Consider the following 57,671-nt stretch of genomic DNA (forward strand, 5'->3'; position numbering starts at 1 on the left):
TCGCGCTCGCCTCGTCGCCTTCGAGTTGATCGTCGTTCATACCAAGACACATCGAACAGCCCGCGCCGCGCCATTCGAAGCCGGCAGCGGTGAAGACGTCGTCCAATCCCTCGGCTTCGGCAGCAGCCTTGACGCGCTGACTCCCTGGTACCACCAGCGCTCGCACGTCCGGATGGACTTCGTGTCCCTCGACGACACCGGCCGCTTCGCGGAGATCAGACAGTCGGGCGTTTGTACACGATCCAAGGAATGCGACATCGATTTCGTAGCCTTCCATCGTGTCTCCCGGTTCGACGCGCATGTGTTCCTGTGAGCGCCGGGCCGTCTCTTGTTTATCCGCCGGGAGCGTTGCGGGATCGGGGACTGGCTCCGTGATGCCGACGCCCTGTCCGGGCGTCGTTCCCCACGTGACGACCGGTTCGATCTCCGATCCATCGATCTCAACGACGTCGTCGTATTCGGCGTCAGCGTCGCTACTGATGGATTCCCAATACTCTTTCAACTCCTCGAAGCGCTCGGGATCGTCGGCAAACTCGTCGGTGTCCCGAAGCCACTCGTACGTTGTCTCGTCGGGATTGACGTAGCCCGCGCGGGCACCACCCTCAATAGACATGTTGCAGATGCTCATTCGCCCCTGCATACCGAGCGACTCGATTGCTTCACCGGCGTATTCGTAGACGTAGCCGACACCACCGTCGGTTCCTAACTCACGGATGATTGTGAGGATGACATCCTTGGCAGTGACGTGCTCGCCCAGTTGGCCAGTGACGCGGATCTGTCGAACCTTCTTTTTGTTCATCGCAATCGTCTGTGTGGCGAGCACGTCTCGGATCTGGCTGGTACCGATACCGAATGCCAGCGCTCCGAATGCTCCGTGCGTCGACGTGTGACTATCGCCGCAGACGATCGTCATTCCAGGCTGGGAGAGCCCTTGTTCGGGACCGATGACGTGAACAATTCCCTGATCACCGGTCTTTGGGTGGTCGAACGTGATATCCGACTGGTTGACGTTCTCCTCCAGTTCGCTCATCATCTCCTCGGCCGCATCATCACCCAACGGCCGAGACTGATCTGTCGTCGGAACGATGTGATCAACGGTTGCGTGTGTGAGGTCAGGACGGGCGACCTCCAGCTCACGCTCACGGAGCATCCCGAACGCCTGCGGACTGGTCACCTCGTGGATGAGGTGGAGACCGACGAACAGCTGATCCTGACCGTTCGGGAGTTCGGTGACCTTGTGGTGCTCCCACACCTTATCGTACAGCGTTCCTCGGCTCATACGCTCTCATTCCGTCCTTCGGTCCCGCGCTCGTATACGCGGTTGACACCCTCTCCGAACGGGGGAGTGTGATCAACATCGGCCAACTGAGGACCGCGCAGTTGGCTGGCTTCGTTGCTGTTTTCGCTTGCACTCCCCGTTTGGTCTTCTCGACGAGTTTCCTCTCCTCCGTCGGCAGCAACAACTGGTCCACGATGATAGACCATTGCGTCACCGAACGACTCATCGGTGTATGGGTTTGTGTGATCGATTCCCTCTAACGTCGATCGTGTCTCGTCTGTCATCGTCTTTAGTCCGCTCTCATCCGCTCTTGTTCCTGTTCTTCGTCTTCTGATTCGGCTTCTTCTTCACTCCACGCGAAGAGTTCGCGCAGCTCGGCTCCGACTGACTCGATATCGTGGTTCATTTCGGCCTGTCGTCGCTGGGTGTAGCTCGGTCTTCCTGCGCGGTTTTCCATGACCCATTCACGCGCGAATTCGCCGTTCTGAACCGCTTCAAGGGTCTCTTCCATGCGATCGCGGGCGTGTTCGTCGACGATCTGATCACCGCGCGTCAGTCCGCCGTATTCGGCCGTATCAGAGACGGAGTTCCACATTTCGGCCAGTCCACCCTCGTACATCAGATCAACAATCAGCTTCAGCTCGTTCATGCACTCGAAGTAGGCCATTTCGGGGCTGTAGCCCGCATCAACGAGCGTTTCGTATCCGTGTTTGACGAGACTCGTGACGCCGCCACAGAGGACAGCTTGCTCACCAAACAGATCGGTTTCTGTTTCCTCGCGGAACGTGGTTTCGACGACTCCGGCACGCGCACAGCCCAGCGCCTGCGCGTACGCGAGTGCCTCCGCTTTCGCGGTCCCAGTTGCATCCTGGTAGATCGCAAGGAGACCGGGCGTTCCCTCACCGGCTTCGTAGTTCCGCCGAACGAGATGGCCGGGGCTTTTCGGCGCGATCATCGTTACGTCGACATCCGACGGCGGCTCAATCTGCCCGTAGTGGATGTTGAATCCGTGGGCAAACTGGAGCGTATCGCCCGCTTCCAGCCCATCACGAATCTGCTCGTACACCGCCGGTTGGACAGTGTCTGGGACGAGTACCGACACGATGTCGGCCTCAGCGGCAGCCTCAGCAGGCGTTGCAACCGCCAGCCCCGCATCTTCTGCGGCATCCCACGAAGAAGAATCTTCTCGGAGACCGACGACGACGTTGATACCGCTGTCGTCTAAGTTCTGTGCGTGGGCATGACCCTGACTACCGTAGCCGAGTACGGCTACGGTCTTGTTCTCGATCGCTTTCCTGTCTGCGTCTTCGTCGTAGTATATCGTTGCGCGTTCTTCTGACATGATTATAAATTTGTTTTATTTTGTGTCTGTGTTTGGTTCTGTGTCGTTGCTCGAAGGTTCGGTACACGCGCGTTCGTAGCGTTCTTCTTCGGCGTGCGTGGTCCATTCTTCACCGCGCGCGAGTGCGGTCTGGCCCGTGCGTGCGAGTTCGCGGATCCCGAACTGTTGGAACGCATCGATTGCGTCGTTGATTTTCTGCTCGTCACCGGTGATTTCGACGGTAATGGTACGGGGTCCTGCATCGAGGGTCAGTCCATCGTACATCTGTGTGATAGCGTGGACCTTGTCCGGTTCATCGCCGTGAACTTTCAGGACGACCAATTCACGGCGAATAGCGTCATCACCGAGTTCGCGCACCGAAATGACCGGCATGAGTTTTTTGAGCTGCCGTTTGACTTGCCGGACACCCGGATCAGGTTCCTCGATAACGAGGGTTATGCGTGCACTCTCGGGGTTCGTCGTCGGTCCGACGGTGAGACTCTCAATGTTGAACTGCCGTCGGCTCACTAACCCCGACACCTTCGAGAGAACTCCCGGTTCGTGTTTGACGAGGGCAGAGATGACCGTTCGTTCTGGTTCGTGTCTGGCACCCGTCTGTGGATCGATACGGATACCGTGCTTTGAGCGCTGTCCATCGGGCATCTCCCGTGCTTCGGGACGGGGGCCGCTGAGTCCTTGACTCATAGTTGATCCTCCGAAAGCGCGAATTGAGCGTTGTTGCCGCCACTTGACACCATTGGGTAGACGTTCTCTGCGGGATCGACGTATGCATCTACGACGCTCGGACCATCGTACGCGCGGGCTGCCTGAAGCGTGTCCGCGGTGTCGTCGTAATCACGGAGCGTAAAGCCCTTCGCACCGAACGCCTCGGCCAACTTTGCGAAGTCGGGGATCCACGGATATTCGGACGCCATCCGGCGCTGCCCGAAGAAGGCATCCTGCCACTGGCGAACCATCCCGATCGCCTCGTTGTTGAGCACGATCACGGTGATATCGAGATTCTCGCGGACGGCCACGCTGAGTTCCTCGACAGTCATTAGGAACGAGCCATCGCCATCGAAACAGACGACCTCACGATCCGGAGCGGCAACCTTCGCCCCGAGCGCGGCGGGCAGTCCGTAGCCCATCGTTCCAAGCCCGTGTGAGGAGATCCACGTGTTCGGCTCGGTGAACGACCAATACTGCGCTGCCCACATCTGATGCTGGCCGACGCCTGTCGTGACGATGGCGTCATCGGGCGTGATTTCGTCCATCGCTTCGACGACGAACTGCGGCTTCAACGGCTCGTCATCGGGCGTGGCGTACGTCATCGGGTACTCCTCTTTCCACGTCACGCACTGTTCGCGCCACTCATTGGCATCGGGCGTACACGCCATCTCGGTGTGCATCTGCTCGATGACCCGCGCTGCGTCACCGATCAGTGGGTACTCGGCGTGAACGTTCTTCGAGATTTCCGCAGGGTCGATGTCGGCGTGAATGACCTCCGCATCGGGGGCGAACGTCTCGATACCACCGGTGAGACGGTCATCGAACCGGGTTCCGATCGCAAACAGACAATCACAGTGTGAGATAGCCATGTTCGCGTACCCTGTTCCGTGCATCCCGGCCCACTCCATCGATAGCTCGTGATCTTCGGGGAAACTCCCGATACCTGGCATCGTCGTGACGACCGGGATCTGATACTCGCGTGCGAAACGACGCAATGCCTCACTCGCGTCGCCTTTGATGACGCCGCCACCAGAGAGGATGAGCGGCTTCTCTGCGTCCGCGAGCACCCGTGCAGCCTCACGAACCGCTTTTTCGTCTGGCTCTTCGGTGATTTCGTGATACTCCGGCAGTGAGGCAGTGTCGGGGTCGGTGTCGGTGTCTCCGAGTGTGACATCCTTTGGAAGGTCAACGAGCGTTGGCCCGGGTCTTCCCTCACGGGCGAGCATGAACGCTTCACCGACCACGTCACCGACGGTGTCCGAATCGCCGGCGAAGTAGTTCGCCTTCGTGATCGGCCGAGTGACACCGACCGTATCCGTTTCCTGAAAGGCGTCGTTGCCAACGAGATTCGTTGGGACCTGCCCGGTCAGAGCGATGACCGGATCAGAGTCCATGTCGGCGTCAGCGATTCCGGTCGCGAGATTTGTCGCACCCGGACCAGACGTGGCCATACAAACGCCTGGAGTTCCAGTGACCTGCCCGTAGGCGTCAGCAGCGTGGGCTGCGCCCTGCTCGTGGGCCATCGTGACGTGGTTCAGATCGGAGCCCGTAGAGTACAATGCGTCGTAAACAGGCATAATCGCTCCACCCTGCACGCCGAAGAGATCCTCGACGCCAACGTTCCGTAATGCGGCCACGACCGATTCGGCTCCTGTCGTGACTACGGACTGGCGTTCGCTTGTACGCTCGTTTTCACTCTCGATTTCGGTTCCACTCTCGCTGGTGGCAGTATCTGTCGTGTGCTGTTCGTCTGTGTCGGGAACTGTTGTCGATGCGTGCTCGCTCATATATTACTCCCGACGCGATCGTGTCGTCGCGCGTCGTACATACGTGTCTGCTGTGCGTAATTGTTCGAAAGCGGTGCAATAAACGTCGAAAAATGAGGTGGTGTAGGGGCTAGTGTGCCCCTACAATAATCGCGAGAATCGCATCGCTCCCAGCAGCCGTACGCCGTGTGGCAACAGGGAGTGTCATTACCAGACGGTGCTCCGCAGTGATGATAAAACTTCCGTGAGCGGCAATTGTACGTGTGCCGTCGCTGTCGGACAGAGCAAACAGGAGAGATCATCAGTTCACACTCACCTGCTCTTTCTCTTTGGTAACGCCCACGTCACGTGCGAACTCCCGCAGTCGCTCGGTTGTGACGCGCTCTTTTTCGGCTCCTGTGTCCTTGACGCGACGGGTGATCGTGCTGACCTCTTCGGTGGTTGGTCGGAACCCCTCGTCTTCGAGGCGTTCTCGAACGGAATGTTGCCCAGTGTGCTTACCGAGCACCAGTTCTCGTTTTGCACCCACCATCTCGGGGGTCATGACACCCGGCTCGAACGTGTCCGAATTTTCGATGACGCCTGCCGCGTGAATTCCGGATTCGTGGGAGAACGCATTGCGTCCAACGACAGGTTTGTTCGCTGGAACAGTGATGTCGCTTTTTCCCTCGATCATCCGGGACAGTTCAGTGATGCGCGTCGTGTCGATGCCTGTCGTCACGTCATACAGACTCTCCAACGAGGTCACCACCTCTTCGTAGGCGGCGTTACCCGCGCGTTCACCGATGCCGTTCACGCTGACTTGTGCTTGTGCCGCACCGGCCTCGTAGCCAGCGACGGCGTTCGCAGCAGCCAACCCGAAGTCGTCGTGCGTATGCACGTCGATCTCGGCGTCGGTATGCGCACAAACGGTCTCGATGAGGTCGTAGAACCGAGTGGGCGTCGCGACACCACACGTGTCTGGAATATTGATCCAATCGACACCCGCCTCAGTGACGCCCTCGACGATATCGATCAGGAACGCCTCGTCGGTTCGTGTGGCGTCCATCGGTGAGAACATCACGTCGGCACCGGCGTCGCAGACGCGCTCTACGGACTCAATCGAACGCTCGCGGACTTCTTCTCGCGTGGCGTGCATCGAGTCTTGCAACTGCACGTCGCTCGTGCTTGCAAACACGTGGACTAGCCCAACGCCCGAATCGAGCGCAGCGTCAATATCTTTCTCGACGACGCGGGCCAACCCGCAGACAGTCGTATCTGTACTTTCGGCAATGTCACGGACGGCCTCGAACTCCGCATCAGAGTTGACAGGGAACCCGGCTTCGATGACGTGTGTCCCCATCTCGTCCAACAGCGCCGCTATCTCTCGTTTGTCGTCGTACGAGAACGATGTGCGCGGCGACTGCTCTCCATCACGGAGCGTCGTATCGAAAACTCGTGCGTGACCGATTTCAGAAGTGGAATCTAACGTGCCCTGGAAGAACTCGACCCGCCGGCGACGCCGACGTGTCCTCCGTGCTTTGGGTCATGTGCATTCGTCCAATACTGGACTCTGCATATAAGCCTATCCCTCACGGAGAATACTGCTTCCCACACCACAGTGCCAGATCACCAAAACCGCATGACGTAATCGTCATCAAGGTCGTTGGAACACCTAATACATATCCCTACAATGGGGACGATCGACGAGCATCACCTCGCGTTCGTATTTAAATTTTCAAAGTTTTATTGCCGGAATTAATTATCAGCTATGTGGCGCGCGCTCACCGATCACATACTAGGATACTATCAGATGACATCCAAATAACAACTCATGTGGTTTCGTGAGAAACCAGCAGAGATCGTAGACAGACAACAAGCGTGAGAAGACCAAAACGACTCAATCGTCTGGGGAGCGTTTTTATTTCACGCCCGAGTGTGGCGAGTATGGAGGAATTCGATCTCGATCTACTAGCTGCCGAGGATCAATTGGACGAAGAAGATGCAGACAATCGGATCATCCTCGACGTACTCGACGGAACGACGCCGCCTGCCGAATGGATCGGCGCCATTCGAGAAGGGTTCGTACTCGTTCTCGCGATCGAAGGTGACCTAAACGAACTCGCCGCTGAATTCGCGCGCAAGATCAAGGATATGGGTGGTCATCTCGTTCACTTCCGCGGGTTTTTGATTGTCACTCCACCAGGTATTCACGTCGATATGGATCGACTAGGGTAACGGGAAGCACGAGCAAGAGAGATCGGACACGTAGTTCACGTCTCACACCCTCATGTTTCGATTTTAGTTCACACGAGTGTCACGTAGTGGCCGTCGGGATCCGTTACTCGAATTCCTGTGTCGAGTCGCTCGACAGACGCGGGTCGGTCGATTCGATCGAGCAGTGCTTCTGGTGTTTGATCGCCCGTACCGAGTCCGAGGTCGACGTGGACACCACCCCGAGCGTCGGCGATCCCCAGTTGTGGTTCCCAGAGTTCGAGATCGAACGAGCCAGTCGTGAGACGTATTCGCTGGCGATCGCTCCCACGATCGACGACTGTGAATCCGAGCGACGTATAAAACGACTCGGCACGGTCGAGCGATTCGACCTCCAAAACAACTTCGAAGACACCCGTGATGCCCCGCCCACTCACACCGGATTCGCGTTCTCGCTCGTTCGTTCCCTCTCCCTTGCTTTCACTTTCAGCGTTTGTATTTGCTGTCTGTCCGATTTCGACGCAGTTGCCTTCGGTATCGTAGAAGTACAGTGACTTCGTCTCGCCGAATTCGTATTCCGCGAGATCGAAGTGTTGAGAGAGGCGATTCCACCAGTCGCTGTATTCGTGTGCCGGCGTCGAGAACGCGTAGTGGGTGTGCAACCCGCCACGAGGGACACCGCTCGGGCGCCGGAGCACGATTTCTGTCTCTCCCGCCGTGAGAACGGCTTCAGTGTCGGTCTTGCGGACAGCTGGAAGATCGAGGTGTCGTTGGTAGAACGACAGCGCTCGGTCGAGATACTTGACTTCGAGGGCAAGCCATCTGAGTGACAGCGACATATGACTAATATGAATCTCATCAACCATATATTATTCACGTTCTAACGTATCTGAAGATGATCATATAGCAACACGAACCTATCGACGGTGACGAAAAATAGAGATCATCTACGATGGAATTTACGCTCTCGACCAGACGCTGTGATTGTTGCATACAGGCGACTACAATCTGTTCCTCACAGGGCCACACCCAGTCAAATGAGCTATTGACGGGAGAGTTTGATGCCGCGAGCGATGGTGTAGATGAGTATGCTAGCAATCCCTGTAATCACGAATATCCATCCAAGCATATTACCAATCCACCAGAGGATACTTCCGGGACTGTAGTATCCGATGTTCGGGATTCCGGCGAAACCGATGAGGGCAAGCGTTCCCCAGAAGAGAAGGATAGCCGCAATTCTTTTTCCATCTCTGAGCAGTTCTCGGAGATCTATCGCAGCGGGACCAGATTCAGCTGTCATGAATTAGCCGATGAATTGCACCGAACAAGTGTGTTATCTTAGCGTTTCCCTGATGTAAATAATGACTCACGCATCTATCCGACGCTCGTCATCCACTGGAGTATCGAACTACTGATATTTTCGACAGGGCCATTCTGAACAGACTCGAATCTGTTCACGCAGTCTCATTCGGAAGAGATCCGAAGACAACAACGCTCTGTCGCGTCTCAATCTGTTGCAGTGATCGGACCAACAGGACCGCTATAGAGACCACCACCACCATCTCCGTCGTAGACGCGCACCGCGAGCACGTTCTCGCTGCCGAAATTGATCGTCTCCGGCTGGGCCGTGTACCGTCTGGCTTCCGACCAAGCCGTCTCGTAGCCGTTCTCAGGGAACGACCCGGTTTGTCCGATTTTCGTCCCATTGAGGAACGTCTCATCCACGTCGTCGATTTTCCCGGCTGGAAGTTCGAGCGCGTGCCCGCTCCATTCAGTTGGCACGGAGAAGCGCTTGCGGAACCACCCGTACACCTGATTTTCGGTGTAATCGGAGTGATCTTCCCAGTTCGCGGGCAGCGTGACCGACGTCCACCCGCTGTCGTCGAGCCCCGGTTCTTTCCACGACGAATCATCACCGCGATGGAACAGCCACTCGCCCGCAAGCGAAATCTGTGGCACCGTCAGCAAGCGTGGCGGGAGGCTGTCTACAGTCACCTCGAAGATTCCGGCGTCTCCAACGCGCTGCTCGAAAGAGACGCGTGTTTTCGTGCCGGGCTGTAGCGAGACCGTCTCAGTCTCGATCACGTTGTCGTTGATTTTCAACGGGACGTCGATGTCTGTTGGCTTGCCACCCGTGTTCCGAACGATTGCGCTCACATCGAGCTGTCCAGCTTCATCGTCGAAATCGACCGTCAAGTCGCCGAACGAATCCGCACTTGCGAACGCGTACGGGAGAGTGCGACGCGAGAGTGCCATCGGAGATTCATCGCCGGTTATCGGACGGAGACCAACCACGAACGAGAACGGACCATCCGGAACGACGCGGTATTCGGGGAGCGTCTGGATCGGTGTTCCGCCCACGCCAGTAACAGCGTGATCGAGATTGAGCGTCACGGCATCACTATCCTCTAGTTGGTACGTGAACAGCGCCCGATCGAGATTCTCGGGCGCGATGTGATGTGTGCTGACGTTCAGACTAGAATGTCCGAACACAGCAACACCATCGCTTCCGTCAGTGAGGGTCGCCCACCGAACGTCCGACTTGTTTCCGTAGTCTTGCGGGCGGACGTAGGGGACATACTGCTCTTCGACCGTCCCACCATAGACACCGGTTTTCATCCCAGTCTTCCGATCGGGATACGTTTCGTGGGGGCCACGTCCGTACCAGTCGAACTGCTGGAGTGAATCTTGAAGCCCGAGCTGAACGCCCACGCGACCGATCCAACTCGAAATCGCTTCTTTCAGTGCATCGTTCGGTGTTGCACGAACTCCCAGCAGGATATCGCCGGTCCCGAGCACGTGATAGAGATAATCCGTTGCAAAGGCCGCATCCTCACCGGGCGCAGAGACCGTCGTCTCGAAGTGGATGCGCAGTACCTGATCGGCAATGGATTCAACCGAGACAGATTTCACCGTGTGATCGAGTCTGTCGAGTCCAGCAGCACGCCACTCTTCGACTTCGGCCGATCCCCAGCTGACGTTTTCGTTCGAGATTGGCGTCCGCCAAACGTTGAACCGAGGACCACGCCCACTCACGAGCAGTTCCCGTCCGTCGTGTTTCATCGACGTGAGTCCACTCGTCTTATCGAACGTGTACTCGAATCCAGATCCACTGACTGTGATTGTGTCTGTTGTACTCATAGGTTTCCAGAATTAATTGTTCACCGAGATATCCGGCATCTCCGAGATCTGTTCGAGAGCAGGGGTTGGAACGTCGAACGGTAGTTCGAACTGCTCGAAGGCGATCTCATGGCCCGCATCGGCGTACCACGTATTCTCAGCGAGGTGGAAGCTGACGACGAGCCAGTAGTCCGCGCCGGGTTCGAGTTCCGGCTGATCAAAAGGAATCTCGACTGTGGTTGTGTCGTTCGGTTCAAGTTCGATATCGAGTGATCCCTGTTGGAGAGTGTCACCGTCCGCGCGCAGCTGCCACTGCGTTTCGAGGGCAGAGAGATTCGTAAAGTTGTAGCGGTTGGTGACCTCCACGAGACCAGCAGCGAGATCAGCCCCGCGCAGCCGAACCGGCTGATGAGCTTTTTTCAGCTGCCAGAGTTCGGGCCGGGGAACGCGGTCTGCGTCGACGAGACCGTTACAGCAGAACGGATCGACGCCGTACGAACGGAAGGTGCCGTCGGTCTCGAACGTCTCGAAATCGAGCCAGAGCACGGCACTGCTTCCGGGATCAGAACTACCCAGCTCGTTGGCCGAGAGACCTCGATCGTGGATGGCTGCCCGTCGGTAGCGAGCGTTCGAGAGCCAGCCCTCCCAGTTCGCCCGGTGTTTGTCCGCGTTCCGGCCGATGTTGACCGGCCGTGGATTGTGATTGATACTGCCGTCGTGTGGGGTCGATGCCAACTGCGTGCCGTCCACGTAAAGACGTAGTTCGCTTCCGGTGTGAACGCCAGCGACGTGGTGCCAGTTCCCGTACCAACCGTCAGGGACGGTCGATTCGGCGGTGACCCACTCTTCGTCGGGATCGTAGACGAAGAACTGGAGTGTCGACTCATCGCTCATCTTCAATCCGTACTGAGTGTCACCCTTTGTGAGGAAGGCGTCCGACCCGGTCCACGGCTGCCGGGGCTGCACCTCGATTTCGAGGGTTAGCCCAGACTCTGTGACGTCGAGGCTCGGATCGCGGTACAGTTCGACCCAGTCATCGAGTCCCGAAAGCTCGACTGCCGATCCTCCTTTCGCATCAACCACAGTTGGTTTACCGTGGAAGACGCCGTCATTTCCGTATTCGGTAGCATCGGGTGTAGTGGTGTGTTTCTCGTCGAGCCGTTGATTCACCCAGTCCCAGATGAAGCCACCCTGCAACTGATCGTGTTCCTCGATCTCTTCCCAAAATCGCTCGACGAGACCGAGGCTGTTTCCCATCGCGTGATTGTACTCGCCCATGACGGCCGGGCGCTGTTCGTCTTCATCATCGGCAATGTCGACGAGATCGGAGGGGCTGATGTACCGCGGACCGATAACATCTGCGTAGGGAGCGACGCCACCGTTGTTTGCCTGGTGGTATAAGAACCTGGTTGGGTCGACGCCCTTTCCCGCATCGCCGTCGCTGTCCAAATCAGTCCCCTCGACGTACTCGGCCATGTCGAAGTGTGCTGGACCGAGACCGGCTTCGTTCCCGGTGCTCCACATGAAGATGCTGGCCTGATTCTTCCACTGCTGAATCATCCGTGCGAATCGATCCATGAACTGCGCATGAAACGCTGGGTACTCATCGACGAGTTCGGGATTCTGGTGCGTTTCGACGTTGACCTCATCACACACGTAGAAGCCGAGTTCGTCTGCGAACTCGTAGAACTCGGGACCGCGCGGATAGTGCGAATTCCGGAGTGCGTTGATATTGAACTGTTTCAGCCGCTCTAGCTCTTCGCGCCGCATTTCCTCGGTCATGGTTCGACCGAGTTCAGGGTGGTGTTCGTGGTGGTTGACGCCCTTGAAGTCGACCGGTTCGCCATTGACGTGGATCTGGCCGTCGAGGATCTCGTATTCGCGGAATCCAAACTTCGCAAGCTGGGCTTCAGTGGACGACCGCGATCTGAGCTGTCGGAGTTCGAACCCGACGCGGTATAAGTTCGGATGTTCTGCAGACCACTTCGAAGGGGATGCAACATCAATCGAGAAAGAGACGCCAACGCTGTCTCCCGCCGGCACGTCGATGGTGGTTGAGGTCGTCTTCACGCGCCGATAGTTAGGATCAAAGAGGTGGGTTCGAAGTTTGTACGTTCCCGCACTGTCAGCGTAGTTCGCAACTTCGGCGTCCACGTGGAGCGTTCCGTTCTCGTAGTTATCGTCAAGACTGGGACGAAGGAAGTAATCGCGGAGGTGAGCGTTTGGCGTCGAGTACAGTGAAACGTCACGGAAGATCCCCGCAAAGTGCCACATATCTTGATTTTCGAGGTAACTTCCGTCGGACCAGCGGAAGACTTGGACACCGATTTCGTTCTCACCGGACTGAAGAGCAGCAGTAACGTCGAACTCTGCGGCAGTCATCGATCCTTTGTCAAAGCCGACGTAGTCGCCATTGATCCACACGAAGTACGCGGATTTCACGCCATCGAAGCGAAGAAACGTCCGACGGTCGTCCATCCATCGATCTGGCACTGTGAACGTCCGCTGGTACGTTCCAACCGGGTTGATGTCGCTTGGGACGGACGGCGGATCGTACGGGGAGAGATCGAGGGTGATGTTTCGGTACATCGAGTGACCGAAGCCGTCGGCTTGCCAGACGCTGGGAACTGTGGTAGTGTCCCACGAACCAACCGTGTCGAATTCGCTGGGTGCGTTCGCTGGATTGAGCGCCCAGTGGAAGTTCCAATTTCCGTTCAACGACTCGAAATACGGGGACTGCTGCCACCGTTGGAGCGGTGATTTGTTCGCTCGATCGTGAGCGAGTGCCGATCTAACCGAGAGGTACGGAACTGTCGGGACGTGGCCCGATTCCTGATTCTCTTCGATCAACTCGGGATTCTCGATATACTCCTCGAGAGGAATATCACCAGGGGACATCGACGGCGTCACCGATGTCGGTGCTGCCGACCCACATTCACTCAGTCCGGGAAGGAGTGCGATACTACTGGTTGCCAGAAATGTCCGACGCGTCATATCGAGCGTCGAGCGTTCCGTGGAGTCGTCTGGGTTCGGAGTTATGTCACTCATGTATATAGTACTTCAACGCTATACCAAATATTAACTCACAACGATATATTTTAAATATTGTTATCAAAATAATTCAATTTTCATATTCGATAGTGCAAATAGCTTAGGGTCGAAGTGTTCTGCTGATGTTCGAGAATAACGAGCGGAGCTGTTCGCTCTCGGGTGAAAACGGAGTGGAGTTAGTTGGGAAAAATGCTCTCAGGAAGATACGCCGAAACCGTCCAGTTCGGTTGGTCAACGACTTCGTTGATTTTGAGGTCGACAATCGCCGAGCAGAGAATATACGCTTTGGCACGCGAAAGCCCGCGTTCGTCGTGGAGGTGCTCGATCATCTGTCGGACAGCCTTCTTTGTAGCTGTCATCAGATCCTCATCAATTCCAGTTGTGCCGTACATCGGTTCGTCTATCCCGGTTGGTGTGTACGGTCCAGTCGTCTCGAACTGCGGTTGGCTGATATCCATGTCTGATCGGATGTCGAAGCGTGCAGTGACGAACATCGGTGCTTCGACGCCCGTGACGCAGACCTCACCATCTCCCTGTGCAGCGTGACAATCTCCGACTGAAAAGAGCGCATCATCGACAGCGACTGGTAAGTAGAGTGTCGAGCCAGCCGTCAGATGTTTCACATCCATGTTGCCCCCGACCGAACGTGGCGGGAGTGTGTCGTGTTCACCCGCCTCCTCTGGTGCGACACCGATCACACCCGGGAATGGATCGAGTGGGATGTCAATGTCGTTCACGAAGTGTCCCACGTCGCCCTCAAGATCCCAAATGTGAAGCCCCGGATCCGAAAACTCCTCAGGGAGCAATCCGAGATCCATCTCTCCAGGGAAGAATACGTTGTATCCCCACCCCTTGTGCTGGAACGCGAGCAGTTCGACAGCGAGCACGTCACCCGGTTGCGCTCCTTCGACGGCGACCGGCCCAGTCAGTGGATGGACGGGGTCGAAGCTCACGCTGGGAACGTCCGCAGCTGTCGTCTGTACATCGATCTGACCATCCACGGCGTCACGGCACTCGAAGCGGACGACGTCGCCCTGCTCGACCGTGAGGACCGGATCGAGGCTGTTATCCCACACACTGTGGATGTTTTCGTCCGCATCACTCAGTCGATGATCGACGGTGTATCCGTGATCGTGGTGTGTCATACGCCATCATCTAACGTGGCAACAAGGCATAAATCCACGTTCTAACACGCTACCACAGCAATCAGATCAGTACGTCTTTCCGAACGATTGTTCTATTATGAACGTGAGCACGATCATAACTGTTGACATTCCCGCCGACGAGTTCGCGCTTCAGGAGACGCTTGAATCTGTTTCTGATATCGAATTCGAAGTCGAGCGTGTGGCCGCACACGAGGGTGACAGCGTGACACCGTATATTTGGGTCACGTCCGATGTCCTCGATCAAGTAGACGAAGCGTTCGAAAATGATCCCAGCATTAGACACGCTGAATTGCTGGAAACGGTCGACGGATCGTGGCTCTATCGCATGGACTGGATTGAGAAAATTGAACTCATTACGTACATGCTGACAGAAGAAGAGGCGACCGTGATGGATGCATACGGACGAGAAGATCGGTGGACGCTTCGAATTCTCTTTCCCAAGCACGATGGACTGTCACGGACCAATGAGTTCTGTGAGAACGCTGAGCTGACATTTACTGTCAAAACAATCCACGAAATGGAGGCTAACCGACATGGTCGCTTCGGGCTGACTGAGAAACAACACGAGACGCTACAGACGGCGATCGAGAACGGATTTTACGACATTCCACGGAGCGTGACCATCGACGAACTCGCGGGCGAACTCGATGTTACTCACCAAGCGATCTCCGAGCGACTCCGACGTGCACATCGAAACCTCGTGCAGGACGCGCTGCTTCTCGGACCACCGAGAGACGCAAACTGACACAGTTGAAACAGAGCGCAGGAATGTGCAGGCCCAAGCATCAGTTTGGTGTCGGTCGAACGGTGTCTGTGAATTACGAAGCGTTCATAGAGAACGTCGAGAGCCGGTCAGATCTCGACTCACGAAAGGAAGCAGTGACAGCCGCTGACGCGACGCTACAGACGCTCAGTCAGCGTATTTCTCGGGGAGAAGCAACTAATCTCGCCAAACGACTCCCTGACGAACTCGCCGACTCGGTGACCACAGACGAGACCGAGAGTGCCGAAGAGTTCTCAGCTGATGTATTCGTCGAACGAGTCCAAACCTACGAACAGGAGCACACGACACTCGATGCGGCTCACGCCGATCGACATGTACAGGCGGTCCTCGAAAGCCTCTCAGAAGCGATCAATCGCAACGAATGGCGCAGTGTGCGATCGCAACTGCCATCCGACTATGGATCTCTCTATGAAACGAATTGATAGCACGTCGTTATCATATGCTGGAATAGCGCTGTACTGAAGTTTCCCTTCCAGAATATAGGAGAAACCAGAAACAATCGCCCACGGAACGGCCCTGTTCAGTATCTTTAAGAACGGAGGTGTATTTGTCTTGGCTCATGTTGGGTGATGCGATCGCGTTCCCGAAGGCGCGGGAGGGATGGCTACGAACGATCGCAGTCGGCGGATTGTTGTTCGTTACATCGGTTTTCGTGCTGCCGTTACTGTTTCTTCTTGGCTACTCTGTTCGAGTAATCCGGACGGGAGTTGCTGGCGAGACAACGCCACCGACGTTCGAAAAATGGGGTGACCTTCTCGTAAGCGGCTTGAAGCTGTTCACCATACAGCTCATTTACGCGATCGTCGCTCTCTTCAGTCTCACGTTCTCTGCACTCTGTCTCGCACTTCTCCGTCCAGAACTAGCACAAGCGGCCCAAACAGATGCACAGACACCGGAGGCGGTGTCGAATATGCAATTCTCAGCACCTGAACTGACTGTTGTTCTGGTCGCGTATCTTCTTCTCTTCTTGATCGCGTACGTATCACTCGCAGCGACAGCGAGGTTCGCAGAAGAGGACCGATTCAAAGCCGCATTCGAGTTCCGGACCGTCGTTAGAACTGCACTCACGAGCGAATTCTTCGTCGGCTTCGTGCTCTTTCTGGCAGTTGGACTCGTTCTTGGAACGGTCGGTATCATGCTATCGTGGATGATCGTCGGCCTTTTCCTCATATTCTACACATATGTCGTCGCATCCTACCTCATCGGCCGAGGCTACGGGAACGCCAACAAGACAGACAACCCACAGACTGCCCGCAGCGGGACATAACACAATAGAGCATTGGGTAGCATGTTTCAGCTCGTCCACAGATCCGGCTTTGTAATTGAATGATTATTTGAATCGTGATCGGCAGATCAGGACGACCACAGCCTCGTTTTCGGAAGCACCAGCTCTTCGAATCAGATTCCACGAGTGCTGATCGTCGAATCGAGGAAGGACCCGTATCGAGAACAGTAAGCACTTGATGCTCTCGCTGGTAGTTCCACTATGCGAATCGCCGACCGGCAGCGGGTCGAGGGTGGACACGAGCGTATCACGGTCGTGCCCGAAAGCCTCGACGATCTCTGGCATCTCTCGAATGTTCTTGAACCCGGCGACGCGGTCGGGGGCGACACGCACCGCCGCGTCAGACGCGACGACGACCAGCTTCGGGATACAGGAGGCGAGCGCGAGCACATGTACGTCACGATCGAAGTCGATGATGTCGAATTTGCGCGGTTTGCGAACCGTTTGCGCGTCTCTGGAACCATCTCCGACTGTTCGCGTGAGGACCAGCTCGGTTTCCACCACACGCTGAACGTCGAGGAGAACAACGAGATCGAGATCACGAAGCGGTGGAAGCCCGACCAGCTTGAGCGGCTTACGGAAGCCGTCGAAGCGAGTGAGAACCCAGATGTCGCTATTGCGACCGTCGAGGAGGGAGCGGCTCACGTCCACACAGTCGCCCAGTACGGCGCCGAAGAGCGAACGTCCCTTACTGGCCCAACCGGGAAGGGAGAGTACGCACGGTCACGGACTGAACTCTTCTCCGAACTGACAGCGGTGCTATCGCGGATGAGTGTAGACGCGATTATCCTCGCTGGACCGGGCTTTACGAAACAGGACGCATACAAACACATCGAGGAGAACGCACCTGACCTCGCGGAGCTAATCACGATGGTGGATACGAGTTCGGTGGGTGACCGTGGCGTCCACGAGGTGTTGAAACGGGGCGCGGTCGAAGACGTGCAGGCAGAGACGCGCATCGCTCGCGAGGCCGAACTCATCGATCAGTTGATGCAGGAGATCGCGCAAGGAGCACAGGCGACCTACGGGATCGATGGCGTCGCCGAAGCCGCCGAGTACGGAGCAATTGAGACGCTGCTCGTCGTCGATGATCGCCTGCGCGAAGAGCGCGGCGGTGACGGTAAGTGGGATCGTAGCGTCAACGCGCTCCTCGAAACGGTCGATCAGAAAGGTGGAGATATCGTCGTGTTCTCGGGTGAATTCGATCCCGGTGAACAGTTGCACAACCTCGGAGGAATCGCTGCTCTTCTCCGCTATCGCTTGGAGTGAGCGGTTCTTAGCTGCAAGAGCGTGAGGAGACAGCGGAGATGGAATCTACATTCTCTCTTGCCACTCCTCGCGGAGTAGTCCGTACCAGTGGATATCGTGGTACTCACCTCGGAACCACGCTGCCTGCCGGAGTGTGCCTTCGTGCTCGAATCCCAGCGACTCTAACAGATTGATTGAAGCGTCGTTGAAACTACCAGAACGAGCGCTCACTCGCCGAAGATTCCGATCCTCGAACGCGTACTGTATCATACGCGCGGCAGCGTCGGAACCGTACCCTTGGCCGTGATGTTCGGGCGCGAGCCAGTAGGCGAGTTCTGCAGCACGCGATCGAACCGTCTCATCCGGCCCGTACTGGGATCCCGTCAGTGAGATGATTCCCAGCGGTTCCGCACCGTCACAGACGAGACACTGCACGCCATCTGCATCTGAGATCACGCGTTCGAAGAACTCAGCGCCTTGCTTGCGGTTCATCGGGTTGATATCGAGCGCGGCACGCCAGACACGAGGGTCGTTCATACAGCGTTGGATGAATTCGATGTCTGCTTCTTCTGCCGGTCGGAGGGTTATCGTTTCTCCCTCCAGAAAGATTGGTCCTGGCATACTGCATCATGTTACTTGGCGGGGAAAACACTGACGCGGGCGTGTATTCTGCTGTCATTCACCACAAGTCGCACGTGGTCATCACCCACGACGAGCACGACCGAGTCGACTGTAAGGGAGATTACGGAAGTGCAAGGAGAAAGCCCCGTGCTTTAGCGCGGGGATGGATCCGACACTACCTTCCACGAACCACCGTCGATAGCATGGCCTGATATTCTAATAGTTTCTTAAGATAGCGTATTCAATTACAGCTGTAATGGTCACGGTGACTGTCACCGCGAAGTTCCACAACCCATCCCTCTCACGGAGGAAAGAGTGGCAACGCGCTACTCGCCTCTACCGTGACACCAAGCAATTCTGTATCGACGGATGGGAGAATGGCGACTTCGGGAAGTCCGTGACCACTGCCAGCATCGACAACAACCTCTACTCGGCTATTCAGAACCAAGCCATCCGAGAGGCGAAATCCGACCACACCAAGGACGGAGAGGTTCGCTACCGAGAGAGTCAACCGTTCGCCGTCAACAACCAGAATTGGGAAATCGACACGACCGAAAACGGCACAGTCGTCGTCGGCTTCCCGTGCGTCTCTCAATGATAGTACACGCCTATCGAAGTGTACGACGAGATTGCCGACCCCGTAGACCGAATGGTCGAAGGGGACGCCAAGAAGACACGGCTTCAAGTGTACCGACGTGGGGACGACTGGTACTGTACGTTCAACGCCGAGTACGACGCCGACACGTCGGGTGAGACGCCCATCGGTATCGATATTGGTGAACGGCATATCCTCGCTGTGACGGCCTACGGTGAAGGTGAGTCTATGCTGGTGTCGGGTGGTGAGGCGAAGTACGTTCGACGCAAATATCGTTCCCTACGCGATTCGCTTTCGGAAGCGGGTGCGCTTCGCGCACGCAACCGTGTGGGTGACAAAGAACAGCGTCGAATCAAAGATCTGAATCACAAACTCTCCCGTCGTCTCATCACGTTCGCGGAACAGTTCGAGAACCCCGTCATTCGGATGGAAGACCTCGAAGGTGTCCGTGAGAATAGTTCGTGGTCGGGCGTTCACTCATGGCACTTCCATCAACTCCAACAGTTCATCACATACAAAGCCGAACGCGCAGGCATTCGCGTCGAGAAGGTTGACGCCTACCACACCAGCCAGCGATGTTCGGCGTGTGGTTCGATGAGAACCCGTGATGGCGACTACTTTTCCTGTTCGGAGTGCAACCATGGACGACACGCCGACCTGAACGCTTCGGAGAATATCGCACAACGGGAGGGAGAACCATGCACGGGCTAATGGGACGAGTCGAACCGTGCTACCTCGCTGGTTGAATAGCCAGCCGTCGGTGACGCCTGTAGATGACAGGGAGGAAGGCCCCATTGACAGGGCTGGACGCGCTGTAACGCACACCGTTGGTCACAACTCGGTGGCAACCTTCGACAGGTCACGCGAAAGCGTACTTGAACCCGAGGAAACGCGCAACCTGAATATCCACTTCGTGGAATCCTCGCCCTTTAGGGCGGGGGGATGTCAATCGTGTGATCGAACAGCGACTCGCAGTCCATCACGCGCGAACTGAACCTCACCTTCGTAGTGTTTGCCGATCGAGTCGAGCATCGCTTCGTGTCGGTCGTCGGTGTGCGGGTAGAGATGCGTGAGGAACACGCGGTCGATATCCTGTCCGTCCAGCGTTTCTCCGAGTTGCGACGGTGTCGGATGGTTCGATACGTCGATCTCGTCGGGAAACGAGCAGTCGTGTGCGAGCAGAGTAGATCCATCGGCGAACGCTGCCAGATCGTCGAATGCCTCCGAATCTCCGCTGAACGTGAAGACGTTACCATTCTCCTCGAACCGATACGCGAGACAGTACATGGAGTGTCGCGTCTTCATCGCCCGCACGTCGTATCCACAGAGCGAGAACGATCCCGGCTCGATCACGCGGACAGTGAGATCGACCGCATCCTGCATGTACTCGTGAACAGAGAGGAGACCATCAACGAGATCGTCAGTTCCGGGCGGGCCGACAATCTCGAGGTCCTCCTCACCTGCGAGCCAGCGCGCCTTGATGAGCGGAAAGAGATCCGAGACATGATCGAGGTGGTGGTGAGTGAGGAGGACGGTCGAGATGCCCTCGTAGCCGACATCGGTCCGAGAGAGAGCGTGGAGCACACCGCTCCCACAGTCAACGAGGAGCGGCTCTGAACGCTCAGAACCAGTAGACGTGGTATGCTCGCTCGTGGCGTCGGGTTCGAGCAACAGACCGGTCTGGAATCGCTCGCCAGTCGGGAGCGCACTCCCCGTTCCGAGGAACGTAACGTACATACGGTTTCAGTTTCAGTGCGAGGCGAATCAACTTACCGCCAGGATTCAAAGCACGGGTAGTCGATGGGGAGACGAGTGTTCGCCGACGAGGATTTCTCGTACGAATTCGAGTTCGAGTTCGAATTTGAATTTGAATCCGGTTCCGAGTCTGCGTCTGAGTCCGAGTTTGATCCGTCAGCCGTCGAGATCGATGATTGGGCGGCCTTTGATCTGCTGGAGCCCGCTGTTCAAGAGTGGTGGGTCGAGCAGTTTGGCGAATACATTCCCGACAACGGTGGATTTTTCACGCCACCACAGAAGGAAGCCATTCCGCTCATCCACGATCGAACGAATGCGCTCATCTGCGCCCCGACGGGGAGTGGAAAGACACTCGCCAGTCACACCGCCATTGTCAACGAGTTATACCGCCGCGAGCGCGAATCGGGGCTCGAAAACAGCGTTTATTGTCTGTACGTCTCACCGCTGCGCTCGCTCGCAAACGACATCCATCGGAACCTCGAAGTACCGCTCGACGGGATTGCCGCACGGAGCGACCACGACATCGAGATTCGTCACGCGATTCGCCACGGCGATACCGACGATGCAGAACGCCAGCGGATGCTCAAAGAAACGCCGCACATCCTCAACACCACACCCGAGACGCTCGCCATCCTGCTCAACGCGCCGAAGTTCAGAGAGAAGCTCACAACGGTCGAATACATCATCGTCGATGAGATCCACAGTCTTGCTCGCAACAAACGCGGAACCCATCTTGCGGTGAGTCTCGAACGGTTAGAAGAGCTGTGTGAGACCCAACCGACGCGCATCGGGTGTTCTGCGACCATCGAACCGCTCTCGACGATGGGCGAATTTCTCGTCGGACGTGAGGACGGCACCCCAAGAGAGTACGAAATCGTCGATGCACGGTTCGTCCGCGAGTTCGATCTCGAACTCACGTGTCCGACAGCGGATCTCACTGCTACCTCACCGGACGTACTCACGGATCGCTTCTACGATCAGTTGCACGATCTCATTCAATCGCATACGAACACTCTCGTGTTCACCAACACTCGATCCGGGGCAGAACGGGTGTTGTACAATCTGCAAGAGCGGTACGGCTACACCGACGAAAATGCCGGCTGCCACCACGGATCGCTTGGTGCAGAAAAGCGCCGGAAGATCGAGGAGAAGCTAAAGGACGGAGCGCTCGATGTAGTCACGACATCGACGAGTCTCGAGTTGGGAATTGATATGCCCGACATCGATCTCGTGGTACAGGTCGGTTCGCCAAAGTCAGTCGCTGCACTCCTCCAGCGAGTCGGGCGTGCCGGACACCGCCTCGGACAGACCGTTACTGGACGGGTCATCGCGCTCGATCGAGATGAGATGATCGAATGCGCAGTGATGCTCAGGAAGGCGAAAGGCGGATTCGTCGATCGGGTGTTCATCCCAGAGAATCCACAGGACGTCGCCACACAACACGTCTACGGCATGGCGATCAACGAGATTCGCCCCGAAGCGGAGGTCCGCGCTGTCCTCCAGCGCGCGTACCCATACCGTAACTACAGCGACGAACTGTGGGAGTCACTCGTTCGCTACCTCACCAGTGGATACGACGGGTTGGAGGACAGAAATGTCTACCCGAAGATCTGGCGCGACACGAATGATCCACCCGACGGTGAATACCATTACGAGGAGTATCCTGTTGGAGAGACACTCATCGGCAAACGCGGACGGCTCGCACGCGTCATCTACATGACGAACATCGGGACGATCCCCGACTCGTTCACCTGCAATGTAGTCAGTAGAGACGGTGATGAGTGGGTCGGACAGCTCGACGAGGAGTATCTCGACACACTCGATGCGGGTGATGTATTCGTCCTTGGTGGCTCCCACTACGCGTATCGGTATCGTCGCGGATCGAAGGTATACGTCGATCCAACTGGAAAGCGGCCGACGGTTCCGTCGTGGTACTCCGAACGCCTCCCGCTTTCCTACGATCTCGGGGGTGAAGTTCTCGCGTTCCAGCACGAGCTTCTCGAAACGATGGAACAGGGAGGACCGCCGGCCGTGCGCAGATGGCTCCGCAAACGGGAGTTCCCACTCGATGAGAACAGCGTTCGAGCGATTACACGGCTGTTCGACCAGCAGTTTCGCTACGCTGGCCCGGACAGTATTAGCACTGAGTCACGACTGTCCATCGAAATCGAATTCGACCGCGAGGAGTACCGGCGCTACTACCACATCCACTCGAACTACGGCCGACGGTTCAACGATGGACTGTCGCGGCTGCTTATTCACCGGTGTTCACAGACGACCACAGAGGATATCGCCAGCGCTGTCGCTGACAATGGATTCACGCTCTCGATGCCGCTGAATCGGAAGATCGATCTCGTTGGGATCATCGAGCACATTGAACCGGACGAGGTACGCACTGAGCTCCGAGATGCACTCGATGGAACGGATCTCCTCAAGCGTTATTTCCGCATCAATGCGACGCGTGCACTGATGATCCTGAAACGATACAAGGGACACGAGAAATCGGCAAACCAACAGCAGGTATCGAGTGAGATGCTCCTCGGCTTTGCCGATCAGCTTCCGGAATTCGCCGTCATGGAGGAGACGTACCGCGAGATCATAGAGGATAAGCTCGCTGTGGAAGCCATAGAGGACGTGCTCGGACAGATACAGCGCGAGGAACTGATGGTACACAGCCAGCGGGTCGATTCACCGACGCCGCGAGCGTTCGGGCTCGCAACGCTCATGGCGAGCGACGCGGTGATCGCAGAAGACGAATACGAAACGCTGCGCTCGTTTCACGAACGAGTACTGCGCGAGATCGAAGACGGAGACTCGATGTAAGAGCCGAATCCGACTGCGGACCCCCGTTTATCGCTGGCCGAGGGATAGTGATACTTCTGTATGACGACGCCACGACTGCTCAAAGCATTCGTCGTTCACGGCGATCTCTCCAGAGAAACTTCGGAGAATCTACTCGGTCAAATCAGCCGAGTCCGAAGCTGGAACAGCACTGCCTACGTCCAGCAGACCACGCACCTGTTTGATTGACTGCATTGGTGTGTCTCGGTTCATTCTATAGCTCAGAGCGTTTGATGAGCGCATAGAGGACGAGACCTCCGAGAATAACGCTCACGTACACCTCCACGCCTGCAAACAGCCGAGCGAGTGTTCCTTCGGGAGCGATCCCGCCGTACCCGATCGTGAGGAAGGTGATGTAGCTAAAGTGGATATTATCGTAGAGAATCGCTAAGCCTTCTGGGGTCGTGAGCTGTCGGAGCGATTCAAGCTGACCAGCGCTCGTCCGGAACAGCTCACCACCAAACGCAAACAGGAGTGCTGGGAAAAAGGGTGCAATCAGGAATACGGCGATAATCCGGACGAGCCGCATCCCGTGGCCACACGTAATGTCGAGGAAGTAATTCTCTGCTGCGCGGCTCAGATTCTTGAACCGGGTTCGTGCGTCTTCTGTGCTCGTGCGGGCGATATCGAAATGTTTCTTTCGGGCGTATCGCTGTCGCTTTACGCGGAATTCTCCGGCTGCTTTGATGTACCCAGCACTGGATGCCGCGTTTTTCGCTTTGAGGTACGTCGTCTCTACGACGTCTGGAGTCATGTCGAGGGCGTACTCGTACTCGATCGCGTTCTCCTCGACCTCGAACGTATGTAGCTTCCAGTCGTTCCGGCTGAGGGATCGCGTGTGCGCTGTAAAGTCGAACTGGTTGCCATCGAATTCGTCGAACTCCGTGTTACAGAATCGGAAGTAATCGAGCAGGTCTGGGTGTTGGGCCTGATCGACAACTTCGAGCGTAAGATCGCCGAGACTTGCCAGTGTGAGATCGTATCCAACCCAGTTGGCCGCCGGTTGGGTGATCGTCCCCCCTTTGATGACCGCGCGAGTGAAATCGACGTGCGTGTCGGTGTCGATCGATTCAGCCAAGAAATCGATGCTGTCGGCGAACTCCGCACCAGAGAAGTCGATGACGCCGCCGAACTGCGTGTGGCTGAAGTTTGCCGAGGTAAACTTCGCGTTGTCGAAATCCGCAGCAGCAGCGAACAGGGCACGCTCGAAGGAGACGTTCGCTTTGAGGTAGTTCGTCTCGCCGGTGAACTCAGCTCCTCGAAAAACAGTCGATCGCTCAAAGCGCGCTTCGGTGAAGTCAGTGTCTCCGTGAAACCGTGCTTCATCGAAGTTCGCCTCGCGTTCGAGTGTGACACGCGTAAAATCGGCGTCCCCGTCGAACCATGCCCGCTCAAACATCGCATGGCCACCGAAAGTAGCGCCATCGAAGTTGACGTACCGAAACCACGCGTCTCGGAAATTCACGTCACCATCGAATCGGACACCGGCGAATCGAGCGTCGTCTTTGAGCGTGCGCGCCCCACCCTCGAACTCGGTCCCCCGGAAGACGGCATCGGATCGAAATTCGGCGCTGTCGAACGAAACGTCCTGCTTAAAATCAATTTCATCGAAATCCGCTTCTCCGTGGAACGTGGCCGTCGCAAATTCAACATCACCATCGAAGCGCGCGGCTTCGAACTGCGCGCGTTCGTGAAACGTCGCGTCATCGAACCGCGCAAACTGAAAGTCTGACTGCCGGAAGTCGGCCTTGGCTGTGAAGACGGCCCGTTCGAAGCTCGCGTGGTCATCGAGATCATTGGACCGTCCGGAAAAGCTGGCGGCACGGAACGATGTCTCGCCTTCGAACGTCACATCAGTGAATCGTGCCTCGTCACCGAACGCGGCTTCATCGCAGTTCATCCGTCCGCTGATTGTCGTCTCAGTGAAATCCGTTGTGCGCTCGAATCGAGCTTCGTACGCCGTAACAGCACCCACAAATGTAGACTGAGTGGCTGTCAGATCGTACTCGAAGCGTGCTCGATCGAATGACGCATCACTGATTGTACACTCCTCGAAGCGGAGCGGGAACTTGATATCGGCATGAACGGCGCTGATTCCGTCCGTAAACGTGCAGTTTCGAAAAATAACAGGGTGTTTGCTTTCACTGTCAAGAGTTTGGTAGTCGAGATCGATCCGGGGGAGCGTACAATCGACGAAAACAGTTTTGCCCGCCGAGTCGTGCACGATCACATCCAGCAGTTCTTCCTGCACGTCTGCAGCAGTAATCCCGTATTCATCGCGTTCCGCGGGCGATAGATCGAGAAGTGAGCTGTCGTCTGTGGTCGCCGATTCGGTCATAAACTATCACAGAAAAACAAATCAATAGTAAAAACATTTTGAAAGCAATCGGGGCCATTCGGTCAGTGCATCATCCGAGCACGTTCTTGCGTTCTTGTTCGGTGAGTGTATTCTGAACCGCGTTCATCGAGCAGTGTTCGCACTCCATCGCCGGATTCATGCTCTTGCCGTAGACCTTGATCGGATAGCCAAAGAAAAACCACGCATCCACATGGTGGCGCTCGACGATCGCATCGGCCGCCGCTCCGCAGTTTGGACACCACTCCTCGTCGCTCGCTGGCATTTGATAGGTTGTTTTGTGCCGTCCGAATCCAGCGTCGTCGTACGCCGCTTGCTTTGTGGTTTCGATGAGGTCCTCGACTGGGTACGGCTCATCGATCACCTTGTTGTCGAATCCAGTCTCAGTACGATTTTCAACAGAGAGGCGCGAACCAATTCGGATGGTGTTCTCGTATCCGAGAATGCACACGTTTACGGCGGCGGCTCGTCCTTCGATTGTTATCTCGTGGCCGTAGCCGACGACGTAGATGTCGATATCGTTCGTCGTTCGATCGACCTCAACTGTGTGGCGTGCGCCGGTGACGTAGACGCCCGTGTCGGGATCGCTGACCGTCGCGGACTGACGCCACCCGGTCGGGGACGCATCGTAGACGCTCGGATCTGAGGGGACATCGACATCCGTCTCCGAATAGATGTTCTCTGCGCCGCCAATGCCGAGCGCACCAGACACGGCGTGGACAGGAATGAACACATCTTCGCCATCTGTGAGACGGAGATCGCCCGCAATGCCATCGTCCTGTACGTATCCGTCCTCCAGCTCACCGCGGACTGTCGTTTCGACATCGGTCACTGCAACCTCGTTTTCATTCGAAGAATGCGTAAATACATTCTCCGCGTTGTTCACAGCGAGGTCGCCGCTGACTCCGTGCATCTGGATGAACACGTCGTCCGGATCTGTCATCTCGATCGGTGGTTCGAGAGAGCCGGTAAAAGTGACATCGCCGCTGTATGTTGTCGATTGTGGTGAAGAATCACTCATTGATTGTCTATTGGGTTTAATCGGTTTATCAGTTAGTTTTTTATCTGTTATTTCTACTGGTGAGTTACATCAATCGAAGGACATTCACGATCTGGATTATCAGCTGGTTCGGTCTGGAGTCGTGTCTGAGTATACAGCGTGAGATCACACTCGGGATAGGTGTGATACGTTTCGTAGGCATCCTCCTCGACGATGATCGTCGTCCACGCGTCGGGACCGAATCGGTAGGAAACGTCTGCGTTTTGTTTGTGCTCATCTGGAAATGAGTCGAGCGGATGCGTCTCGATGGTGGTCGAGACCGAGCAGTGTTCGGTCTCGGCAGAGAACGATTGTGCTAACGCTTCGGTCAGGGGGAGACAGTGCATCGTCTCAGCAGGGAGGGGCTTGCACGAACAGAGCTCGTGAACGCCGAGCGCTCGAATACTGATGCAGTGTGATTCACCGATAACAGTCAGGGTGGCCGGCCGACCGAGAATTTCGGTCGACGCTACTCGTTTTACCTCGAAATGATCGAGGTTCGGAGGGGTCGGTGTGTAGACGAAATACAGTGCTGTCGGTGTCGGTGTCGTCATGTGTCGATGATGATGTCGTAGTTCGGATGAAAGATCGAATTGACCCGCACGCCGGAATAGCGCGGGACCGACCGCCATCGAACCGTTTCATAGCGCTCTGAATACTGCCGGACGTACGCTGTCCGATCAGAATTGAGTGGGGGACGATTCCCCGGAGCAAGGAGGTGAAAGCGTTCGATGCGTTCGGTCTTTCCGTCGGTATCGATGTCCTCGAAGGCATAGTACGGGAGCCACTGGGAGAAGCCAGCAGCACGAACCGTGTTGACGTACGCCTTGTGATGCTGGGGATACGCATACGAAGAGTACGCCCACGCGCCAACCACTCCATCTGCTTCGAGATGGGTTCTGAGCTGCTGAAAGAACTCCTTTGAGTACAGTTTGAGAAGATCATCGTCGGTTGCACCTGGAATATCGAGCAGGATGAGATCGTACGTTCGATTCGTCTGCTGAAGATGCGAATATCCGTCCGCAACCGTTGTGTTCAACCGAGAGTACGTGTAGGCGTCGTCGTGGTGCGCACGGAAAAATGGCGTTCGTTTCGTGTGCTGCATGAACTGCGGGTCGATGTCTACCTGATCGACGCTGACGTTGTACGCCTTGAGGTGATCGATCGCTATCCAATCGCCACCGCCGATAACAAGAACCTCTGTTTCAGGAGCGTGCTCGTACAGTGACATGGGAACATCCACAAGCCCGTTGTGGTACGAATCAGCCCAGCTGTCACACAGTTGTACTGCCATTCCGAGACGGAGACACTGTTCAGTCGTTCCAGTAAAGTACGGATTCGAGCCGGCACCAGTCCACGTCCGCTGGTAGCGAACGAGATGCTGATATTTCGTCGTTTCTTGATGTGTGATTTCGATGTCCATCGCCTGATTGGGATACTCGGATTCGTACTGTTGTTCGAGATAGAGCGCTGTGATCTGATGATCGAGACGTTCGTGCTGGACAACAGCCCCAGCGTAGCCGGCGGTGAGAAGCAAACAGACGACCAGCAAGACCCGCGATTCGTGACGGACGGACGTAAATGACGACGAAGGTAGAGACGGATGCGCGTGTGAATCACTCCGTTGTGTACCGAATCGGATGGCGAACACGAGAGCTGTTGCTGCGTTCAGTAGCGCCAGCACGAAGATCGTCGGGACGAGACCGAGGCGAGGGTACAAGACGCGAGCGTAAATGACCGCACCAGCCAGTCCACCGATGTAATCCATCGCGAGGACAATAGACAGCCCGCTTCGCGGTTCCGCAGTGCCAGTGTGCCACAATCCACTCAGACACCACCGTCCCAGTGCGAAGAGGCGGTCGAACAGAGCAGCAAACGGCGAGCGCTTGTCTGCGATCGAATCAGCGTCAACCGCATCGACCATCCGCGTCAACAAGGGAAGTTCGAATCCAGAGAGGAACCCGACGACGATCACCGGGAGCCGCGCGAGCACCCAAATGAGCCCGTATGGTACCCATGCAGGTATCGTGATGCTGTTGAGAAGGACGATAAGCATGAACCCTGCGGGCGCGACAGCCGCGAGATACACCTCGGTTCGAAAGAAATTCGACGGCAGATCAGCGCTGAGGTCGTCAGAAAGCGCCGATCCAACACCGAGACTGAAAAAGTACAACCCGACCGTGATGACGTACTGCGTCACTGTCCCGCCGTACATCACCGTCAGCAGTTCAGAATAGACGAACTCGTACGCAAAGCTGCAGAAGGAGACGACAAACGTGATTACGAGTAGAACGAGCGCTCGTGAGTCAGTGGTAGTCTGCATATATTGATGAGTAGCACTACTGGTGTCAGATCGGAGCGCAGAGCGTCGCTGGCGAATTGGTCACGTCCGAGACCCGGAATCGGTGCCAACCAAACCGAATCACAGTATCGACGCTCACGGTCAGATCCGTGGAGAGATTTTCCACTTGTTCGCTATCTCGTATCCGGGGTGGTCCGGAACGACTTCGAAATCGAAACATTCCCACCCAAAGTCCTGATTGACAGTCGTACCGGCGATGTGTACCCCAACGCGATACCATCCTGTGAGCTCGAATGGGTGTTTGACGACATCGTCCGGCGAATCGTATACGCGATCCCACGCGACCGGTCCCGCACCGGGACGATCATCTTCGTATTCATCATTGGATCCGAAATATCTGACACCGACTTCACGGAGGTGAACGTCGTACTGTTCGATCTCGTCGTCGTGGTCGTCGTACCAATCATTAGCGTACACACCCCCGTGCCACCACGCCCAGCCATGGCTAGTTTTGGGTGCACTGGCGTGCCCACCGGCGGCACGTCCTGTCGCACCCCGTCCACCACCGGATCCGAATATGCCACCCTTCGCCTCTGCAACACCGACCGGAGCAAGGGCGTCTAGATCTGGCGGATCACGGAGTTTACCGGTACTATCGTATCGAGATTTGACCCATCCCTGATCTGCAAGATCAATGCGAATCGTATTCGTGGTCGCTTCAATCCGTTCGATGACGTTCGATCTTCGGGGAGGAGGGGAGTTATCAGACAAACAGCCAGCGAGGGCCGTCAGGGCTGTGAGACCAGTTGCAGTGATGAAACTGCGGCGATACATACCCATTATCAACACGTTCGACAAATAAAACCGTATCGAACCCATCCGAATGATGACCTATCCACCGAACAATTGGAGCGGATGCCAACCGCCGAAAAGCAGCGTTCACGAAAACCTGTGACTGCTGTCGGAAAACGCCATCAAAGCGATTCCGCCGTTGTAGGAAAGAAATTTGAGTCAAGTACAAACATCAGTCGGACGCGAGAAAATTGAAAATTATTGATTTGTCGATGGATTATACAAGTGTGTCTGGTCTGTTCCCGAGGTAATCAAACACCGCACCGAGACCGAAGCCGTAGACCCAGTGTGCAACGAGCGTGCACACGAGATAGACGTACAGTGCAGTGCCGGTATAGCCCTCGTAGAACGCGATGACGAAGCCCGTCCAGAGCACCGTACCGAACGGAATTCCACGCTGGCGAATTGTCTTCCCTGGCAGATACCCTTCGACCGATGCGAAAAGCAGCGGCCACGTCGTCATCCCACCGCCAAGAAAGATGACATATCCTATGGGAACCCCTGGCGCGAACGCATCGAGATTGATGAGTTCTGCAAGCGTTTCGAAACTCGATGGATCGAATCCTCCAAGTGCGGTTCCAACGAAAAGGACGACGGTCATGAGCGCCGTCCCAACCAATCCACCGGCGGCACCCACGACACCGTCTCTGATGATCGCTGCAAGTTCCTCATCCGGGGTCCCGGTTTCAGTTAATGTTGTCTTTTCGACGTCCGCGACGGTCGTCGTTCCACCCTCCGACGTCGTCGTCTTTTCATTCTCATCTACGACCATATCCATGGTAACAACACGCATAAAGAAAAAGATGAACATACGAATTCTTACACTTACTTCAGTGATGATACAAGCTGTCTCTGGCTTGTGGTTTGTCGTATCCCAACATTCAGACATGCATAGCAAACAGTGGATAAGCGTGATGAGCAGGGTAGCCAATGTATTTCATCAGATTAAATTTGTATTTTATTTTTGAAAACGGCCAGAAGTCTATTTACGTAGTGGTCCGAGGAGAGAGATATGAGCCAGTATGGCTGCCGGGGTCGGACCTGGCCGCCAATTACCCGCACGATTCCAGACCTTCGCGTTACCAACTACGATCTGATGCAGCGCGATGTGACCATTGAGGTCACGGACGAAGCGCATGAGACGGTGTTCGTCGCGGAGCGGAGCATCACCCGCGGAGGAGATCTGACGTGTCGGAGCGTCTTTCCGATGACCGGTACCTACCAGCTGACGATTTCGCTGCGGTACGGTGCAACGACAACGACGACCCACACAGTCACGCCAGATCGAAAAGGAATCTGCCTCGATATCCACCCCGACAGCATCGACACCTATAGCGTGTCGCAGTAGAAGCAAATCGGAGAGGTATCAAAAGCGGAGTTTACGGCGAGTCGACGTTCGGAAATTCTTGTGCGATAGTGCGCTATCGATATTTTGATTCCGGAGCGTTTAGGACGAGACGCGGCCCAACAGTGCGTATGTCACAGAGCGATTGGGGCGATTGGTTACTCCGAGAAATCGAGTCGACGACACCCGAGGATCTGACGGTCTGGTATCTTGGTTGCAATGGGTTTGTCGTGAAAGCAAGCGACGACACGACGGTTTTCATCGATCCGTATCTCGGAACGGGAGATCCACCTCGGACAGTACGGATGATACCTGTCCCATTCGATCCGACAGCGGTTCGTGCTGCCGATGCCGTCCTTGCGACGCACGAACACACAGATCACGTTCACGGACCGAGTCAGGGCCCATTGTTGTCGGCAACTGGGGCAAATTTTTACGCGCCCGGTGACAGCCTCGCAGTTGTCGAGAACGAAAGCTGGCAGGAGAAATACCAACTTGAAGGCGACTTCGTCGAAGTGAATGAAGGGGACACGATCGAAATTGGCGGACTTACTGTTCACGTCGAGCCAGCGAACGATCCTGATGCAACGCATCCGGTGTCGTACGTCATCGAATACGATGGATGGACGTTCTTCCACGGGGGGGATGCCAGACCGGGAACAGCATTCGAGAAGGTGGGTGCAGCCTACGACATCGATCTTGGTGCCCTCGCGTTCGGAAGCGTCGGAATGATCCCGGATAAAGAGACTGGTGAGCCCACGCGAACTAAGTGGTACAGCGATGAGAACGAAATCATCAACGCGGCAAATCAGTTACACCTCAACCGACTTATTCCTACACATTGGGACATGTGGCGGGGATTGACAGCAGACCCCACGACCCTCGAATATCATAACAGTACAGTACCGTATCCACACAATCTCGAAATTGCTGTAATTGGTGATTCGATTCGTGTTAGTGGTTAGTGAGGATAGGCGGCAAAATTCGCGCTAATTGAAACGGACTAGATTTATGCGCAGGGAGACGTAGCATTAGAGCAACGATGCGTACGGCAGAGTCAGAGGCTGTTATCGCCGAGTCAGGCGGCGTTACAGTAGAAAAACGATTTGAGCCCGATGAATTCCCGGTGCCGGCGATCGCGTTCACCATCAGTTCGAAACGCGATGATCCGATCACGCTCCGGATGAAAGATACGCTGCCCGAGGAGGTGGATCCCGCTCATATCGGCTTTCACCCCGAGCACGGTGGCGAATACTGGTCCGTTGAAGACCACAGTGTGGTCTTCAAGCGACCATTCGATCCAAACGAGGAGTACGTTACCGTCTACGGACTTCGACATATCTACGTAGACACCGCAAACCAGTTCCTCGTCGAACCAGAGGTTGAAATCCTCGATCCGACGTCGGATATCCTCGGAGACAACACGGGCCAGCACGTCCGTGAAGTGATCGCCGGTGAGAGCGATGATGTCCACGGACTGGACGCGGGCGTCGGAGCAAACGCTGGAATGGGCGCTGGTGGAAGAGCACAGCCCCAACCCCAGAACCAGAACCAGACTCAGACGCAACCATCTAATCCAGCCATCGAAAGCGTCGCAGAAGCGTTGGCGGATGAGATTAGGGCTGGTGAAGTCAATGATCAGACGCTCGAAACACTGCGCGAGCACCTCAAGATCGAAACGAGACCCCCGCCGTCGAGAGATCAGCGAGGAGGTGGGTCGCAGGGTGATAGCAGCATGGACGCCCGCATTCGCCGACTCCAAGCCGATGTGAGTGATCTGCGCGCGTATACGGATGCACTACAAGGATTCCTCGATGAGAACGGTGAGGCACAACAGATACTTTCCGAATTCAGAGAAGAGCTAGATAACCTCAGTCCTCGAGTGAACTCTCTCGAAACGCAGACCAACGAACTGTCCGCCGACCTTTCGAACAGAGTCGACGAATTTTCGGCAGACATCGGGTCGCTTTCGACGGATGTCGATACGCTTACAAGCGATATCGATTCGCTCACTGGGTACGCAGATACGCTGTCTGAGGACATAGAGGCGCTCGAATCGGACATCGAGTCGGTGTCCTCAGATGTCTCCAGACTGCAATCGCGCGTCAGGAGACTCGACAACAACACGGCAACACAGGACGACGTCGAAAGCATTCGTGCAGAACTCGATAGCCTTGCAAGTTTCCGCCAGCGGATGCAGTCCGTCTTCGACGGATAGCCGTGCGACTAATGAGCATGCGGGAACTCGCTCCCCATTCGAGCAGCCGTATTAACAGTTCCAACTCTAGGGACTATTTCGGTCCAAGCCAAAGCTTCACTTCTGCCGGGAAGTACGCAACCGACACATAAAATATTAATTCCAATAATACATTTACTATTATCAGGGAGTTCCCTATCGATGTGGGAATGAGGTAGTATCAGTAGGAACAGACAGTGTATTTCCCTCGTTATCAGCTCGTGTCAGTAGTAGCTATGCAGTACGGACACAAAGAATCGTCTCTCTGCTCCCGTAGAAGATTCCTCGTCGCCGATAGCACGAGGAAGGAAAGGGCAATCGATAGTGCTGCAGTAGTTTCTTTTCGACGACTCACTAACAATTCCACATGATTGTCGGAGCAGTCAATCGTTATTCTGCTGTCGGAACGATCGAGTCCGGCCACGAGACTCGTGATGATTGCCGTAGACAGCATCGAGAATCTGTTGTCTCGCAGCGTGACACAGTGATACGAGAGGATTTTTCTGGAAAAGAGCTGTGGAAGTGGCGATATGGTCGTGCGCGCGCGATAGAAATTGGGTGTGACTGGTATGCACTACCGAGACAGGTGAGAGGAGTTATATCATCTCTACAGCAAGGTGGACAGTAGATGCCCACCATCGATCAGCGCTCTCGGCGACGGTTTCTCGCTACATTTGGGACCTGTGTGGGTGGCGCGCTTGCTGGGTGCGTGGGGTCGTCCAACCCATCATCCAATAATTCGAGCGCGTCATCGAACGTACAGTCGGACTGGCCGACGGTTGGTCACGATCAGGCAAACTCGAGATACTCGCCAACGGGAACCGCACCGATAGAGAAGCCGACGATTACGTGGCGGCTCCCGATCGAAACACCGGTTCGCCAGCCCGTCTTTGCGAACGACAGGGTGTACATGGCCGATCGGACTGTCCTTCGCGTCCACGACGTAGCAACAGGCGATGAGTTGTGGACGTATTCCAGCGCTACCAGTGATGCACAGATGATCACAGCACCAACAGTGCGTGATGGTGTCGTTTATTTGGGGATTACAAACGGCCCACAGAGTATCGTCGCGCTCGATGCGGAAACGGGTGAGCAGCTGTGGACGTTCGGCGGGAAAGAAATCGGCGGCGTTTCTGGGACACCGACGCTCGATACGAGCGGAAACAGGCTCTATCTCGGAACGAAAGCGGCACAGATCTTCGCATTGGATGCAAAAACCGGCGAGTCACACTGGCAACAGGATGTGTTCGGCCCCGTCACGAACACGCTCGCGGTCCGCTCGCCGTTCATCATTGCCACGACCCGGTCCGGGGAAGTGTACAGCTTTGGGGAAGACGGCAAAGGACTGTGGCGGACGAAGCTCCCCGAAGGCTGTGATTCCCCGCCAGCTCTCTCCAACCGATGGGTCTTTGTCGGCTGTAACAACGAGTATGTCTACGGGCTCCATCCAGTTTCCGGCCGGATTAAGTGGGAGACCTACGTCGATCGGCTGTATCAGGGCGGATTCGTCGCAACGACGTCGACGGTCTACGTAACGTCGAGTCGTGGTGTCGTCGCGCTCGGCGGACGAAAGGGATCGACGCAGTGGTCGACCAAATTGGGAGATTTCGTCTCGTGCGCTCCGACAATCATCGACGAAACGCTCTACGTCGGTGGACCACGCATTTTCGCGCTTGCATCGTCAGGGGGAGTAGGAATTTCCAGCGTTCGGTTCGGTACAAAACGCTGGACGGCCGATGTCGGACGACATGTCGGTCCGGGGATGGCGGTAGGCAATGGACGGATCTTCGCACCCGTACAAGCCGACGATGGCACATTCGAACTGATCGCGCTCAAACAGTATAACTAAACCGAGCCATTGTACACCGAGTGTCGGTCATGCGGACAAACAGCAATGGGCGCGACCAAAACAGCAACAGCATCGAGGAACGTATTTTCACAGCGCAACGATCGAACTCAGTCGTCGTCGGTGGCCGCGGAATCAGAATTAGAGTCGCGGGTGATAAGCGTGCGATGTTCGCTGTCGTATGCATCGATGTCGCGTCCATGCTCGCTGATGATGGCGTAGCTTCCGTAGAGGATGACGAGCAAGAACAGCGAGAATGGAAGCGCCATTGTGACCGAGAGCGACTCGATGGCGCTGAACTCCTCCAGTTCGAGCGATACCATCCCGAAGAACGCGAGCAACGCGCCCCACCACGCACGGTTTCTGGGATTGGGATTCTCGTTCCCAAGCGTAATCGCCGAGATCATGAAGACAGCCGAATCGAGTGACGTGACGATGTACCCTGCAATGACGAAGACGAATAGCACTGCGAGCACCGTTCCGAGCGGTGTGATCTGGAGCGCTTTTGCGATGGCGGCTGGCTTTCCGGCTGCTGCCATCGCCTCACTAACAGGCCCCTGATAGCCGGGGGCAAGCACCCAACCACCGATGAGCGAGTGCTGAATCCACGTGAGAAACGTCGGAGCCACGACGAGGACGGCGAACATCTCTCGGAGCGTACGTCCCTTCGAAACGCGAGCAACGAAGCTACCAACGAAGATGCTCCACGCAGCCCACCACGCCCACCAGAAACCGGTCCAGTTGGCCGCCCAGTTGCTTTCAGATCCTGGTGTGGTGTACAGCGACAGTCGAAGCATCTCACTGAGCCAGACGCCTGTCGCGTCCAAGCCAAGCTCAAACATGTAGAGCGTCGGTCCGACCACGACGAGCAGCGCCATCGAAGCGACGATGAACACCATCGTCGCACGGGCAGCGTTACGGATTCCCTGTCTGAGTCCGAGCCAGACGTCACCGAGAAAGACGACACCGATGAGCGCAAAGACAGCGTAGGTGAGGAGTGTCGCCTCTAGATGGAAAACACGACTAAGGATGGCGGCCATCGTCTGTGCGCTGAAGCCAAGCGTTGTCGAGATCCCCCCGACGGTCGCGACGAGGGCCGCTAGATCGACCAGCCAATAGAGACCGGGGATGCGATCTTCGTCAACGATACCCGTGAGCATCGAGCTGATTTTGTACTCGTCGACACCGTGAGTGTAGACGATGATCCCGAACGCCATCGCAACCGGGAGATACCACATTGCGAGACCGGGAAAGACCTCATGAATGAACATGAACGCCAGCGCCAATGACTCCACGGACGCACCGGGGACGGGCGAGGGCTTCGGTGGCGGCGACTGGACGATCGAGATGGGTTCGGCGACACCCCAAATGAGGATGGAAGCACCGAAACCGACAGTGAACACCATCGAAAGCCACGAGAACAGCCCGAACTCGGGTTCAGCATTCGGGCCACCGATTCGAAGACGCCCGTACCGAGAGAAGATAAAGACGAAGACGATAATGAGAAGGACGAATCCGAGGAGGATGAACCACCAACCGAAATAGGTGAGAACCCACGCCTTCGCACCGGTGAGAGTGGCGCTCAGTAGCGATGGAGAGAAAACTCCGATGACACCCAACGCGAGGATTGCTGCCATCGTTACAAAGAACAGGATTTTCTCCGACCAAGAGGTCTCTTCAAGACCCAAGAAGAACCACGTTCGCATCAGTAATCACCTTGAATGAGAGTAACTAGTGGTGTGGTTGGCCGAACGATCACGATCGATGGAGCGGTCGTCACTGCCACTATCAGTATTCCACGTCACGCGTGTACCCGCCATCCAATCGATGAACACTGAAAAACCCGTTGTCACAGTGACGAATGGGGAGTCTTTCACACCCAAACATCGCCATATTGATGCTATCGCTCTTTCGTAGAGAGCGCATATCAGGACACGATACACTGAAAATCAACAGATGACTGACACCGCCGCGTAGCCCGCAGTTTATATATTCGGACGCGGGAACCACGTGTAGTGAGTGACAGCATCGGTGACCGGACGGTTCCGCGAGTGTCCATTGACGCAGAGTGGGCCGACCTGTTTCCGTTCGATCCGTATCCACAGCAAGTCGACGGAGTAGAGCGCGCGCTGGACGTGTGTCGGGATCAGGGATATCTTCTTCTCGAAGGTGCATGCGGGACGGGAAAGACGCTCATCGCGCTCGCTGCTGGAGTACAGACGGTTCTTGACGGCGATGCGGATCGTGTGATGGCCGTGACGCCGGTCAAACAGCAGCTGAAGCAGTTCGTTACCGAAATACGAGCCATCAACGACAACCGAGAGGATGGAGAGACGCCGATCACTGGGCTCGTTATGGTCGGGAAACGCGATATGCTTCCGTACGCACGCGAGGAGCAGTTGTCCGACGCGAAAAGCGTCCACGATGCAGCAAGCGACATGCGCGAAACGACGGCAAGTCTCATCAGCCGCGAATCGATGCTCGAACTCGATATCGCCCCCGGTGATCTCGATGGTCGAATCAACACCTGCGACGAGAGCGGGTGTGATCGGCTCTCGTACGGATCACACGAGTGTCCAGAACACCGAAGCGAACGCGACGAAGACACTACGTGGTACGATCCAGTCCGTGCGAAAGCACTCTGTCAGCTCGTTTCGGAGTCGGATGGCCCTCGTCTCGAAACGGCTGGAGCGACCGCACCATACCCCGAATCGCCGCCACACACTCGTGATGTGCTCGACATCTACGCATCAGACGAAATACCGGCAGCCGATGCGGGCTATTTCGATCCGTTCTACGCGCGCTTTTTCGCAGACGAAGAGTGGATTCCATTCGGATTCGATGAAAGCGAGACCAGCGTGCTCGACAGCGAGACCATCGTTCGGGCTGCCGTCTCGCGGGGAACGTGTCCGCACGAGGCAATGGCGTCTCTGATGAGCGAAGCCGACGTACTCATCGGTAACTACAACCACGTCTTCGATCCGATGACGCGTCGTCTCACCGGAGAGAAAGCCGGTGTGCTCGATAAGGGAACGGTGCTCATCATCGATGAAGCGCACATGCTCGAAGAGCGTGTGCGGGATTTACTGTCCGATACGCTGAGTCTGCACGCGCTCCGGACGGCTCACAGAGACATTGCGCTCGCCCGCGAGTATCTGTCCGGAACAGGTGGTGAGCCGGGAGCCGATCCGCTGGCACATCAACGGCAGGCGAAATCAGTGCTCTCCGATTACGATGGGCTCAAAGCGAGCGACCTTCGGGTTGGCCAGCAGTTCATCGAGTGGCTCATTGAGGCGATCGACGAGGAGGTGTCGTCGTTTCTGCACGAGGAGTACGGCGATTGGCAGCGTCGGTTCCGCGAGGGATCGCTACCGACGGACGATCACGAAATCCCGCTCAGAGATCCACAAACGGTTGCGGTGGATCGACTCACAGAGGCAGCTGGGTCCACATTCGATGACGACGTGTGGCGACGGATGCGCACCATCGGGAGCGCTGTTGGCGCGATTCACGAGGCTGATAGCCAAACCGATCGTACACCTGTCTCGGAAGGCGTCGGTATGCTGCTCTTTGAGTGGGGATTAGCCGATGAACGAACGTACTTCCGGGAAATCGAGCTCGAATACGCGGAAAAGCCCGCCGACACGACACTCCCCGATTGGGTCAGTGCGTACAACGGTGCCCTTTCATTGTACAATTGCATCCCACACGATCCGCTCGCTACCATCTTCGAGGATCTCGCTGGAGGCGTGCTGATGTCGGCAACGCTCGAACCGTTCGACGTTTATTTGCGAGTGAGTGGTCTCGATCACCTCGCTGGATCTGATTCGACATCCACGTCGGATTCCACGACTAACTCGGCCTCTGGTTCCAACGCCACGCATGGGGCTGAACAAGAAACCGACAGCCGGCGCATCGAGACGACGGGATACGGACTCTCGTTTCCGCGAAAGAACCGGGCGAGTTGGATCGTTGATCTTCCGGCGTTCACGTATCGGAACCGCGGCCCACCGTCAGCTGCATTCGATGCGATGACACGCGCGCGGCAGGCACACGCGAGTGCGATCGTGACTGTCGCGCGTAGTCACGGAAACATCCTCCTCTGTCTCCCTTCCTACGCTGAGGCGGAGTGGGCGGTCACACACCTCAGAGAACACGTTACCAAGCCCGTGTTGTGCGATCGTTCATCCGAGAGCGGAACGACCGATGCGATGCTCGGACGATTCTTTCAAGACGATGGCACCGATCGGGTGCTCGTTACAAGCGCGCGCGGGACAGTCACCGAGGGCATCGATTACAAGGGAAGTCGACTCCATACAGCCGCTGTCGTTGGCGTCCCCTACGCTAACACGGCAAACGCCCGGATGAAGGCCGTAATAAACGCCTACGACCGCGAATTTGAAGACGGTGGATTCGAGTACGCCGTGAAGGTGCCAGCGGTTCGGAAAACACGGCAAGCACTCGGTCGCGTGCTTCGGGGACACAGTGAGGTCGGAACGCGGATTCTCCTCGATGGACGCTACCGGCCGGACGCCCCTCGCTCGGTGAACACCTATCTCTCTGCGAGTGAACGGACGGAGTTCACGACCGTCAGCCCCGACATGCTCGACTACGCGCTCAATCAGTTCTGGGACAGGGATTCATAGGTAGTCACTTGATCGCGCCACTCCTCAGGAAGAGAACGCGGCCCACCATCCTCGTCAACGGCGACCGTCACGGATTCGGCTGTCGCTGCGACGCCGTCTCCCGTTCGAATCTCGTACTCCATTGGAATGCTCGACGTACCCAGATCAGGAACGCGAACCGTGACGGACACCGATTCGTCAGCAAGCGTCACCGGTGTACGGAAATCGATCGAGATGTGCGCAAGGACGACTGCACACTGATCAATCGCCTCTCCGAGAACATCCGCAATGTACGCGGCCCGGGCCTGTTCGAGATACGTTCCGTAAACAGCATTATTGACGTGATTTTGTGTGTCGAGATCTCGATAGCGAACCGGGATGTCCGTGGTGAACGGCTCTTGACTCATCGGCACGAACTACCGCGCCAATACAGATCGGAATATCGATCCGCATCGAATCGCCATCGAAACCAATCTATTTCAATTCGCTCTGGTTCGTCAGCTACCCGTTGGATATCATCTGACTGAGATATCGATGCTCTTCGTTTGTGTGTAGTGTTCGATCGTTTCTTGTGCGCGCTCGCGTCCGATTCCGGACTGCTTGTAGCCACCGAACGGCATTCCGGTCGGGAAATCGTTGTACTGGTTGACCCAAATCGTTCCAGCTTCGAGATCGGCTGCGGTTCGGTGTGCCTGATCGATATCACTCGTAACGACGCCCGCAGCGAGACCGTACTCGACGTCGTTTGCCAGTTCGATCATGTCATCGTACTCGTTCCACGAGAACACTTCGAGAACGGGACCGAAGATCTCCTCTTGAACAGCCGGGTGATCGTGATCGAGATCGCGGACGATCGTCGGAGTGACGAAGCATCCGTCCGCGAGCGCTTCGTCGTCCGGCACGCCACCGCCGGTCAGCATCGATGCTCCGGCTTCGCGCGCAGCATCGAGGTAGCCCAACGTTCGCTCGCGTTGCTCCTCCGAGACCTTCGGACCAAGTCGAGTGCTGTCGAGCAGCGGGTCGTCTATCGTGAGCCCTTCGGCCGCTGTGGCCAACTGATTGAGGAACTCCTCCTCGATATCCTCGTGAATGAACAGCCGTGATCCCGCAGTACAACACTCGCCGGTGTTGTAGAAAATTGCGAAGATTGTCGTCTGTACTGCCCGATCGAGATCTGCATCTGGGTAAATCACGATCGGGTTCTTCCCGCCCAGTTCGAGTGTCACGTCAGTAACGTTCTCAGCCGCGTTTTTCATCACCTGCTTTCCGATCGCTGTCGATCCAGTGAATGCGAGTTTACGCACGTCTGGGTGTGTCGTGAGTGGCTCACCAGCATCGGAACCAAAGCCAGTAACGACGTTAATAACACCATCAGGGAGTACGTCGTCGATCTCCGCCATCAGCTTCAGGACAGACAGCGGCGTCTGTTCTGCTGGTTTCAGAACGACCGTGTTGCCAGCAGCGATCGCCGGTGCGAGCTTCCACGCTGCCATCAGTAATGGAAAATTCCACGGAATGATGGCACCGACGACTCCGTAGGGTTCTTTGATGGTTGTAACGCGGCGAGAGCCGTCCGTCGGAACGGTTTCGCCTTCGGTCGCGCGCGTTATGCCGGCAAAGTATCGGAAATGCTCGGCAGCGAGATGAACGTCAGCTCGTGCTTCGTTGATTGGTTTACCGTTGTCGAGCGTTTCGAGACGCGCGAACGCTGTGCGCTCCGATCTGATCCGATCGGCGATGGTTTCGAGCGTCCGCTGGCGCTTCGAGGGCGAAGCATCACCCCAATCGACGAATGCGTCTTCTGCGGCTGCGACAGCTCTGTCGATGTCTGCTGCGTTTCCGGACGGAAGTTCCGCGAGGACATCGCCTGTCGTCGGATCGCGTGTCTCAAACGTCTCACCGGAATCGCTTTCGACCCACTCGCCACCGATGTAACACCCACGCTGTTCGGGGACAACTGCTTCTGCAGTCTCTTGGTGTCGTTCATGAATTTCCGCTCGTCGTTCGCTCGCTGACGCTGCTTCAGATTCGGTTTCGGATGCCATACAAAAGTGGAACACGCCCGCCACATAAGCCTGAACGGTTTGTTCCCGAAATTAATTGAGATGTGCTCTCACTCCTGAAGCCGCCATCGGGCACAAGACGTTCAATCGAGACGCTTAGCCTCGGCAGCGAACTCCTTGATGATCTGCTCTTCGGCGCGATGGAGAACTCCGCTCACCGCTGATGGATTGACATCCAGCGTGCTTGCCAGATTAGTGAGCGAACAGCCTCGCGGACTATCGTAGTACCCTCGCTCGATAGCTTCAGTAAGAACGTCCCACTGACGGTCTGTCAGCAAGTCAGTCATCTCGACCGACTGGGTGATTGAGAGGATCTCGAATGAAACGTCGGCCGTCTCAAACTCCGTCTGGAGCTGAGACAACCGCTCCCACGACGTGATCGTTTCGACGGTGAGCCAGCCGTCACGCAGAACCGTGGGATACTGTGGCAAGATTCCCGCAGCCCGTGCCGCTGCACGCGCCGCAGGTTCGCTGGTCTCGTACTGGACCAACACAGTCTGCTGATCGGTCCGTAACACCTCAAATGATCGCACATCCGATGCCTCATCGAACAGCTGACAGAGAGCCTCGGGGTCAGTAGTCTCCGCTTCGACGATGACGCGCAAACCGTCCTTCATGGGATGGGAGGCGAAGATCCGGAATTCATCATCCGGATGATCGATCGAAAATGCCACCAACGAATTATGCGATGGCTTGATCCGGAGCCACACTCGGGGCATGCCTTTGGTTAGCGGTCTGCTGACTTGATCGCGTGGGTGATGAACATATTCACGCGAACAGCCACAGCACACCCGCTCGTTCTCTGATTAGTGACACAGATAGTCATCCGAATCTATCCAAGCACAACAGTTGATAAAAATGAATTTGTGAATTTCGCTCGGAGAATGTCGGTGAACGAGGCCGCACGATGAGCGGACGGAGTAGCGGTGGTGGTCACAGAAAAACAGGTTCGTACCGAATTATCGCCATTCTGTGGGTGCTCGTATTTGTTTCCGGCTGTCAGATGCTCATTATTGCTCCTATTCTCCCACAGATCAGCGGCCAAATCGCTGTCTCGGAGTCGCTCTTAGGAACGCTCATCACCGCATACGCTGTTTCCGTCGGTGTTTTTGCGCTCATCACAGGACCAATCTCGGATCGGATCGGGAGGCGCCGAATCCTTCTCATCGGTAATACGATCATGACCGTTGCACTCGTCCTTCATTGGTTCGTGTGGGATTTTGCTTCGCTCTTTGGCGTTCGTGCACTCGCGGGCGTCGCCGGGGGAATTCTCAACGGCGCATCGCTCGCGTACGTCGGTGATTACTTCCCACGCGAACAGCGAGGGTGGGCAAACGGTTGGTTGTTCACAGGGATGGCAGCCGGACAGATTGCAGGGATTCCAGTGGGAACGCTCATGGCCGAACAGGTCGGGTTCCGGTTCCCGTTTCTCGTCTTTGGCCTATTGCTGGCTGTGGCCCTTCTGCTCCTCTGGATGTACGTCCCCGATCCAGATGTGGAGCTCTCGGATCAACTAACGATCAAAAGTGCACTCGAAGGGTACGCAGTGTTGTTGCAGCGACGTGATGTTGTCGCGGCGATTGCGATCTTCGTAATCATGTTCGGTGGAAACGCACTCTATATCACCTATCTACCGACGTGGCTCGAAGCGACACTCGATGCTGGCGGTGAAACCATTGCTACACTGTTTTTCTTTGGTGGCCTGGGAAGCATCCTCGCCGGGCCTCGCGCCGGAACGCTCTCAGATCGCGTCGGTCGAAAGCGTATCATCGTTGCTGCGTCTGCTTGTCTTGCCATTGTTATGCTCGCAACAACATCGCTTGCAGTCAGTATGTGGGTCACGTACGGGCTGTTTTTCGTCGTCATGGGACTGTTTACTGCGCGTGCGACACCATTCCAAACGCTGTTGACAGAGATGGTTGCAAGCGACAAGCGAGGATCATTTCTCAATCTCACACTCGGGATGGGGCAGATCGGCTCTGGACTCGGTGGTGGACTCGCGGGCGTTGCCTACGCGAGCGTTGGCTATGGAGGAACGACGCTGAGTGCAGCAGCCGCAATGATCATCATCGGGATTCTCGTATGGGTGTTTCTTCCAGAAACAACACAGCAGACCAGAGATGGCTCAGTTGTACTTACCCCTGAACGACGTACCAAGAGCGGAGAGAAGTGAATCAGTCGCTTATCCGAGTCGTGGGAGCTTTCCGAAGTTCAGCAGCACTGTTTTCGTCTGTCGATAGCTCTCAAATGCTTCTTCATCGAGCTCTCGTCCGAGACCGGACTGTTTGTACCCACCATGAGGAACGTGATCGAATAAGTCGTTGTAGGTGTTGACCCAGACAGTTCCGGCTTCGAGCACCTCGGCTGTCTCGTGAGCCGTCTCTACGTCGGTCGTCCAGACGGCAGAGGTGAGACCGTACTCCGTATCGTTGGCTTGTGCGATCATTTCCTCACGGTCGTCCCACTCGATGACGCTCACGACCGGCCCGAAAATCTCGTCACAAGCGACTGTGTGATCGTTTTTAACATTTGTGAGCACTGTCGGCTCGAAAAATGGAGCACCCGAAAGCTCGGGATCATCGGGCTGTCCACCACCGACGAGCACGTCTGCCCCTTCCTGAAGGGCTGTATCGACGTAGCTCTGGACGCGGTCGAGATGCTTATGGTCGACAAGCGGACCAATGTCCGTCAACGGCGCAAGCGGATCACCAACTGTGAGGCGCTCCATTTCGCTCGTGAAGCGCTCTAAGAATTCATCACGCACGTCCGAGTGAACGAACAGCCGCGATCCAGCAGTACACTGCTCGCCTTGGTTGAAGAACGAGGCGATGAGCGTCCCTTCGACCGCTTTTTCGAGATCAGCGTCAGGGAAGATGATGTTCGGACTTTTTCCACCGAGTTCGAGTGACAGCGCCTTGATGTTCGTCGCTGCACCCTCCATTACACTCCGCCCAGCGGCGGTCGATCCAGTCATCGAGACCTTTCGTATCTCAGGGTGGTTCGTAATACGCTCACCAACTTCCGGACCTGTTCCTGGAACGACGTTTATCGTTCCCGATGGGAGATGCTTCTCCATCGTCTCGACTGCTTCGAACGTCGAGAGCACTGACCGCGGGGACGGTTTAAAGACGATCGTATTGCCCGCCGCGAGCGCAGGACCCATCTTCCACGCGAGAAACATCGACGGGAAGTTCCACGCACTGATCTGGCCGACGACGCCGTACGGTTCGCGGCTCGTGTACGCGAGTTTCCCCGACGCGCTCGACGGACGGCGGCCGTCGTCGGCCGTCCGTGCTAGCCCAGCGAAATAGCGGAACTGATCGATCATGATCGTTGCGTCGACGAACAGCGCGTGCTGATTTGGCTTTCCCATCTCCAGCGAATCGATTCGCGCCAATTCGGTCTTGCGTTCTTCTAATGCATCGGCAATGGAATCGATGGCGTCCGCTCGCTGTGCTGCCGAATACTCACCCCACGTCTCATCAAACGCAGTTTGGGCAGCCGCTACCGCCTGATCGACATCTGCTGCAGTGCCGCGCCAGTACGTTGCCAGCGTTTCACCAGTCGTCGCATCGATCGCCTCACACTCCTCACCCGCCTCGCTTTCGACTCCTTCGCCTCCAATCCGTTGTTTGTATGGATCACTCGAAAGAACGCTTGCGGCGATTTCGCGGTGGCGCTCGATGATCTCCTCATCCACGGTTCCTCGGTCACTATCGAAGTTCTCGCGTTGCATACGTCGTTCAGTGATGGGTATCCATCCGCAGCCTGACACACCCATGTGCGTGACTCACATATACGTTTGTGAACAGAATGAAACTACAAGACTGTGGCTATCTCTTCAATTACTTCATCCGTGAATCATCACCGAAAAAGATCACACGTGCCCAGCTGCTCAGACGCGGAGGACAACCGGGGTCGGACGCGTACCCACCCGTCGGTGACGACGCCCCCGTATCCCTCGCCCGAGCATTCGATGCCACCAACCACGCTCGTACCGCCACCAAACGGAACGACTGCGATGCTCTCAGTGGTTGCCCACGCGAGCCGTGTCTCGATATCCGTCTCATCGCGCGGCGTAGCGACGATATCCGGTGGTGTCTCGAACTCACAGTGAAATCCACGAACGAGATCCCGATATGCCTTCCCGTAGGTGTGATGTGCCCGTGCTCGTTTCGATCGAGTGCAGAATGATTCGAGATCACTGGGGATATTGATGCGCGCGTCTGGAAGCACAACATCCTCGAACGATGGCATATCGAGCATCGGTCGCTCCGGAAATCCGAGTTGGTTCTCGATACGAGCCTTTAGTTTTCGTCGGTCGTCATTGTTCGGAAGTCGGTCGGCGTAGCCCCACGCCCAGAAGCTCTGTTCACGCCCGTTCGTATCAGACATAATGGACATCGAGAATCGAACGAGAATAACAGTAGCGCAAAAGCGACACCCAGAAATCGATAGAATATCCATGGGAGTTGATTCTAAAAGATCAGAGACAGAGGAAGTGGAGACTCCAGAAATCGCCCGACTGCACGGGGTAACAATCCAGATATGGAGCGCTGTATTCAGCAAGGTTTAACGGTTAGACAGCAATAGGTGGGGGTAACATGGCGAGTAACAAGATTCTCGGTATCGATCTCGGTACCACCAACAGTGCATTTGCTGTGATGGAAGGTGGCGATCCCGAAATAATCGTTAACGCGGAAGGGGACCGTACAACGCCCTCTGTGGTAGCGTTCACCGACGATGAGCGACTCATCGGTAATCCGGCGAAAAACCAAGCCGTCCAGAACCCAGATCGAACGATCGAGTCGATCAAGCGACACATGGGTAAGGACGGATACACCGTCGACATCGACGGTGAGGAGTACACCCCCGAAGAGATTTCGGCGATGGTTCTCCAGAAAATCAAGCACGACGCCGAGGAGTATCTCGGTGATGATGTAGAGCGTGCTGTTATTACCGTTCCTGCGTACTTCTCCGACCGACAGCGTCAGGCAACGAAAGACGCTGGTGAAATTGCTGGGTTCGAAGTCGAGCGTATCGTCAATGAGCCGACGGCCGCCTCGATGGCGTACGGCCTGGAAGACGATTCTGACCAGACTGTTCTCGTGTTCGACCTCGGTGGTGGCACCTTTGATGTCTCAATTCTCGATCTCGGTGGCGGTGTCTACGAGGTTGTCGCCACGAACGGAGATAACGAGCTCGGTGGCGATGACTGGGACCATGCAATTATCGAGTGGCTAGCCGACGACTTCGAGGAAGAACACGGTGTGGACCTCCGAGACGACCGGCAAGCACTCCAGCGGCTGAAAGACGCTGCCGAGGATGCAAAAGTCGAGCTCTCCAGCCGAAAGGAGACGAGCATCAATCTCCCGTTCATTGCGACGACGGACTCTGGTCCGCTCACGCTCGAAACGAAACTGTCACGCGCAAAGTTCGAGGCTCTCACGGAGGATCTCGTCCAGCGGACGGTCGAGCCAACCGAGCAGGCGCTTGCGGACGCTGACTACTCGAAAAGCGACATCGACGAGGTCATCCTTGTCGGTGGATCGACCCGGATGCCGATGGTCCAAGAGCAGGTCGAAGAACTCACGGGACAACAGCCGAAAAAGAACGTCAATCCGGACGAAGTCGTTGCACTCGGCGCGGCCATTCAGGGTGGTGTCCTCGGCGGCGAGGTCGACGACATCGTGCTCCTCGATGTGACGCCGCTCTCGTTGGGTATCGAAGTCAAAGGAGGGCTATTCGAACGACTCATCGAGAAGAACACAACCATCCCGACCGAAGAGTCGAAGATCTTCACTACGGCCGCCGACAACCAGACAAACGTTCAGGTGCGCGTCTTCCAGGGCGAACGTGAGATGGCGAACGACAACGAACTCCTCGGTGAATTCCAGCTTGCTGGGATCCCACCCGCACCCGCTGGCACACCACAGATTGAGGTGACGTTCAACATTGACGAGAACGGCATCGTCAACGCTGAAGCCGAGGACAAAGGCAGCGGTAACGCCGAATCCATCACCATCGAGGGCGGCGCAGGGCTCTCTGATGACGAGATCGAGAACATGAAAGCGGACGCCGAAGAGCACGCTGAAGAAGACGAAAAGCGTCGTGAGCGTATCGAGGCACGCAACGATGCTGAATCGTCCATCCAGCGAGCCGAGAAACTTCTTGAAGAGAACGAAGAGGACGTGAGTGAAGAGCTTCGGGAGGATATCGAGTCGGCTATCGAATCCGTCGAAGAAACACTAGAGGACGACGACGCCACGATCGAAGAGCTGACCGACGCAACAGAAAACCTCGCAGAAGAATTGCAGGAAATCGGGAAGCAGATGTACCAACAGGCCGCACAGGCCGACGCTGCTGGTGGCCCAGGTCCAAATGGAGCAAGCGCGGGAGCCGGTGCAGGAGCAGGCCCAGGTGCAGGAGCAGGTCCAGGCGCAGATCCCGGTGACGCGGACGGTGAGAACGAACGCGAGTACGTCGATGCTGACTTCGATGACGTAGACGACGAACAGTCGTCGTAAAACAAAGAGAGCACCGCTACCGACTCTTCATTTCTGTCGTCCTATTCGGGGTAACTTACTGTAAAGTGCGTCGTGAAAACAGGAAGTCCCGTCTGCAGCAAGTCCCCAAGCAAGGCTGAGCAGAGGGGGGTTGTTCACTCGTCTAGTATCATCGGGAGGCTATCCACGTGTTCGATGACTGCGTGTGCGCCTGCTCTTTTGAACGCTTGGCGGCCGTCTTCGTCCGAGAGACCACCGGTCTGGACACCGATACCGTAGTAGTCGCGGTCGGGATCGGTTTCTGTCGCGTTCGTGGCAGTCTGGATGTCATCGAGCGTATCGCCTGCGAACGCAATGCGGTTGGCATCGAGCCGCTCGGCGAGTTCGATCAGGGCGTCGGGCGCTGGTTTGCCCGGCGTCTCGCTGTCCATCGTGAAGAGATATTTGTCGGGAACAGTGAGACCGACTCGATCGAGCGCGATGGCTGCTTCAGTAGCTGGTCGTCCGGTAACAACGCCGACATCCCATCGTTTCGTTAGCGTATCGATGGTCTCAGAAGCGGCAAGCACTGGCTCGTCATAAACGAAACCAGAGGTATCGAGATCCGGCTCGCTGTCGTAGAAATCACGGTATAACTCGCTTCCGAGATACAGCTGCTGGAAGACGTCTGTGAGACGATCACGCTTCCACTTCGCGTGGATACGTTCTCGCGTGTCGGGATCGACCGCGTTCACAACAACGGTCCGAGCGCCTTCGAGTCCACCACCGCTCGCCTCAATTGCATCGGTGAACGCCGCGAGATCACGGTCGAATCCTTCCTGACATGCGAGGATATACAACGCCGTGGCGTGTGTCAGTTCCCAATCGTTGTTGAAGCCGCCTGCGTTCTTGAACGACTGCACGTCCGCTTTCGGGATCGTATCGTCATAGACGTGCATAACAGACTCGACGATGGCCCGACGATACGAATCTGCCACATCGATGAGCACCCCATCAATGTCGAGAACGACGGCTTCGACCGATATCACGCGATCTCACCTTTTCTGGGGCGAACACGAAAGAGTGTCTCTCCCGAAATCGTCTCGGAGGTGACGGGGAGCAGCGGTGGATCGGTGCCGAGCGTCGTAAACAGACAGTCTGCCTCATTTTGACGGGCAACAGACCACAATGGTCGCTGGAGTTCGGGGGGACAGTTCAATGCATACAACGCGTCTCCGTCCGCATAGACAGTCGATCGAGGGGATGTAATGTCATCACGTATAAATGTGACGCCGTCGGGAACCGAACAATCGTGGATATCGATCGCAGTCACGCTCGCGCGGCGAGCGAGGGCTTGTGCTATATCGGTCCGATTGCCGATTCCGACTTCGATGAGTGTCTCATAGCGAGCGAGACGGTCAACCAGCGCCTCACGCGTTCCGGGTGTCGTCACGTCGGGATGTTTATACCCGATCCGTTCTAATCTTTTTCTATGCATGTCGACATCGTGCCGGTCGGTGATGTCCCCGCGGCGGTAAAGCGTGAGGCATCGTCTGGTCTCCGCTCCGTATACGGATGTGATGTTACAGTCCACCAGGAACAGGCGATTCCCAACGGGGCGTACGATTCAACTCGGAACCAGTATCGTGCTGAGGAGTTCATCGAACTTGCGAGTCATATTGGAGCAGGTGGGAAAAATATTGCAGTCACTTCGAAGGATCTCTTCTACCGTCGCCGCAACTACGTTTTTGGTCTCGCCTATCTCGACGGCAACGGGAGCGTCGTTTCTACCTATCGCCTCCAGACGTCCTCCGATGGGGGCCTCGCCACCAAATCGGGAAGTGAAGTGTTCAATGATCGAATCCGGAAAGAAGTGATCCACGAAATCGGTCACACGCTCGGACTCGAACACTGTGACAACAAACGCTGTGTGATGAACTTTTCACCGACCGTTCGAGAAGTCGATGTGAAAGAGCAGTTCCTCTGTGGAAGTTGCAGCCGAATCGTCCACCGATAAGTACGTATTCACTGTCGCCAGTGCCAGCAGCAAATCTGTCCGATCGTTACCTTCACGCTACTACTCCGTTGTTCTACATTCGTCCACTCTCGTCCGAAATCTGTACCACTTTCTATTCAGTATGAGTCAATGTACTCTTCAAGAGATAATATATTTGACTTATATTAGCGAAAGATTTGTACTGTTGTAAGCCACATTGTTCACATAACTACTATGAGAGGGGACACCACGGTTCGGATAGGGGCTGCGTTGATACTGATCGCATACTGTGCCCTCATCGCGGCGTTATACGATCCGTTGTCAATCCCCATCGATTTCGAAGTAGCGCTGCCGATTGCGCTCATTGTCGGCGTGGGTCTGATCGCCGTCTGGTATCGATTTCAGGCCACACCGGTACTATAATGTAACAGACAGTGCGTCGTACCGTTCCAGAAAGCAGCTAATTGTAATACGATCGCGGTAGATTCGTCCACGGCAGATTTCAGCTGTGTTCTGTCTCGGATGAGTGTCGGAGGACAGATCAGCTTTCGTTTGTGTCGACCGCATAGTAGTACTCTCCAGCCGCCTTTTGCTCGCGGTCGAGTTGGCTTTCGGGTTTGTTGATTCGTGGTCGTGCCGTGCGCTGGTCGCGCCGGAACGTGATTTCGAGGTTACCGAGGAATTCGTTCATTCCCTCACGCATTCCGACTGGTGGCGTCGCGTGCCCGGCCATCGAGGGAGTACCATCAAACACCAGTAGCCGGTCGGCGAGGAGATCGATCATATAGATGTCGTGATCGATAACGAGTGCTGTTGCGTCGTGGTTTTCGGTGTATCGACGGATCGCACGCGTTGCGAGAACACGTTGTTCGACATCGAGATGTGCCGATGGCTCATCGAGCAGGTAGAGATCGGCGTCCTTCGAGAGACAGGCAGCGATGGCGACTCGCTGGCGCTCACCACCAGAGAGGTCAGTGAGGGTCTGCTCCATGATTCGTTCGAGTTGCAGTGGTTGGCCGATCTCCGTCTCCCAGTACGAGGAACCGAACTGGTCGGTGATAGATGCGAGGAATGAATCGACGCGCATCGGCTGATCGATTTCAATGTACTGCGGTTTGTACGCGATATCGAGGTGTGTCTCAAGGGCACCGTCCGTCGGTTTGATTGATCCCGTCAGCAACTTTGCAAACGTGGATTTTCCGATGCCGTTCGGACCGACGACGCCAAGGACTTCGTTTTCACGAATTGTTCCGCTCTCAATCTGTAGTGAGAACTCGTCCTCACCGTATGACTTCACGAGATCCGGGTATTCGATCAGTACGTCACCCATCGAGGCAGTTCGAGGAGCGTGTTGCTCGAACTCGATTGCCTCCGGGCGAATCCGCATGTTTTCGTTTTCGAGATAGCCCGAGAGATACTCGTTGATCCCCTGACGCGTCGATTTTGGATCAGTAATGATACCGAACGCACCCGGCTCACCGTAAGCGACGTGGATGGTGTCTGCGAGCAGATCGAGCACCGCGAGGTCGTGTTCGACGACGAGCATCGAGCGATCGTTCGCGGCGAGATCACGGATGAGTCGAGCTGCACTCACCCGCTGGCCGATATCGAGGTACGGGGTGATTTCGTCGAGAAAGTAGAAATCGGCATCGCGGGCGAGCGTCGCTGCGAGCGCAACGCGTTGGAGTTCGCCTCCCGAGAGCGTGCCAATCTTCTGATCCACAATCGGTCTAATCGATAGCCGATCGATAAGATCGTCAACCACGCCTCGTTCGTCGGTTCCTTCCAGCAGTTCGCGCGTCTTTCCATCGAACTGATTCGGGATTCGATCGACGTACTGGGGCTTGCGCGCGACCGTGATACCACCGTGTTGCATATCCTCTAGATACGTCTGGAGGTCCGTTCCTCTGTACTCGTCGATGACAGCGTCCCAGTCAGATCCTGTGTCGTACGCACCGAGATTCGGGACGATTTCGTCGGCAAGGATGCGAACAGCGGTCGTCTTCCCGATGCCGTTCGGTCCGAGGATACCGGTTACCGTTCCCTCCTGCGGTGCGGGGAGCCCGTAGAGAGCAAACGCATTCTCGCCGTAGCGGTGAACCGGTTCTTCATCGAGTTCCTCGGGGAGGTTGATGATCTCGATAGCGTCGAACGGGCACTTGACGACACAGATCCCACAGGATTCACCCAGACAGATCTCTTCGGAGATGCGCACCTGATCGGGCGTCCCTTGAACAGTGTCTTCGCCCCGTTTGGTGATACACTCCTTTCCCGTCCGATTTGGGGGGCAGTAGTTCGCGCACTCGTAGTTACAACGATCGGGCTGACAGCGATCGAGATCGACAACGGCGATGCTGTCCTCAGCCATTAGACGGTCACTCCCGCAGTGAGGAGGATCGTCAAGCAAACGAACCAGAACGAGAATGTCATGAACGCGACGTAGAGAATATCCTTTCCGGAGAATTCATCGACGATACCACTTGCCTTGAGCAGCGGAAACTGTACTGCGATAGCCGCTGCGAGCACGTAGAGCACAGTAGAACTCGTTGCAACATCTGTCGGAGCCATGTCTCCGACAACAACGAGCGACCCGAAGGCTGCACCAATCCCAAGGATGGCGGCCAGCGCAGTGACTGTCACCCCGCGGATATGGGCAGCGCGGGAATCAGCCGTATCGGTTGCCATGCCGATGAATCAGCAGTCTGGGAGCAAAAGCCGTTCGGTTGCGCTTACTCGTCGACGCAACACCGTGTTGCCATCGGTCACCAATACACTTGATTGACATATTAAACAGCTATCTTCAATGTCCTCTCATGTATCCGTAGAGTTCGATGTACGCAATGGGTACCAAAAGCTGCCAATTTCGATTTGTCAGCATAACTTGCCTCAATCTTTATACGCCCTGGACGTGTGAGTATCGAGAAAATGAGTGATACGACTGCCGAAGGGCTTGTCGACCTCCCCCCGAGTGCGAAACTCGTCTTCAAGGTTCTCGAGTACAACGGTCCACTAACCCAGAAAGGTATTGTTGAAGAGTCGATGCTGTCCGCGCGCACTGTCCGGTATGCGCTCGAACGGCTTGAAGGAATTAATGCGGTCGATGAGGATGTCTACTTTGCCGACGCCCGGCAGAATCTCTACGAGATCACCGGCGAAATTCCGGCAGAGAACGCTGAGACTGCCATTTGTAACGACTGAAGCGCTGCTGATAGGCGTGAAAGTATACAAAACACTGCTTTCTGTCTGCTGCAGTTCCGGAGCGTTTGCTAGAAAGAGTTAGGCACCGGCTTTCTCAAGTGCGGTTTCGAGGTCGTCACGCTGGGTGACACCAACGAAGCGCTCGACAACGCCGTTGTCGTTTTCGATGATGAGCGTGGGGAGCGATCGCACTTGGTACTCGTTTGCGATGTCTTGTTCCTCATCGACGTTCACTTTCTCGACCTGAAAGCGGTCTTCCCAATCATCTTCCAGTTCTTCGAGGATCGGGTCCTGCGTCTTACACGGGCCACACCAGTCAGCGTAGAAGTCTTTCAGCGTAATGGTCATCGTACACCCAAACTTGCCCAGCCTTCGGAATAAGGGTTTCCACTACCTACCACATCACCCCACGCCGAAACGCATACAAACCATGGTGCGAATGAGTACGCATGAGCAAAGGATCTCAGAATTCTGGCGGGCTGATGTCGAGCGCCGGTCTCGTCCGGTATTTCGACTCCGATGACCGTAATGCGCCCCGCATCGACCCGAAAACAGTCGTTGCATTCGGTGTCCTCTTTGGCGTCTTCGTTATGACGCTCACAGCGCTGTGAACGTTTGGCCGATCGAAGACTTGCATACTGCCCACCACGGTGTGGGGTGAGATCGTTCTCAGTTCTGCTCCAGAGAGAACAAGTAGTAAAGATATTAGTACAGCGACCTCGCTCGATTGATTTCCTGAGTCTCCTTACTCCGTCCCGGACGCGAATTCATCGATCAGCACAATAACACCCTTGAGGGCGACAACGAGGGCGACAAAAGTGAAACTCGCCCAGATAACGAGACTGATCATTCCTGACGTCCGACCTGCGAAAAATCCGCCGAGCGTACCAATTGTGACGCCCACAGTGAGATAGAACGCAACGTACAATCGTAGTCCCAAATATGTATCCATACTCCTACCGTCATCTTTCAGATAGTAATACTTTTATCTAATATATTCGATGCTTGATAGCGCTAGCGCGTCGTTTTTCATCCCTACTCGCCAATCACACAGCACATGACTTTCACGGTCGGTGTCATCGCCGTACAGGGTGATGTCTCAGAGCACGTGGCCGCGATTCGGCGCGCGCTCGTCGAGCGCGGCGAGAGATCGGAAGTACACGAGATACGCACGGCGGGTCTCGTACCCACGTGCGATGTCCTCCTCATGCCAGGTGGTGAATCGACGACCATCTCTCGATTGCTCCAACGTGAGGGGATCGACAAAGAGATCAAGACCCACGTTCAGTCAGGAAAACCACTCCTCGCAACGTGTGCCGGTTTGATCGTCGCCAGCCGGGATGCGAAAGACGACCGAGTCACGACGCTTGATCTCGTGGACGTGACTGTCGACCGAAACGCCTTCGGCCGTCAGCAAGACAGCTTCGAGACAACGATTTCCATCGAAGGAATGGATGAACCGTTTCCGGCGGTGTTCATTCGTGCGCCGCTCATCGACGAGGTGGGTTCAGAGGTAACGGTGCTCGCCAAGTGGGAGGACAGGCCGGTTGCCGTTCGAGACGGACCTGTCGTTGCAACCTCGTTTCATCCCGAACTCACGGCCGACTTCCGAGTACACGATCTCGCGCTCTTTGCGTCGGCAACGACGCAGTAAGTCCCGGAGGGGTTTTGCCCTGTGCTGCCATCAATAGGGATATGGACGCATCTATCGAGGGCGTTCGGGTCGCGGGAACGCAACAGGGAGCAGTTCCGGTCGTCACCCTCACGACCGACAACGAGGATGAAAACGATCTGCTCCCCATTTTCATCGGCTTTTCGGAGGCGACGAGTATCGTTCGTGGACTCGACGCCGAAGATATCGGTCGACCACTCACACATGATCTCCTGCTCGACGGCATCGAAGAGCTTGGCGGACGCGTCGAACGGGTCGCCATCAGCGCAGTCGAGGACGGGACCTATTTCGCCGACTTGCATCTGGTAACACCACGCGGAACAGCTGTCGTCGACGCTCGACCGAGCGACGCGCTCGCGCTCGCTGCTCGAACAAATGCTCCGATCGAGATCGCCGCAGATGTGTACGAAGGGGGACGTGATGATCCCGAGCAGTACACGGAACTGCACGACATCAGAGAAGTGATGGGAGACGCAGGCGCCAACGTTCGGCCGACGGTGAGGGATCGTTTTGATGACTGAGACGCTCGCAGAACTGTTTTCAGTCATCGAAGACCGAAAGAAAACACTCCCAGAGGATTCCTACACTGCATCGCTGTTCACGCACGAAAAAGGCGAGAATGCCGTTCTCGAAAAGCTCGGCGAAGAGTGCACCGAGCTCGTCCTCGCCGCAAAAGACGACGAACACAACGAAATCGCCCACGAAAGTGCGGATATCGTCTATCACCTGCTCGTTCTCTTAGCGATGAAAGACATGCAGCTCGATGATCTTCTCGACAAACTGGACGAGCGGCGATGAAGTACGCACGTCTGTAGAAGATTGTAAAACAACTCTCGTCACTCTGAACCTCAAGAGCAAGTGAGTCGAGAGACAATCATTCTCTCTTCATCGAGCAGACACGAACAGGAGTAGTTCTTACGCGACTGCACCACCAATAGCGCCAGCGATCCCGCTCGGAATCGCAAGTAACAATGCGATGATGATAGATCCGACGCCGATTCCCAGTCCAGCGATAAAGCCAAGCGGGCCACCAGCAATTCCGCCGACGAGCGATCCGCCGACGAGAACGAGCGCACCGAGGATAACACCACCCAACGCACCCGCAAGCAGCCCGTGCCACCCACCACGACCCAATCCGCCGCCTGCGAGATAGCCCGCAACGAAGCCACCGATAAGTCCAGCAGCAGCGTGACCGAGCACAGGAATGACAAATCCGATAATTCCGAGCACCAGCTCGACGAGGAATCCAATGATGACGGCGCGCCAGTTTGTCATACCTAGATGTATGGGTACGGTGACACATAAATCATTTTGCTACTGATTGTGAGGGTTCACGTAGGGTCGATCGCGCAAAGAACGTGCTTTTGCCTCCTGGACCGATAGTAGTGGCTATGACTTTCGAGGACTTGCCGACCGTTCCGCGGTCGGAGGAACTCATCGATAAGGCGTTTTCGCGGGCTGCCCGCTCGGGCCGGTCAAAATCCGGCGTCGAGGCCCAGCAGTCAATGCTACTCACTGCGTCGAACATCATTTCCGACAATCTTCAGAACGTCACCACGTCGTGGCCGGACTTTGATGCGCTCGATCCGTTCTACTACGAGCTCGCTGATGCCGTGATTGATGGTGGTGTCGACTCTCTCAGACAGCATCTCTCCGAGGTGATGTGGGCCGGACGGAAGGCGGGCGACATCCGAAGTGAGTATCAATCCCGTCTCCACGGCGAAGCAGAAACAGCACGAAAGATTCGAAAGCAGGCGTTCGCTCGCCTCGCGGATGTTACACGGGAAGTGTCCGATGATTTGCTCGCGCTCGGAGAAGCTCGTGATATTCTCAAACAACTTCCAGACATCCGTACCGAGGAACCGACGATCGTCATCGCGGGTTATCCGAACGTCGGGAAAT

54 protein-coding genes and 2 pseudogenes (2 of these 56 only partly in view) are annotated in these 57,671 nt (G+C 56.0%); 24 read left to right on the top strand and 32 right to left on the bottom strand.

Features of this window, described 5'->3' with window-relative positions; translation table 11 throughout:
- The 6 genes and pseudogenes from leuC to MW898_RS11625 form a co-directional block, all read right to left on the bottom strand.
- Positions 1 to 1,279, bottom strand: the 5' portion of a protein-coding gene (leuC, locus tag MW898_RS11600; protein ID WP_248907368.1) for a 3-isopropylmalate dehydratase large subunit. The gene continues 143 nt to the left of window position 1, outside the view; the window shows 1,279 of its 1,422 coding nt (coding positions 1-1,279); its start codon is at positions 1,277 to 1,279; the stop codon falls past the left edge of the window.
- On the bottom strand, positions 1,276 to 1,563 hold the full coding sequence (locus MW898_RS11605) for a DUF7989 family protein (RefSeq protein ID WP_248907370.1): 288 nt from the start codon (positions 1,561 to 1,563) through the stop codon (positions 1,276 to 1,278). The genes leuC and MW898_RS11605 overlap by 4 nt, the downstream gene beginning before the upstream one ends.
- 5 nt (positions 1,564 to 1,568) lie before the next feature.
- Positions 1,569 to 2,621, bottom strand: a complete 1,053-nt coding sequence (gene ilvC / locus MW898_RS11610; RefSeq protein ID WP_248907372.1) for a ketol-acid reductoisomerase — start codon at positions 2,619 to 2,621, stop codon at positions 1,569 to 1,571.
- Between the two features lie 15 nt (positions 2,622 to 2,636).
- On the bottom strand, positions 2,637 to 3,305 hold the full coding sequence (gene ilvN / locus MW898_RS11615) for an acetolactate synthase small subunit (RefSeq protein WP_248907374.1): 669 nt from the start codon (positions 3,303 to 3,305) through the stop codon (positions 2,637 to 2,639).
- Entirely contained in the window at positions 3,302 to 5,116 is a 1,815-nt protein-coding gene (gene ilvB, locus MW898_RS11620) for a biosynthetic-type acetolactate synthase large subunit (protein ID WP_248907376.1), read from the bottom strand. The genes ilvN and ilvB overlap by 4 nt, the downstream gene beginning before the upstream one ends.
- 280 nt (positions 5,117 to 5,396) lie before the next feature.
- Positions 5,397 to 6,608 (bottom strand): annotated as a pseudogene (locus tag MW898_RS11625) (LeuA family protein); the annotation flags it as partial.
- Positions 6,609 to 7,021: 413 nt separating this feature from the next.
- On the opposite strand from MW898_RS11625, the gene MW898_RS11630 reads away from it, so the two are divergent.
- Entirely contained in the window at positions 7,022 to 7,312 is a 291-nt protein-coding gene (locus tag MW898_RS11630) for a DUF5779 family protein (protein ID WP_248907378.1), read from the top strand.
- A 68-nt stretch (positions 7,313 to 7,380) separates the two neighbouring features.
- On the opposite strand, the gene MW898_RS11635 is transcribed toward MW898_RS11630, so the two are convergent.
- The 5 genes from MW898_RS11635 to MW898_RS11655 form a co-directional block, all read right to left on the bottom strand.
- The gene (locus MW898_RS11635) at positions 7,381 to 8,127 is read right to left on the bottom strand and encodes a VOC family protein (RefSeq protein WP_248909762.1); all 747 of its coding nucleotides are present in this window, start codon (positions 8,125 to 8,127) and stop codon (positions 7,381 to 7,383) included.
- Between the two features lie 203 nt (positions 8,128 to 8,330).
- Entirely contained in the window at positions 8,331 to 8,588 is a 258-nt protein-coding gene (locus MW898_RS11640; RefSeq protein ID WP_248907380.1) for a hypothetical protein, read from the bottom strand.
- A 206-nt stretch (positions 8,589 to 8,794) separates the two neighbouring features.
- Positions 8,795 to 10,429 carry a beta-galactosidase small subunit gene (locus MW898_RS11645; RefSeq protein WP_248907382.1) on the bottom strand — a complete coding sequence of 545 codons (1,635 nt, stop codon included), beginning with the start codon at positions 10,427 to 10,429 and terminating at the stop codon, positions 8,795 to 8,797.
- Between the two features lie 12 nt (positions 10,430 to 10,441).
- Entirely contained in the window at positions 10,442 to 13,456 is a 3,015-nt protein-coding gene (locus tag MW898_RS11650; protein ID WP_248907385.1) for a glycoside hydrolase family 2 TIM barrel-domain containing protein, read from the bottom strand.
- A gap of 179 nt (positions 13,457 to 13,635) precedes the next feature.
- The gene (locus MW898_RS11655) at positions 13,636 to 14,604 is read right to left on the bottom strand and encodes an acetamidase/formamidase family protein (RefSeq protein ID WP_248907387.1); all 969 of its coding nucleotides are present in this window, start codon (positions 14,602 to 14,604) and stop codon (positions 13,636 to 13,638) included.
- Positions 14,605 to 14,707: 103 nt separating this feature from the next.
- Between MW898_RS11655 and MW898_RS11660 the strand changes: the two genes are divergently transcribed.
- From MW898_RS11660 to MW898_RS11675, 4 genes are all read left to right on the top strand, one after another.
- Positions 14,708 to 15,370 carry a helix-turn-helix domain-containing protein gene (locus MW898_RS11660; RefSeq protein WP_248907390.1) on the top strand — a complete coding sequence of 221 codons (663 nt, stop codon included), beginning with the start codon at positions 14,708 to 14,710 and terminating at the stop codon, positions 15,368 to 15,370.
- A gap of 62 nt (positions 15,371 to 15,432) precedes the next feature.
- The gene (locus MW898_RS11665; RefSeq protein ID WP_248907392.1) at positions 15,433 to 15,831 is read left to right on the top strand and encodes a DUF2267 domain-containing protein; all 399 of its coding nucleotides are present in this window, start codon (positions 15,433 to 15,435) and stop codon (positions 15,829 to 15,831) included.
- 137 nt (positions 15,832 to 15,968) lie between these two features.
- Complete coding sequence (locus MW898_RS11670; protein ID WP_248907394.1) at positions 15,969 to 16,676, top strand: DUF4013 domain-containing protein; 708 nt, start codon at positions 15,969 to 15,971, stop codon at positions 16,674 to 16,676.
- A 219-nt stretch (positions 16,677 to 16,895) separates the two neighbouring features.
- A complete protein-coding gene (locus MW898_RS11675) occupies positions 16,896 to 17,963 on the top strand; it encodes an mRNA surveillance protein pelota (RefSeq protein WP_248907396.1) in 1,068 nt (355 codons plus the stop codon).
- Between the two features lie 45 nt (positions 17,964 to 18,008).
- On the opposite strand, the gene MW898_RS11680 is transcribed toward MW898_RS11675, so the two are convergent.
- On the bottom strand, positions 18,009 to 18,563 hold the full coding sequence (locus tag MW898_RS11680; RefSeq protein ID WP_248907398.1) for a GNAT family N-acetyltransferase: 555 nt from the start codon (positions 18,561 to 18,563) through the stop codon (positions 18,009 to 18,011).
- 8 nt (positions 18,564 to 18,571) lie between these two features.
- Here MW898_RS11680 and MW898_RS11685 point away from each other — a divergent pair, with 8 nt between their 5' ends.
- Positions 18,572 to 18,775 carry a hypothetical protein gene (locus MW898_RS11685; RefSeq protein WP_248907399.1) on the top strand — a complete coding sequence of 68 codons (204 nt, stop codon included), beginning with the start codon at positions 18,572 to 18,574 and terminating at the stop codon, positions 18,773 to 18,775.
- Between the two features lie 44 nt (positions 18,776 to 18,819).
- Positions 18,820 to 19,869 (top strand): annotated as a pseudogene (locus MW898_RS11690) (RNA-guided endonuclease TnpB family protein).
- A 234-nt stretch (positions 19,870 to 20,103) separates the two neighbouring features.
- Here MW898_RS11690 and MW898_RS11695 read toward each other — a convergent pair.
- Entirely contained in the window at positions 20,104 to 20,895 is a 792-nt protein-coding gene (locus MW898_RS11695) for an MBL fold metallo-hydrolase (RefSeq protein WP_248907401.1), read from the bottom strand.
- Between the two features lie 63 nt (positions 20,896 to 20,958).
- Here MW898_RS11695 and MW898_RS11700 point away from each other — a divergent pair, with 63 nt between their 5' ends.
- Positions 20,959 to 23,736, top strand: coding sequence for an ATP-dependent helicase (locus tag MW898_RS11700; protein WP_248907403.1), 2,778 nt, complete (start codon positions 20,959 to 20,961; stop codon positions 23,734 to 23,736).
- Between the two features lie 60 nt (positions 23,737 to 23,796).
- Positions 23,797 to 23,943: a hypothetical protein gene (locus tag MW898_RS11705; protein ID WP_248907404.1), complete on the top strand. Its 147-nt coding sequence runs from the start codon at positions 23,797 to 23,799 to the stop codon at positions 23,941 to 23,943.
- Between the two features lie 25 nt (positions 23,944 to 23,968).
- On the opposite strand, the gene MW898_RS11710 is transcribed toward MW898_RS11705, so the two are convergent.
- The 6 genes from MW898_RS11710 to MW898_RS11735 form a co-directional block, all read right to left on the bottom strand.
- Positions 23,969 to 26,092 (bottom strand): pentapeptide repeat-containing protein, encoded by a 2,124-nt coding sequence (locus tag MW898_RS11710; protein ID WP_248907406.1) that lies wholly within the window; start codon positions 26,090 to 26,092, stop codon positions 23,969 to 23,971.
- 70 nt (positions 26,093 to 26,162) lie between these two features.
- The gene (locus MW898_RS11715) at positions 26,163 to 27,131 is read right to left on the bottom strand and encodes a DUF8108 domain-containing protein (protein WP_248907408.1); all 969 of its coding nucleotides are present in this window, start codon (positions 27,129 to 27,131) and stop codon (positions 26,163 to 26,165) included.
- Positions 27,132 to 27,184: 53 nt separating this feature from the next.
- A complete protein-coding gene (locus MW898_RS11720) occupies positions 27,185 to 27,703 on the bottom strand; it encodes a DUF2617 family protein (protein WP_248907410.1) in 519 nt (172 codons plus the stop codon).
- Positions 27,700 to 29,472, bottom strand: coding sequence for a spermidine synthase (locus tag MW898_RS11725; protein WP_248907412.1), 1,773 nt, complete (start codon positions 29,470 to 29,472; stop codon positions 27,700 to 27,702). The genes MW898_RS11720 and MW898_RS11725 overlap by 4 nt, the downstream gene beginning before the upstream one ends.
- Positions 29,473 to 29,592: 120 nt before the next feature.
- Complete coding sequence (locus tag MW898_RS11730) at positions 29,593 to 30,285, bottom strand: hypothetical protein (RefSeq protein ID WP_248907414.1); 693 nt, start codon at positions 30,283 to 30,285, stop codon at positions 29,593 to 29,595.
- Between the two features lie 235 nt (positions 30,286 to 30,520).
- On the bottom strand, positions 30,521 to 31,081 hold the full coding sequence (locus MW898_RS11735) for a DUF6789 family protein (protein WP_248907416.1): 561 nt from the start codon (positions 31,079 to 31,081) through the stop codon (positions 30,521 to 30,523).
- 234 nt (positions 31,082 to 31,315) lie between these two features.
- On the opposite strand from MW898_RS11735, the gene MW898_RS11740 reads away from it, so the two are divergent.
- The 4 genes from MW898_RS11740 to MW898_RS11755 all read left to right on the top strand — a co-directional run bounded on the left by MW898_RS11740 (position 31,316) and on the right by MW898_RS11755 (position 35,733).
- Positions 31,316 to 31,651 carry a hypothetical protein gene (locus tag MW898_RS11740; protein WP_248907418.1) on the top strand — a complete coding sequence of 112 codons (336 nt, stop codon included), beginning with the start codon at positions 31,316 to 31,318 and terminating at the stop codon, positions 31,649 to 31,651.
- A gap of 128 nt (positions 31,652 to 31,779) precedes the next feature.
- Entirely contained in the window at positions 31,780 to 32,613 is an 834-nt protein-coding gene (locus MW898_RS11745) for an MBL fold metallo-hydrolase (protein WP_248907420.1), read from the top strand.
- 77 nt (positions 32,614 to 32,690) lie between these two features.
- Positions 32,691 to 33,866, top strand: coding sequence for a hypothetical protein (locus tag MW898_RS11750; RefSeq protein ID WP_248907422.1), 1,176 nt, complete (start codon positions 32,691 to 32,693; stop codon positions 33,864 to 33,866).
- A gap of 646 nt (positions 33,867 to 34,512) precedes the next feature.
- Positions 34,513 to 35,733, top strand: a complete 1,221-nt coding sequence (locus MW898_RS11755) for an outer membrane protein assembly factor BamB family protein (protein ID WP_248907424.1) — start codon at positions 34,513 to 34,515, stop codon at positions 35,731 to 35,733.
- Positions 35,734 to 35,840: 107 nt separating this feature from the next.
- On the opposite strand, the gene MW898_RS11760 is transcribed toward MW898_RS11755, so the two are convergent.
- Entirely contained in the window at positions 35,841 to 37,436 is a 1,596-nt protein-coding gene (locus tag MW898_RS11760; protein WP_248907426.1) for a BCCT family transporter, read from the bottom strand.
- A gap of 309 nt (positions 37,437 to 37,745) precedes the next feature.
- On the opposite strand from MW898_RS11760, the gene MW898_RS11765 reads away from it, so the two are divergent.
- Positions 37,746 to 40,376, top strand: a complete 2,631-nt coding sequence (locus MW898_RS11765) for an ATP-dependent DNA helicase (protein WP_248907428.1) — start codon at positions 37,746 to 37,748, stop codon at positions 40,374 to 40,376.
- Here the strand turns inward: MW898_RS11765 and MW898_RS11770 are convergent.
- The 3 genes from MW898_RS11770 to MW898_RS11780 all read right to left on the bottom strand — a co-directional run bounded on the left by MW898_RS11770 (position 40,352) and on the right by MW898_RS11780 (position 43,137).
- Complete coding sequence (locus tag MW898_RS11770; protein WP_248907430.1) at positions 40,352 to 40,762, bottom strand: acyl-CoA thioesterase; 411 nt, start codon at positions 40,760 to 40,762, stop codon at positions 40,352 to 40,354. The two genes, MW898_RS11765 and MW898_RS11770, sit on opposite strands and share 25 nt — an antisense overlap.
- 108 nt (positions 40,763 to 40,870) lie before the next feature.
- Positions 40,871 to 42,400 carry an aldehyde dehydrogenase family protein gene (locus MW898_RS11775; RefSeq protein ID WP_248907432.1) on the bottom strand — a complete coding sequence of 510 codons (1,530 nt, stop codon included), beginning with the start codon at positions 42,398 to 42,400 and terminating at the stop codon, positions 40,871 to 40,873.
- Positions 42,401 to 42,501: 101 nt separating this feature from the next.
- A complete protein-coding gene (locus MW898_RS11780) occupies positions 42,502 to 43,137 on the bottom strand; it encodes a helix-turn-helix domain-containing protein (protein ID WP_248907434.1) in 636 nt (211 codons plus the stop codon).
- 188 nt (positions 43,138 to 43,325) lie between these two features.
- Between MW898_RS11780 and MW898_RS11785 the strand changes: the two genes are divergently transcribed.
- Positions 43,326 to 44,591, top strand: coding sequence for an MFS transporter (locus MW898_RS11785; protein WP_248907436.1), 1,266 nt, complete (start codon positions 43,326 to 43,328; stop codon positions 44,589 to 44,591).
- Positions 44,592 to 44,600: 9 nt separating this feature from the next.
- On the opposite strand, the gene MW898_RS11790 is transcribed toward MW898_RS11785, so the two are convergent.
- Both MW898_RS11790 and MW898_RS11795 read right to left on the bottom strand, forming a co-directional pair.
- Positions 44,601 to 46,154: an aldehyde dehydrogenase family protein gene (locus tag MW898_RS11790; protein ID WP_248907437.1), complete on the bottom strand. Its 1,554-nt coding sequence runs from the start codon at positions 46,152 to 46,154 to the stop codon at positions 44,601 to 44,603.
- A gap of 128 nt (positions 46,155 to 46,282) precedes the next feature.
- Positions 46,283 to 46,813 carry an FAD-binding protein gene (locus MW898_RS11795; protein ID WP_248907439.1) on the bottom strand — a complete coding sequence of 177 codons (531 nt, stop codon included), beginning with the start codon at positions 46,811 to 46,813 and terminating at the stop codon, positions 46,283 to 46,285.
- A gap of 209 nt (positions 46,814 to 47,022) precedes the next feature.
- Here MW898_RS11795 and dnaK point away from each other — a divergent pair, with 209 nt between their 5' ends.
- Entirely contained in the window at positions 47,023 to 48,945 is a 1,923-nt protein-coding gene (gene dnaK, locus MW898_RS11800; protein ID WP_248907441.1) for a molecular chaperone DnaK, read from the top strand.
- A 134-nt stretch (positions 48,946 to 49,079) separates the two neighbouring features.
- On the opposite strand, the gene MW898_RS11805 is transcribed toward dnaK, so the two are convergent.
- Positions 49,080 to 49,949, bottom strand: a complete 870-nt coding sequence (locus tag MW898_RS11805) for a TIGR01548 family HAD-type hydrolase (RefSeq protein ID WP_248909763.1) — start codon at positions 49,947 to 49,949, stop codon at positions 49,080 to 49,082.
- A complete protein-coding gene (locus tag MW898_RS11810) occupies positions 49,949 to 50,401 on the bottom strand; it encodes a UPF0146 family protein (protein WP_248907442.1) in 453 nt (150 codons plus the stop codon). The genes MW898_RS11805 and MW898_RS11810 overlap by 1 nt, the downstream gene beginning before the upstream one ends.
- Here MW898_RS11810 and MW898_RS11815 point away from each other — a divergent pair.
- Together MW898_RS11815 and MW898_RS11820 are read left to right on the top strand one after the other, a co-directional pair.
- Positions 50,396 to 50,920 carry an archaemetzincin family Zn-dependent metalloprotease gene (locus MW898_RS11815; RefSeq protein WP_248907444.1) on the top strand — a complete coding sequence of 175 codons (525 nt, stop codon included), beginning with the start codon at positions 50,396 to 50,398 and terminating at the stop codon, positions 50,918 to 50,920. The two genes, MW898_RS11810 and MW898_RS11815, sit on opposite strands and share 6 nt — an antisense overlap.
- Before the next feature lie 213 nt (positions 50,921 to 51,133).
- Positions 51,134 to 51,322 (top strand): hypothetical protein, encoded by a 189-nt coding sequence (locus MW898_RS11820; RefSeq protein ID WP_248907446.1) that lies wholly within the window; start codon positions 51,134 to 51,136, stop codon positions 51,320 to 51,322.
- Between the two features lie 118 nt (positions 51,323 to 51,440).
- On the opposite strand, the gene MW898_RS11825 is transcribed toward MW898_RS11820, so the two are convergent.
- Complete coding sequence (locus MW898_RS11825; RefSeq protein ID WP_248907447.1) at positions 51,441 to 53,267, bottom strand: ribosome biogenesis/translation initiation ATPase RLI; 1,827 nt, start codon at positions 53,265 to 53,267, stop codon at positions 51,441 to 51,443.
- Positions 53,267 to 53,584 carry an EMC6-like membrane protein gene (locus MW898_RS11830; protein ID WP_248907449.1) on the bottom strand — a complete coding sequence of 106 codons (318 nt, stop codon included), beginning with the start codon at positions 53,582 to 53,584 and terminating at the stop codon, positions 53,267 to 53,269. Before MW898_RS11830 ends, MW898_RS11825 begins: the two co-directional genes overlap by 1 nt.
- 240 nt (positions 53,585 to 53,824) lie before the next feature.
- Here MW898_RS11830 and MW898_RS11835 point away from each other — a divergent pair, with 240 nt between their 5' ends.
- Entirely contained in the window at positions 53,825 to 54,097 is a 273-nt protein-coding gene (locus MW898_RS11835) for a MarR family transcriptional regulator (protein ID WP_248907451.1), read from the top strand.
- 78 nt (positions 54,098 to 54,175) lie between these two features.
- Here the strand turns inward: MW898_RS11835 and MW898_RS11840 are convergent, their stop codons facing one another.
- On the bottom strand, positions 54,176 to 54,445 hold the full coding sequence (locus MW898_RS11840) for a thioredoxin family protein (RefSeq protein WP_248907453.1): 270 nt from the start codon (positions 54,443 to 54,445) through the stop codon (positions 54,176 to 54,178).
- A gap of 101 nt (positions 54,446 to 54,546) precedes the next feature.
- Here MW898_RS11840 and MW898_RS11845 point away from each other — a divergent pair, with 101 nt between their 5' ends.
- Positions 54,547 to 54,708 (top strand): preprotein translocase subunit Sec61beta, encoded by a 162-nt coding sequence (locus MW898_RS11845; protein ID WP_248907455.1) that lies wholly within the window; start codon positions 54,547 to 54,549, stop codon positions 54,706 to 54,708.
- A gap of 134 nt (positions 54,709 to 54,842) precedes the next feature.
- Here MW898_RS11845 and MW898_RS11850 read toward each other — a convergent pair whose 3' ends face one another.
- Entirely contained in the window at positions 54,843 to 55,049 is a 207-nt protein-coding gene (locus tag MW898_RS11850) for a hypothetical protein (protein ID WP_248907457.1), read from the bottom strand.
- Between the two features lie 105 nt (positions 55,050 to 55,154).
- On the opposite strand from MW898_RS11850, the gene pdxT reads away from it, so the two are divergent.
- Genes pdxT through hisE form a run of 3 tightly spaced genes read left to right on the top strand, consistent with a single transcriptional unit; the run spans position 55,155 to position 56,567 of the window.
- On the top strand, positions 55,155 to 55,751 hold the full coding sequence (pdxT, locus tag MW898_RS11855; RefSeq protein ID WP_248907459.1) for a pyridoxal 5'-phosphate synthase glutaminase subunit PdxT: 597 nt from the start codon (positions 55,155 to 55,157) through the stop codon (positions 55,749 to 55,751).
- Between the two features lie 41 nt (positions 55,752 to 55,792).
- A complete protein-coding gene (locus MW898_RS11860) occupies positions 55,793 to 56,290 on the top strand; it encodes a bifunctional nuclease family protein (protein WP_248907461.1) in 498 nt (165 codons plus the stop codon).
- Entirely contained in the window at positions 56,283 to 56,567 is a 285-nt protein-coding gene (hisE, locus tag MW898_RS11865; protein ID WP_248907463.1) for a phosphoribosyl-ATP diphosphatase, read from the top strand. The genes MW898_RS11860 and hisE overlap by 8 nt, the downstream gene beginning before the upstream one ends.
- Positions 56,568 to 56,684: 117 nt before the next feature.
- Here hisE and MW898_RS11870 read toward each other — a convergent pair whose 3' ends face one another.
- The gene (locus MW898_RS11870) at positions 56,685 to 57,044 is read right to left on the bottom strand and encodes a DUF5518 domain-containing protein (protein ID WP_248907465.1); all 360 of its coding nucleotides are present in this window, start codon (positions 57,042 to 57,044) and stop codon (positions 56,685 to 56,687) included.
- Positions 57,045 to 57,160: 116 nt separating this feature from the next.
- Between MW898_RS11870 and MW898_RS11875 the strand changes: the two genes are divergently transcribed.
- On the top strand, positions 57,161 to 57,671 hold the 5' portion of the coding sequence (locus MW898_RS11875) for an NOG1 family protein (RefSeq protein ID WP_248907467.1). It continues 455 nt past the right edge of the window; the window shows 511 of its 966 coding nt (coding positions 1-511); its start codon is at positions 57,161 to 57,163; its stop codon lies off the right edge, out of view.

It is taken from the genome of Halocatena marina (genome assembly GCF_023276375.1).
Taxonomy (GTDB): Archaea; Halobacteriota; Halobacteria; order Halobacteriales; family Haloarculaceae; genus Halocatena; species Halocatena marina.

Bases quoted from the DNA above. Each gene is read 5' to 3' on its own strand.
- MW898_RS11790 (WP_248907437.1), bottom strand. From the start codon at position 46,154: ATGCAACGCGAGAACTTCGATAGTGACCGAGGAACCGTGGATGAGGAG.
- MW898_RS11725 (WP_248907412.1), bottom strand. From the start codon at position 29,472: ATGCAGACTACCACTGACTCACGAGCGCTCGTTCTACTCGTAATCACG.
- MW898_RS11635 (WP_248909762.1), bottom strand. From the start codon at position 8,127: ATGTCGCTGTCACTCAGATGGCTTGCCCTCGAAGTCAAGTATCTCGAC.
- MW898_RS11645 (WP_248907382.1), bottom strand. From the start codon at position 10,429: ATGAGTACAACAGACACAATCACAGTCAGTGGATCTGGATTCGAGTAC.
- MW898_RS11605 (WP_248907370.1), bottom strand. From the start codon at position 1,563: ATGACAGACGAGACACGATCGACGTTAGAGGGAATCGATCACACAAAC.
- MW898_RS11870 (WP_248907465.1), bottom strand. From the start codon at position 57,044: ATGACAAACTGGCGCGCCGTCATCATTGGATTCCTCGTCGAGCTGGTG.
- MW898_RS11630 (WP_248907378.1), top strand. From the start codon at position 7,022: ATGGAGGAATTCGATCTCGATCTACTAGCTGCCGAGGATCAATTGGAC.
- MW898_RS11825 (WP_248907447.1), bottom strand. From the start codon at position 53,267: ATGGCTGAGGACAGCATCGCCGTTGTCGATCTCGATCGCTGTCAGCCC.
- MW898_RS11810 (WP_248907442.1), bottom strand. From the start codon at position 50,401: ATGCATAGAAAAAGATTAGAACGGATCGGGTATAAACATCCCGACGTG.
- MW898_RS11675 (WP_248907396.1), top strand. From the start codon at position 16,896: ATGCGAATCGCCGACCGGCAGCGGGTCGAGGGTGGACACGAGCGTATC.
- MW898_RS11745 (WP_248907420.1), top strand. From the start codon at position 31,780: ATGTCACAGAGCGATTGGGGCGATTGGTTACTCCGAGAAATCGAGTCG.
- MW898_RS11850 (WP_248907457.1), bottom strand. From the start codon at position 55,049: ATGGATACATATTTGGGACTACGATTGTACGTTGCGTTCTATCTCACT.
- MW898_RS11770 (WP_248907430.1), bottom strand. From the start codon at position 40,762: ATGAGTCAAGAGCCGTTCACCACGGACATCCCGGTTCGCTATCGAGAT.
- MW898_RS11640 (WP_248907380.1), bottom strand. From the start codon at position 8,588: ATGACAGCTGAATCTGGTCCCGCTGCGATAGATCTCCGAGAACTGCTC.
- MW898_RS11840 (WP_248907453.1), bottom strand. From the start codon at position 54,445: ATGACCATTACGCTGAAAGACTTCTACGCTGACTGGTGTGGCCCGTGT.
- MW898_RS11670 (WP_248907394.1), top strand. From the start codon at position 15,969: ATGTTGGGTGATGCGATCGCGTTCCCGAAGGCGCGGGAGGGATGGCTA.
- ilvB (WP_248907376.1), bottom strand. From the start codon at position 5,116: ATGAGCGAGCACGCATCGACAACAGTTCCCGACACAGACGAACAGCAC.
- MW898_RS11835 (WP_248907451.1), top strand. From the start codon at position 53,825: ATGAGTGATACGACTGCCGAAGGGCTTGTCGACCTCCCCCCGAGTGCG.
- MW898_RS11795 (WP_248907439.1), bottom strand. From the start codon at position 46,813: ATGTCTGATACGAACGGGCGTGAACAGAGCTTCTGGGCGTGGGGCTAC.
- MW898_RS11785 (WP_248907436.1), top strand. From the start codon at position 43,326: ATGAGCGGACGGAGTAGCGGTGGTGGTCACAGAAAAACAGGTTCGTAC.
- MW898_RS11845 (WP_248907455.1), top strand. From the start codon at position 54,547: ATGAGCAAAGGATCTCAGAATTCTGGCGGGCTGATGTCGAGCGCCGGT.
- MW898_RS11735 (WP_248907416.1), bottom strand. From the start codon at position 31,081: ATGGATATGGTCGTAGATGAGAATGAAAAGACGACGACGTCGGAGGGT.
- MW898_RS11705 (WP_248907404.1), top strand. From the start codon at position 23,797: ATGACGACGCCACGACTGCTCAAAGCATTCGTCGTTCACGGCGATCTC.
- MW898_RS11740 (WP_248907418.1), top strand. From the start codon at position 31,316: ATGAGCCAGTATGGCTGCCGGGGTCGGACCTGGCCGCCAATTACCCGC.
- MW898_RS11750 (WP_248907422.1), top strand. From the start codon at position 32,691: ATGCGTACGGCAGAGTCAGAGGCTGTTATCGCCGAGTCAGGCGGCGTT.
- ilvC (WP_248907372.1), bottom strand. From the start codon at position 2,621: ATGTCAGAAGAACGCGCAACGATATACTACGACGAAGACGCAGACAGG.
- dnaK (WP_248907441.1), top strand. From the start codon at position 47,023: ATGGCGAGTAACAAGATTCTCGGTATCGATCTCGGTACCACCAACAGT.
- MW898_RS11695 (WP_248907401.1), bottom strand. From the start codon at position 20,895: ATGTACGTTACGTTCCTCGGAACGGGGAGTGCGCTCCCGACTGGCGAG.
- MW898_RS11755 (WP_248907424.1), top strand. From the start codon at position 34,513: ATGCCCACCATCGATCAGCGCTCTCGGCGACGGTTTCTCGCTACATTT.
- pdxT (WP_248907459.1), top strand. From the start codon at position 55,155: ATGACTTTCACGGTCGGTGTCATCGCCGTACAGGGTGATGTCTCAGAG.
- MW898_RS11815 (WP_248907444.1), top strand. From the start codon at position 50,396: ATGCATGTCGACATCGTGCCGGTCGGTGATGTCCCCGCGGCGGTAAAG.
- MW898_RS11680 (WP_248907398.1), bottom strand. From the start codon at position 18,563: ATGCCAGGACCAATCTTTCTGGAGGGAGAAACGATAACCCTCCGACCG.
- ilvN (WP_248907374.1), bottom strand. From the start codon at position 3,305: ATGAGTCAAGGACTCAGCGGCCCCCGTCCCGAAGCACGGGAGATGCCC.
- MW898_RS11685 (WP_248907399.1), top strand. From the start codon at position 18,572: ATGTTACTTGGCGGGGAAAACACTGACGCGGGCGTGTATTCTGCTGTC.
- MW898_RS11780 (WP_248907434.1), bottom strand. From the start codon at position 43,137: ATGCCCCGAGTGTGGCTCCGGATCAAGCCATCGCATAATTCGTTGGTG.
- MW898_RS11650 (WP_248907385.1), bottom strand. From the start codon at position 13,456: ATGAGTGACATAACTCCGAACCCAGACGACTCCACGGAACGCTCGACG.
- hisE (WP_248907463.1), top strand. From the start codon at position 56,283: ATGACTGAGACGCTCGCAGAACTGTTTTCAGTCATCGAAGACCGAAAG.
- MW898_RS11730 (WP_248907414.1), bottom strand. From the start codon at position 30,285: ATGTATCGCCGCAGTTTCATCACTGCAACTGGTCTCACAGCCCTGACG.
- MW898_RS11860 (WP_248907461.1), top strand. From the start codon at position 55,793: ATGGACGCATCTATCGAGGGCGTTCGGGTCGCGGGAACGCAACAGGGA.
- MW898_RS11760 (WP_248907426.1), bottom strand. From the start codon at position 37,436: ATGCGAACGTGGTTCTTCTTGGGTCTTGAAGAGACCTCTTGGTCGGAG.
- MW898_RS11710 (WP_248907406.1), bottom strand. From the start codon at position 26,092: ATGACCGAATCGGCGACCACAGACGACAGCTCACTTCTCGATCTATCG.
- MW898_RS11720 (WP_248907410.1), bottom strand. From the start codon at position 27,703: ATGACGACACCGACACCGACAGCACTGTATTTCGTCTACACACCGACC.
- MW898_RS11715 (WP_248907408.1), bottom strand. From the start codon at position 27,131: ATGAGTGATTCTTCACCACAATCGACAACATACAGCGGCGATGTCACT.
- MW898_RS11820 (WP_248907446.1), top strand. From the start codon at position 51,134: ATGAGAGGGGACACCACGGTTCGGATAGGGGCTGCGTTGATACTGATC.
- MW898_RS11655 (WP_248907387.1), bottom strand. From the start codon at position 14,604: ATGACACACCACGATCACGGATACACCGTCGATCATCGACTGAGTGAT.
- MW898_RS11830 (WP_248907449.1), bottom strand. From the start codon at position 53,584: ATGGCAACCGATACGGCTGATTCCCGCGCTGCCCATATCCGCGGGGTG.
- MW898_RS11775 (WP_248907432.1), bottom strand. From the start codon at position 42,400: ATGGCATCCGAAACCGAATCTGAAGCAGCGTCAGCGAGCGAACGACGA.
- MW898_RS11700 (WP_248907403.1), top strand. From the start codon at position 20,959: ATGGGGAGACGAGTGTTCGCCGACGAGGATTTCTCGTACGAATTCGAG.